Raw genomic sequence first — 57,671 nt, 5'->3', positions numbered from 1 at the left:
GGGTTATTAGAGGGTAACCATTACAAAGAAACTCTCGAGCATATCTTCGAGCTTGGTTATTTCGATCAGAACCACTTCATTAAAGAGTTCAAGGAATTCAGTCTGACGACGCCCAAAAAGTATATCATCAAAGGAACTACGGGGAATTTGGCGGATGAATCTTAAGTTCTTATTTCAGATATTCTTTCCATGCGGCTCCAAGTTCCGCAGTATACCGGGTCAGCCGTAAGCTGATCTCGGTGCGCATCACATCACGCGTAAGTCCGAACCGTTCCTGATATCCCCGGCAAAAGATTTTGTGATACACCAGGAACTCCTCCTGCTCATCGGGCAGCACTTTGATATTGCGCTGCTTCAGCTCTTTTTGCAGCTGGTAGGTATCCTGCATGATCCGGCGCTGTATCGCTTGACCGGCAATCACAAAGGCGCGCTTAAGGATGCTGCTGGACAGCTCGATCTCCTTCAGGCTCCGGCTGACCATAGTATCTATGTAAGGAAGCAAAATGAGGTCACGCACCATCGTCCGCTCCTCGACAGTGATCATTTTTCTAACCGTATCCTCCTGCTTCTCCTCAAACTGATCCACATGCTCACTCATCAACATCTTGGTTTTCCACCGCTCATTTCCGTTTAATTTGCTCATTTATAATGACCCCCAATCTGCTGTGCCCGTTCCAGTGCAACCCCGGATTCCAGCAAAGAGGATGCGCGGATAAGCGCCCGGCTGCCGTATCTGGTTTTGATCTGATCCACTGCCCGTTCTCTGCTCAATGTGCGGATGCGGTCATCGAATAAGGTGAGCTGCATGACACTGTCATCGGTCAGCTGGGAGATAGAGATCGCCAGACGGCTTAGCGGCATCCCCGTCCAATGATCCACAAACAAGCGGTAGGCCGCCGCTGCCACCTCATGCGTTAAAGACGACGGCTCCGGCAGTGTCACTTGTCTGCTGTAGGAGTTAGATTTGTTACCGTCCGTCTCTGCTACCGCGATAGACACCACCGACCCCATATACCGGTATTTCCGCGCCCGCTGGCACACCTCGATCACCAGTTCCAGCAACACAACCTCAATTTCCGGCAGCCGGGTATAGAGATTCCAGCGCAGCGCCTTCCCGTGCCCGACCGACTTGATCTGGTGGCGTATCCCGGTAACAACCGGGCTGGGATCGATCCCGCGCGCCGTCTGCCAATAATATTCCGCTTGAATATCGCTCTGCTTGCCCATGGTCGTGCGCATTCTCCGCTTGAACTCACCCAGCTCCATCCGCGCAATATCTCCAATCGTAGTAATCCCCATACGGTAAAAATTCTTGGTCATCCGTCCAGCCACCATAAACATTTCATGCACCGGCAGCGGCCAGAGCTCTGTGTCTATATTGTCGTAATCGAGCCTGAAGATCCCTCCTTCCTTCTTCTTGGCAAAGTTGTTGGCCATCTTGGCCAGAATTTTGGTCGGTCCGACTCCCACCCGGGTCCACACCCCCGTAGATAACAGGACATGATGCTGGATGGAACGAATCATATCCGGCAGATCTCCTCCAAAAACACTCAAAGAACCGGTCACATCCAAAAACTGCTCATCGATGCTAAAGGCCTCAACCTGGTCGGTATACCCCTTATAGATTTCTGAAATCATCAGCGAGACCTGGATATACGTACTCATCCGCGGGCGGATCACTACGAGATCCCGGCATTTGGTCATGGCTTCACCCACGCGTGATGCGGTGGTTACACCATGAGATTTGGCGATAGGGCAGGCAGCCAAGACAATACCGTTCATCCGCGTGGGATCGCCGACTGCGACAGGCATATCTTTATACTCGGGATGCGCAGCCTTTTCGACACTTGCATAGAAGGATTGGCAATCCGAGAGCAGAATGATCCGGTCTTTAGGCATATTTCTGCCTCTGTACCGGGTGCCAGGACAAGATGCTGTCCGTCAGGAAAACACGGGGCAGGCCGGTGCTCAGACAGGTAGCCCGTATGCGGCCGTCACGAATCCCGTGCACTTCAATTTTCCGCTGCGTAATCTTGCCCGCTTTGTCCAGGTATATCATTTCAATCGTTTGGCCGATACTCATTTTCATGACTGATCGCCTCCGGTATAATAAGAACATTTGTTTGTATTATAACCAGGATTAAGTTTTTTAAGCAATGGTAAAATAGAACAGGCGTTCTTGTTTGATAAGAGTAGCTTATGCGTTGCTGGTGAGTATTAGAACCGGATAGGAGCGGGATGGGCTGGAGGGAGGTACCAGTGAGAGACAATTCGTATTGGGAATACGGGGAAACCCTGGGGCGCATCCAAAAAGTAGGCTTATAAAGTCTCCTTTTTTTGTCTGCGGCGTTATGTGTAATGATGCTAAGGAATTTATTGGAAAATCGAGATAAAAATATCCGGACTGCGAGGCGTCTGATGTTGACGCAAGAATTCCTTGATCCAGCGATATCTGTGGCAGAGATCAGGAGGTTTTTATAGAATCCTGCACATAATACAACATTTTCCTCATCCTATCGGCCCAAATCCAACATTGTTGTATAAAATGCAGGATTTCACCTCACCCAAGCGGCTTAGCAGGATTATTCTTGTATTTCATACAACAATCCTCCCGAATACCTCGCTATCTATGAATCAAAGTTGCAAAACGTACAACATTTATCTCTAAAGAGATGTATATCCAGCAACACAACAAAGCCCCTTCGAAGTCGCGGACGACTCGAAGGGGCTTTGTATCCTAATTACCTTAGATATAGAACATATAATTATCCGCGTGGCTCTCTTCCTTGAAGTTGATCAGATCGGATAATGTGGTGGAGTCCAGCACATCGGCGATGCTGTCGCGGATGCGCAGCCACAGGTCGCGCTTGGCCGGGTCATCTTCTTCTGTGAAGTCCACAGGAGAAATCGGGCCTTCCAGTACGCGGATGATGTCTCCGGCAGTAATGGTGCTGGTCTCGCGGGACAGAATATACCCGCCGTATGCGCCGCGGATACTTTTTACAAGTCCGGCATTACGCAGCGGGGCGATCAGTTGCTCCAGATAATGCTCGGAAAGTCCGTTTTTCTCGGCAATGCTCTTAAGTGATGTTGGCCCTTCACCAAATCTCAGGGCAAGCTCCATCATAATGGTTAATCCGTAACGTCCTTTGGTTGATATTTTCAAAGGGGCACCTCTTTCGGTTTAGTTGCTGGTTCTGTGGTTCCTGTTTCGCTGGTTAGACATGAGATATGTCATATCAACGTATTCCGATGTTTGCTCTCAGCTTATGTTATCATATCTTTGGACACATTTGGAACACCCAACGGGAATAATTCGCGATTTTGTTCACCAGTGGTGGACAAATTGTCAATTTTGAACCGTTTTCCGCTATATTTTATAACAGCCTTCTCCTGTTTGGGGTAGACAGGTATGTTATAATACACAATGAGCCGGGTGTTCAGTCAGAACGCCGGTATTTTGTGCATAGAAAATGGTGATCACGATGACAAAAGCTAATCAGGATATCCGTGTCGTCGTCGGTATGTCGGGTGGGGTCGATTCCTCTGTTACAGCGCTTCTGCTGAAGCAGCAGGGTTATGATGTCATCGGCATCTTCATGAAGAATTGGGATGATACCGACGAGTTCGGCGTATGTACGGCTGAGACCGATGCCGAGGATGTGCGCCGCGTGTGCGAGCAGATCGATATTCCTTACTATACCGTTAATTTCGAGAAGGAATACTTTGATAAAGTCTTTTCCTATTTCCTCGAAGAATATAAGGCCGGCCGGACACCGAATCCGGATGTGATGTGCAACCGCGAGATCAAGTTCGGAGAATTCCTGAACAAAGCGCTGCAGCTTGGCGCAGATTACGTGGCAACCGGACATTACGCCCGGGTAGTAGAAGAAGATGGCATATTCAAGCTGCTGCGCGGCGTGGACAACAACAAAGACCAGACTTATTTCCTCAATGCGCTGAACCAGTACCAGCTCTCCAAGGCCATGTTCCCGATCGGGCATCTGCCGAAGCCTGAGGTGCGGAGAATTGCCGAGGAAGCCGGACTCTACACCGCCAAGAAAAAAGACAGCACCGGCGTCTGCTTCATCGGAGAACGTAATTTCCGTGAATTCCTGAGCCAATACCTGCCGGCGCAGTCGGGCGATATGGTCGATATCGCCACCGGTGAAGTCAAGGGCCGTCACGACGGCCTCATGTATTATACGCTGGGCCAGCGCCAGGGTCTTGGCATCGGCGGCTCCGGCACAGGTGAACCGTGGTTCGTGGCCGAGAAGGATCTGGCAAGCAATACCCTGTATGTCGTACAGGGCGAGAAGCATGTCAGCCTGTACTCCACCAGCCTCATAGCCTCCGGCGTGAACTGGATTGATGCAGCTACACTGGGCGATACGCCGCTGAAGTGCACCGCCAAGTTCCGCTACCGCCAGCCGGATCAGGGTGTTACGCTGACGAAGCAGGAGGACGGAACCGTGCATGTTGCATTTGATGTTCAGCAGAAGGCGATCACGCCGGGACAGGCTGTGGTGTTCTACCTTGGTGATACGTGTCTGGGCGGCGGAACCATTGAGACTGCCGAGAAGGTCGTGCCGCTGCTGCAGGTGTAACTGCATCACCTGTCGGAGACGAGCCCCTAATGCATACAAAAGAACCTTCAACACCACCGGATCGTGGAGCTGAAGGTTCTTTTATTCGTTATTGTACGGGATAATGCTCAGACCAGCAGATTCCGGCCGGATTCCGGCAACAGAATGTCCGCTTTATTACGGCTGAACCCCCCATACCCGTAAGCCATTCAAGTACAGTGGTACCCGGTTCCAGTCTGTATAAGCCGTTTTGGTTGAATCATAGGAATAATCATCGGCCTTATTGTAATTGCTCCAATCGGTTTTGTTAATGCGCAGCTGAATTTCCCCGGTGTTCGCCCCGGGTGCCAGACTGCCGGCACCGGCGCTGAAGGAAATCTCCACATAATAATCCGCTCCTGCAACCGCAGGATCAAGCTTCACGAAGCTGCCCAGCACATTGCTGCCGCCGAGTGTTGCATAATCGACATTGAACTGCTGAGGTTTCTCTCCGTCAATCGTGTAATAGTAACGGAGCTTGACCTTACTGAGATCTACCGCTGTCGTCCCGTTGTTGACAATCCGCAGCTGCGGACGGAACTGCGAATCTGTGGCGTTCGTATCCGTTGTACGGTATTGAACCACCAGGTTCGCCGCAGCAGGCGTAGCCGTTGGCGTGACCGTCGGTGTAGCCGTTGGCATTGTCGTCGGTGTAGCCGTTGGCGTCGGCGTAGCTGTTGGTGTGGCCGTTGGTGTGGCCGTTGGTGTAGCCGTTGGAGTGACCGTCGGCGTAGCTGTTGGCGTGGCCGTTGGCGTTGTGGTCGGTGTAGCTGTCGGTATTGGACCGCTGCCGTTATTGATTAGCCGGTCGTATTCCGCATAGGCTGTAGCGATGTCCACCTGTGACCAGAAGCGGTGATAGGTGAACTCAGGTGCGCCATTGTCCCATGTCTTGGTTGTTTTGTTGTATGAGCTGTTGTACTTGCCTTCCAGGTAACTCCACTTGGGATCATTTTTGATATCGGGAAGCACATCGGTATAGCTCGCATAGACTCCGTTTCCGCCCTTGGCCGGATCAGAAGGTACTGTCGCGCTGCCCGGTATAGTGTTTCCTTGGCCGAAGGTCCCCGTCCAGCCCGCAGGGAAATATACCTCTTTGGTGAAGAACCGGAAATAATCCGCCCGCTTCTCAAGCGTCGTAATTCCCAGTCCATCATTGTAGCCCCAGGCTGTATCCAGCAGGGACTTGGCCAATTGTGAAGCGGTTCCGCCGAGCGCAGTATAACTGCCGTGTTCCGCTTTGCTTCCTGCGGCAAAGAACGTAAGCGCTTTAATATAGCTGCCCAGCACACCGGTATCCTGTCCGGGATCTTTGGTCACTGCCTTGAGGCCGCTGTTGCCGCTAAAAGAGTTGAAGCCGCCCCATGTATCCGGCTGGCCCTGCCACTCCACATTGCCCGGAATCCAGAACTCGCCGGGTGCGGACACGGTGGCAATCTGCGGATCATCTCCGCCCAGAATCCGGTTTCCCTGCAGGTCCAGATAATAGCCGGCGGCATCCGTTACCGGACGGCTGCCCGCAAAGGCATAATCTGTAGACCAGTCAATCCAGTTCTCAATCACCCGTTTGGCCATTTTGAAATTGGCCGAGGTGGTATCCCCGCTGGAAGCCAGAATGTAATACAGCTCGGCTACCCGTTCCACGCTCCAGGCCTGCATCCCGAACCAATTGTTGGATGGCGGGTCATGGTAGACTGGAGCCTCGTCGTAGGCCATGCCGTAGAAGGTGCTTGTACCGGCGGGATAAGCACTGTATGAGCCGCCATAGCTGTTCGTGGCACCGCCTGCAATAGCTCCTTCAGAGGATTGCAGCCAGTTGTAGAATTCCAGCTGGCGGGTCAGCGATTTGCCCCAATCCTCTCCGGCTGTTGCCGAAGCCGGAATCAGGCCGCCGTCTGCAGTGGACAGTGCATAGGCTGCAACCACATTCTGATAACCCTGGTGCGCATGGCTCGCGCCGATTCTCCAGGCCCAGTTGCCGGTTGTTCCAAGGCCCCCGCCCCAGGCAGTATACCAGGCCAGCAGATACTGGCTGGAATCCTTGCCGGTTCCCGCTTCAGGTGTGCCGTCAGCAGCGCTGCCGACTTTCTGGAAGTACTTATCGTACATGCCATAACGCAGGAAGTCGCCCATTTTCTTGGCTTTGTTCAGATAGACCGTATTGGTGTATCCAAGGTCCTTGGCCCAGTACATCGCTTGCACAGCGCGTGCATCCGCGTCTGTAGCATTCGTATAACGCCATTGTGCGGAAGGTACGCTATTTTCCTTGGTGAATAGGCTCATGAAGCCTTCATTCGTCTTGCCGAACGATTTGTCATCCTGTGAAGGATGCGCCACCGCTTCCCAGACGGATTCCTGCACTCCGCGCTGGAAGGTATTCACATAAGCAGCGGTATGCGCAGGATTCAGCAGATTGCCGAAGCCGTACCAGTTGTCCACATCCACCAGCCAGTGCATCAGATAGGTCTGGTTATTGCCGTAGGTCGACTTCAGCTCTCCATCCAGCGGGTCCTTGCCCGGCGTATATTTGCCGTTCAGCGCACTTGGATACAGATCCGGCTGGGCAAGCTCCGAGGCGTAGGTTGCCGGACTGTTCGGGTTGTAATTGCTCATCGTCGGCTGCTCCTGCACGCCGTCGCCTTCATTAACCGGGATGATGTATTTCTCCATATTGTCCCAGGCGGCTTCGAGCTTGCTCCAGTCTCCGGTATTATAGCCATACAGCACTTCAAGCCACATCCAGTAGCTGTAGGCCTCGGAGGTGGTCATATGCCCGTAGTTGGGCGCCTCGCTAAGCAGGGTCTCCACCGCGTGATAAGGAATGCCTTCCGCCGAGAAATAGCCGCTCGCCGGGTCTTTCAGCTGGGCATATAATTGCAGAAATCTTGTCTGTTCTACCGATGCAGCCTTGGCTGTCCCGGGTCTGAAATTAAAGATACCGCTTGTAAGAGAAATGATCAGGATGGCAGCCATTACTATGGAGAATGGTTTCTTGATTGAACTCAGCTTTATCATTTCGGCATACTTCCTCTCTGGAATGATTTATGGTTCCAAGCCCCACACAAGCGTTCCTGCACGGTAAAGTGTAGCTTTCTCCCAATCCGCGAAGGTCTGCTGGGTTCCACCATAGGAATAGTCATTGCTCTCATTGTAGGCCGTCCAGTCCGTCTTGTTGAACCGCACCTGAATCTCCCCGCTATCCGCCCCCGGAGCCAGGCTTCCTGCCCCTGCGGCAAAGGAAATCTCCACATAAGAATCCGCCAGGGATACCGGCGCGTCCAGCTTCACAAAGCTTCCGCTCAGGTTGCCGCTGCCGACAACAGCGTAGTCACAGTGAAATTCCTGCGGCTTGTCCCCGTCCACGGTGTAATAATAGCGCAGCTTCAGACCACTGAGTGCAATGGTCTCGGTCCCTGTGTTGACAATCCGGAACTGGCTGCGGATCTGAGAATCACCGGGACTTGTGTCATTGGTGCGGTACTGTACACGCAAAGCTCCAGTAACCGGCGGGGTGGTCTCGCGCGGCCGGGCCGTAGTCTGTGCAGACGCCGTACTCTCCCCCACACTGTTCGATGCGGTCACCACGTAATAGTAGTCCACTCCGTTCGTCAGCCCGCTGTCGCTGTAGACGGCTCCGTTTGCCGTGCCGATCACCGTGTACGGTCCGCCGCTCACCAGAGAGCGCTTGACCGTATACTGGGAAGCACCGCTGACCGCATTCCAGCTCAAGGCCACGCTGGCATTGCCGGGTACAGCCTGCAGGCCGGACGGACGGCCCGGAACCTGGGGTTCACCGGGGGTTCCGCCGCCGGGAGGCAGCTCCCCGTATACCTTGACACCCGCATCAAATACCGGAATATACGGATTCTTCGTCGCCGAGGAAGCACCTGGTGCCACTCCCTTGAAGGAGAAGTCATTACTGTTGTCCCAGAAGGTGGTGTTCAGCGGCCCGGCAATCCGGAACTGGACCTCCTTGCGGTAAGCGGATTGTCCGCCCGGATAAATCGGTGTGCCGGAGAAATCTACTTTGGTGTAGTAGATATGATTCGCTTCATCATAAGGCAGCAGCTGCGAGACGGTTGCCCCCTGATTGTAGCCTCCCGCCTTGACGGTGATATCTGCTGGTCCATACCCTGCAGCCACAGCCTCACTTATGTCCATATAGTAGTTGAAGGACATTTGACTGCTGGAGCGGGCAGGCCACCCGGAGCGGTTATTGAGCAGTGCACGGATTTCCACAAAATTGCTGCCGCTGGCGTTCACAGAGGTCTCGGTGAACATTTCATCCTCACGCGTTTCGGCCGGCGGGAAATTCACAAGCGGCTGCTGGCCCTGCCCGTGGAGCAGCATCATTTTGGCCAAAGCGCCGGTAAAGGCTGAATTGTAATCGGTTGCAACTTCGTTGGAGACATAATCGCTGATCGTATCGGTGTAGCTGTCTGTCTTGGAAGGTCCTCCGACCAGTGCGCCGTACAGCACATGCCGGTGGTTCGCAGGACTGGTCTGGCTGTCGCTCCAGGAGCCGTGCGAGGTGCGGTGATGAGGATGCTGGGGCGCATTCGCGCCGAAGCCGATCACATAGCTGCTGCTCCGCGGATTATCGCCCAGCATATAGGTAATCTGCCGCTCCGCAAAGGTCTGGGCGGTGCTCTTCTTCACCGGATCTGAAACCCAGTCCGCATAGACAAAGGCCATGAATGCCTGGTTGGCCGCATACCGCAGCGCCCCCCATTGGTCCAGATGGGCCAGCCCCCCGGGAGTATAAGCTACCCGGTCAGAGGTACCGTTCACTCCGGTGGTCCAAAACTGCATATTCCGTTCAGTGGATTGAATGAATTTGGGATCACCCGTAATGCGGGACAGCAGGAGCTGTGCACCGTAATGCTTGTCATCCCAGGATTGGGTCCACTGATAACCCCAATCTCCGGCTTGGTTCGTGCCCCACAGATTGCTGGCGGCAGTAGCCTTGTCCAGATAGGTCTGCTCGCCGGTCGCTAAGTACAGCCAGACACCGCCCCAGCTTAATTCATCGGCGTAGCTGCTCCACGAATTGTAATACTGCTTGGCATCAGTGATTGTATCGGAGTAAGCCCCGCGGTACGTATCGGCAAAATTGTATAATTGCTTGGCATGCAGCAGCAGCTTGTCCGCATAAGCGGCATCCGAATCCCTGAAAATAATGGAAGCTGAGGCAAGCGCAGCAGCGGTCTCCGCTGCCAGATCAGAGCCGGGATGCGCAGCATCAATCTTGTAGGATGGACGTGCCATTTGCATGACCTCCGCCGGTCCCCACCAGTTATGATCCGCCGTGCCGTTGCCGACCTGTCCCCACAGCTCATTAGGAGCCGTATGCGCTTTCACAAAATAGTCTGTTGCCCAGCGGATATTGTCCAGAATCTCATCCAGCTGCCCCGATTGCACGTAGCCATCCTTGTATTCATAGACCGACCATGCCAGCATGGTGGAGGTGTACGCCATAGGAAATCCGAATTTAACATGATCCCCTGCGTCATACCAGCCTCCCGTCAGATCGTGGCCGACATCCGCACCGTCCTGCAGCCCGGAATCGCCCCGCCATTCCACACGATTGTTCGCCGGCAGATCACCCGACCGCTGTGTCTCATAGAAATAGATAGATTTCTGCAGTGCCTCTGCATAATTAATCCCGGCGGTTGCGGCTTTGCTGACATGCGGATAAATAACAGTCCCTGAAGCAATAGTGCAGGTTAGCATTAAGCTCAGTGCTGCGATACAGCCTGTCTTCCGTCTCGTTTGCTTCACCTTAACTCATCTCCCTTCGATTCTTACGTTTCAGCCCGATCGGGTGACTCACGCGCAGATACCTCCCCAGCGTCCATTGAAGACATTTCATAAGACATTCTATTCAGTACACTCCATCCCCCACCCCCCTCTTACAAATTAAGGAAATAATCTCCCTATCTACACATATACCACATAAAGTAATTTAATTCTATATATTTACAATTACATCCACTGAAAACAGACTCGTTTTGTCAAAAAATTACCATTTTTATCATATTTGCCGTTTCATCAACCGAAAAAAACGCCTAACGTGCTTCAGGTGCACGCGGATACGCAAGCAAAAGACCACCGCAGTTGAGTGCATGCGGTGGTCTCACTTTACTTCTCTTCCTTAATTGGTCTTCCCATGCATCTGAGTGGAGCGCTATTGCCCGCGACGCAGCTGCTGGTTATGGCGGATCTTCGCCTCGTTGCCCTGCTCGGTCGCCTGATAGAACACCCTCCGGGAGATCGCCTTCGGAAGATAGTCCTGCTTCACATAATGGCCGGGGAAATTATGGGGATACTGGTATCCCTCATGTCCCAGCTGGGCTGCCCCTTTATAATGCGTATCCCGCAAATGCAGCGGCACCTCAGCCGACTTCAGATCCTCCAGGCTATCCATGACGTTCGCGATTGCCATCACCACGCCGTTTGATTTCGGGCTCTCCACCGCAAACAGGATTGCCTGCGCGATATTCAGCTTCGCCTCCGGCCAGCCGTTGTTGCGGTACGCATCCAGCGCACTGACAGCCTGAACCATCGCCTGCGGGTTAGCCAGGCCGATATCCTCGCTGCTCGCGGCGATCAGACGGCGGATGAAGGTCATCGGGTCCATGCCGAGCTTCTCCACGGCGTAGAGGAACCAGAACAGGGCGGCGTCGCTGGAGCCGCGGATGCTTTTGTGAAAAGCGGACAGCACATCATACTGCGTAGACTCGTCCGCTTTGACAATCGGCCGGCGGATGGACTCCTCCGCCACCTCCAGCGTGATATGCACGCTGCCGTCACTCTCCGGGGCAGTGGTCATCGCCGCCAGCTCCAGCGCGTTCAAGGCGCGGCGGATATCGCCGTTAGCCATCGTGGCGATATGCTGCAGCGCGTCCTCATCCGCCTTCAGATCCATGAACCCCAGGCCCCGCTGCTCATCGGCGAGCGCCCGCTTCATGGCAATCAGGCTATGCTCACTGGTCAGGGACTCCAGCTGGAACAGCGTGGAGCGGCTCATAAGCGCCCCGTTCACATAATGGAACGGATTCTCCGTCGTGGCGCCGATGAAGGTAATCGTCCCCTTCTCCACTGCCGGCAGCAGCGCATCCTGGCGGGAGCTGTTGAAGCGGTGGACCTCGTCCAGAAACAGAATGGTCTTCGAGCCGTACAGCGCCTTGTTGCTCTGGGCGCGTTCAATAACCTCGCGGACATCCTTGACCGAGGCTTCCACCGCGTTCAGCCGGACAAATTCACCTTGGGTATGATGCGATATGATATGAGCCAAGGTTGTTTTGCCGCAGCCTGGAGGCCCGTACAGCAAGATGGAAGACACCTGATCGGCCTCAATGGCCCTGCGCAGCAGCTTGCCGCGGCCTACAATATGCTCCTGTCCAATATATTCATCGAGATTCACGGGACGCATCCGGTCTGCAAGCAGCCGTCCGCTCCCGTTCCCGTTATCCTCACCCAGCGAGAATAAATCCATAACTCCACTTCCTTGCTAGTAATCTGGTATTTCGCTATTTCTTCGATAGAAAGAACTGGCTGCCTTCTATCATACCATACCCGCAGCTTTCATTAAAAAGAGCATGACCTCGCCATCACCGGCGGGAGCATGCTCTTTGTTCTATTCTTAGAACTTATATGTTTGGGGTTGTTTCAAATATTCAGGCTAGCTGTTCAGCGCCAGCCTCATTTTTGAAATGATTTTGCGGATACTTTCTTCGGATAAATGATATCTCTTCTGCAGCTCGTTCACCGAGCAGCCGCTGCTGTGACTACAGAAGATCTCTTCATTGCGGTTCGCAATTTCTTGCCGGGAGCCGCTGTTCTCGCCCCATCGTACCCGCTCTTCCGTCTTCTTCGGGATGTATAGCAATTCACCCTGGATGTAGCCCTGTAGCTCTTCGAGCAATCCCGGGGGGAGCACATCCTTTCCATTTACGTAACTCACGTTCTGGTTCCTCCTTCAACAGGTGTGTTCCGTTAAGTCCGATCACTGCGCTGTTCTTGATAATCATGCCACCTGCCTCCTTTCTTCTCCTCAAATTTGGTAAATAACCTAAATTCATTATATTAAACCCTGCGGTCAGCGTCTACATTCATTGTTTATCAGTAATCTATCAGTAGTTTGTCAGTGTACTTCTATATATTTTAGCTAAGCCTGAAATATATAGACGCTATCTATACATAAGGAGGCCTCGCGGCCTCCCCTTAAACAGGCTTCCGTCTTAGACGGAAACCACCTCGTATTCTGAAAACATTGCCATCAGCCTCCTTCCAGAAGTAATCTTGCCCGGCCGGACACTTATTATTAAGCCACAGGTATCCGCGGGTTACAAGTTCAAGAATAGTTATAATCGTTCTCCACCTTGAGCTCACGTTAATCATAACTTTCAGGAGGAATGCATAGCGGTAATTTTAGCCAAAAAAATTTTGACGAAAAACTAATTTTTTAGTCGATTAGTGTCGAAATATATATTAAATTATCTATTTACTTCGAGATATGGAAATTAATTTAACCCCATCCATTCAGAAATTCAGGAGGAACCTTCTATGACAACCCCACGGAATCCTTTAAAGCGTGTATTTCACATCACCAAGCTCAGAACGGAACTCATGCTGCTAATCATCATAGCCATTGTGCTCCCCTCCCTTGCCCTGGTTGTCATATCCACGGAAACCTCAGAGTCGGCCCTGCGCTCCAAGATGGAAGAGACCACAAACTCAAGCATTCATATTCTCGATAAAACCCTTTCGCAATTAATCCAGCTGGAGAGCGCAGGTGTGAATGAGCTTGCTTACCAGATTAGTGCCGCCGATCTCACCAGCGATACTGCAAAAGTACGCAGCCTGATCGACAAATTCAAGCTGGAGCATCCTGAAGTGGATATCGTAGCTCTGGGCAACGATGAAGGTAAATACATGTTCGCTCCGGATTCAGAGCAACAGAATTATGATCCCCGCATCCGGGACTGGTACATAGACGCTCTAAAGTCACCGGAGACCACATCGGTTATTGATCCGATTTTCTCCAAAGTGACGAACAGCTACATTCTGCCGGTTTCCAGGGCTTTTCCGGACGGCAAGGGTGCCGTTACCATCAGCATCAGCATGAACGAGCTTATGGAGCTGACCAAAAATGTCAGTCTGGGCGACAGCGGTTATGTATATATTCTAGACGGCAATAACAAGGTGATCTATCACCCCACCATGGAGGTGGCTTCTGAAGCAACAAGCCAGATGCTGGCTGAAATGGGCAAGGGTCCGGCAGGCAAAATCTCCTACAAGGACGATACAGCCAATACACAAATGGACGGCTTCTACATTACGAACGAGCTGACCGGATTCAAAATGGCCGGTGTGCTGCCGGAGAATGAATACACCAAGGCTGTATACCCGATTCTGTACAAGTCAGGTATCGTGCTTGTCGTCTCTCTGCTGCTTGCTTCGATCGTAACCTTCCTTATCATCCGCCGCATTACCGGCGCTGTGGAACGCTTGAACCGTTCGGCCAAACGGGTAAGCGAGGGTTATCTGGATGAGTCTGTGGAAACGAACCGCAAGGATGAGATCGGTCAGCTTGCCGGCAATTATAATGCGATGGTGTCTTCCCTGCGCAAAATGGTTCAGGAGGTCGCTGAAACGTCAGGCCACCTGGCGGCAGCCAGTGAACAGCTGACAGCCAGCACCGGCGAGAACAGCAAAGCGGTCGAGTATGTGACTGAGCTGGTCGAGGAATCCACCCGTGGTGTGGAAACCCAGGCTTATGCTTCCGCCGAAGTGGCTATAACGATGGATGAAATGTCAACCGGCATTCAAAAAATCGCCTCCGCCTCAGAGATGATAGTGGGCGCCGCAGTACAGACGGAACAGGATGTCTCCACCGGCAGCGCCAAGATGCAGCATGTCGGAGAACAGATGAAGACGATCCGCGAATCCGTACATCAGTCCGGCAGTCTGATCGCCGAGCTCAACGGCTTAAGCGCCAAGGTGGCGGAGACCAGCACGGCCATCTCTGCTATTGCCAAGCAGACCAATCTCTTATCGCTGAATGCCGGCATTGAAGCTGCACGGGCCGGAGAACATGGCAGAGGCTTCGCTGTAGTCGCCGGTGAAGTGCGCAAGCTGTCCGAAGCTACCAATGTCAGTGCAGGACAAATTCAGGAGACCATCTCCGAGATGGTAGACCTGATTGCCAGCGCCTATGATGTGATGCGGCATAAAGTGGTTGGAGATGTGGAGCAGGGAATGGCGCTTACACAGGAAGCCAGCGAGGCCTTCCATCAGATCGAGCAGTCCACCCGGCATGTAGGCGAGCAAATCCATGAAGTATCCGCGATTACCGAGCAAATGTCGGCCAGCAGCGCAGAAGTAGCAGCGTCTGTTCAGGAGATGGCCAAGATCGCCCAGGCCGCGCTGGAATCCTTCCAGAGTGTAACAGCGGCGACAGAAGAGCAGCTTGCTTCCATGGAGGAGATCACTTCATCCTCCGCTGCGCTGTCCGCCATGGCATCGGACATGCAGGGACAGGTGGAACGGTTTCACTTCGAGCCGAAGGGCAAGGCTTAAGTCTCCCGGGCAACTATCACCGGCTGCTTGGGCGGACGGTCCGCAAACGGACCAACATTACATTCTCCATTCGCCTACTTCTGGCGGTATCCGGCATAATGAGGAGCACTAATGCCCCTCATTTGCTCTTTTGGCCCGCTTCCAGTGAATTCAGGGGCACTAATGCCCCTCATTTGCTCTTTTGGCCCGCTTCCAGTGAATTCAGGGGCACTAATGCCCCTCATTTGCTCATTCGGCCCGCTTCCAGTGGATTCTGGGGCACTAATGCTCCTCATTTGCTCATTCAGCACGCAAAAGAAACCTCTCTTTGAAATGGTTAATACATTTCACCAAAGAGAGGTTTCTTTTTTGCGTTTTTTAAGATTGCATTTACGTTTCCCGCTTAAATAGCGGATCGGACCGGACGACCCGCGGATAAAGCGTTAGCGGTCGCCTTGTGTCCGGATTTTCACCGCTAAGGGAATTTTAAAAATCTGGATTGGGCAGCGATTGGAACAACGTTCCGTTTGCGGAGTGTTCTCACCAAGCGCAACCCTTTATCCCATTCCAAAACAGGGCTGCCCTTACCCAAGATAATGTAAACCTTAATTCCCTTCGGGTACCGGCCAGCCGGAGACCGTTTCGTCTCCAAGCAGCTGTACGTAATGCGGAAGACCGCCGTCATGCAATAGCCATAGCTCATGCAGGGCACGTGTACAGCCTACATACATCAGCTTGGCATCCCAGGCTGCCCCTCCGTAGTGCGCACTGTCCGCATCCGCCAGGATGACGGCATCGAACTCCAGTCCCTTGGACAAATATACGGGCAGTACGGACAAGCCGCCGCGGTATTCGGTGATGCTGCCGTCAATGAGATGAATATCCTCGAACTGTCCGGCAAGCTCAGCGTACAGCTCAGCGGCTTCCCGCAGGCTGCGGGTCAATACAGCCACTGTGCGGTATTCGCGCCCGGAGAGCGACGACAGGGCGCTCCTGACAGCGCTGAGCCGCTGGCTGCCGCCTGTAGCCGGTTCCGGCTGCGCATCCTCATAGGAAATCAGCCGCACGGGATTACCGCTGCGGAAGACCGGCACGGCCAGCAGCGCGCTGCCGACGCCGGCGGACAGAATACCGTTGGCGAATTCAATAATCTCCATCGTTGAACGGTAGCTGCGGGTAAGCGCATGATACGCTGTATACTCCCCGGCAAACAGCGACTGCATCTCATTCCACTCATGTACCCCTTTGTAGGCATGAATCCCCTGGGATAAGTCACCCAGAATGGTGAAGGAATGGCCCTTCACATACAGATCCAGCACGGCAATCTGGAACGGGGAGAAATCCTGCGCTTCGTCAATAACAATATGATCGAAGCGTTCGGTCCCCTCATTGCCGTTCAAAAGATAATGAATATAGAGCAGCGGCGGAAGATCCTCTTCCCGCAAAATGCCTTTCTTCAGCTCTTTCACCGTTTCCTTCAGTACTGCCTGCGGAATTTCTTCCGGCGCCTCAGCCGGCCAGTCCTCCGGAGTCTTCGCCGCACGGAATATCTGCTTGTAGATGGCCAGCGGCTCATATTTCGGCCACTTGGCGCTGTACGCCTTCTCGCGGGCCGCGCCTTTTTTCTTACGGTCCTTCAGCGCAGCGGCCGAAGGGCTCTTCTTCAGCTCCATCTCGATCCAGCGGTGAATCCGCGCCATCACGCGTTCCTTGCGTTTGGCCGGCGGATACGGAGCGTATTCTTCATTATGCCAGCGCAGAATCATCGAGCGGCGCAGCACAGCCCCGTCCCACGGGCTGAAATCCCCTTCAGGCACGGCGCTGGTCTCCAGCAGCTTAATGCTGGATTCAATGACACTCATCAGCACCGTGGAGCCTTTGAAGCGTCCCGGGGTCTCTTCTGTAATGACAGGCATCGCTCCTGCTGTTTCGAACCAGCGGTTCATCGTTTCCGAAGCGTCCTGCTCCGGCAAAGTTACGCCCAGCACACCCGCCGCCCAGTCCGGGAAGGTGCTCTGGGCAATATTGCCGACGCCGAGCTCCGGCAGCACATCTGAAATATAATCCAGGAACATCCGGTTCGGAGCGAAAATAATCATTTTCTCCGCCGAGACCTGATCCTTGTATTGATACAATAAAAAAGCCAGCCGGTGCAGCGCGACGGTGGTTTTACCGCTTCCCGCCACCCCTTGAATAATCAGCGCCGTATTCTTCGCTGCCCGGATAATCTTGTCCTGCTCCTCCTGGATCGTCGAGACGATATCACGCAGACGGTTGTCCTTGTTCTCACCGAGCCGGTACACCAGGAATTCATCCGACACCGCCGGCGCATCACTGTCGCGGTTATACGTATCCGCAACCCGCTCCAGAATCTGCTTGCGGATGACCACGTTGCGTTTGAGGTAGACGAGCCCTTCAATCAGCCCTTCCGGTGCTTCATAGGAGGCCGCTTCTGTCCCTCCTGTAAACGAATAGAACAGGCTTGCCACCGGTGCCCGCCAGTCAATGACCAGCGGACGGTCGCTTACCTGCTCACGGTCTACGCCGATTTTACCAATATAAAGTGCCTTGCGTTCTTCCTCGTCATTGCCCTGAAAATCAAGCCGTCCGAAATAAGGCTCCTGCCTAAGCTTGGCAAGATCTTTGCGCTTCTGTTCCCTGGAGTCCTCCAGCACTTGCTCCGTATACTCGTGTCCCGTGTACACCGGAGTGCTGCGCAACCGCTCAAGGGTAGAGTCAATCTCAATAAGCGCATGGTTCAGCCTGTCTTCTTCCTCTTGATAGGCACTTTGAAAGTTGTCTTCCAATTTCAGTTACCTCCTAAAAGTGATGTGAGCAGTACATCATATCACAAGAGGACAGGGAAAGCCATATATTTCAAACTGCCGTATAGAACGGCTCACCTGCCCTACATGAGGCGCATTTAGCCCATCAGCGCATGGAGCACAAAGTTCGCTACGAACAGCCCGGCAATCCCGTACAGCGCCGGCGGGACGTCCTTGCTTTTGCCTGTAGCCAGCTTCACAACCGGGTAAGTGATGAACCCAAACGCCATCCCGTCCACGATACTGTAGGTGAATGGAATCATCACCATAATCAGAAACGCAGGGAACAGCTCCGTCATGTCGCTGAGATCCATCTCGCGCACACTCTGGACCATCAGTCCGCCGATCACGATCAGAATCGGCGCAATGGCGCTGTCCGGCACATAAGCCAGCAGCGGAATGAACAGGAACGTCGCCCCGAACAAGAGACCGGTGACGAGCGAGGTTAAGCCGGAGCGTCCGCCGGCAGCGATGCCGGCTGTAGATTCGGCAGCGGCTACTACGGGACTGCTGCCGAACAGACCTGCTGCGATGTTGGCGACGGACAGCGCCCGCAGACTGCTTTTGAAGCGTTCTGGACGGCCTATCATCAGCGTCTGCGAGGAGATCAGGCCGATGTTCTCGAAGACAACGATCAGCAGCAGCAGGAATACGGCAATCCAGAAGACCAGGCTGATGAATCCGCTCCATTCCATACTGGCGAACACATCGCCATATCCGCTGAACACATGTCCGGATTCGATATTCTCAGGCGCATGAGCCGCTCCCAGCAGGTAGGCCAGGCCTGTCCCCGCCAGCATACTGATCAGCAGGCCGCCGCGCGTGCCGCGGATGAACAGGACCAGGGCGAGCAGCAGCGTCACCACCGAGGTAATGACCGCAGGATCGCTGAAATGCCCGATGGCGACAAAGGTCGTGGCGTGGGCAATCACAATCCCGCTTTTTTGCAGGCCGATAAACGTCAGAAACAGACCGATTCCGACAGTTATCGCATGCTGCAGATTATGGGGTATGGCATCACTCAGTATGCGGTAGAGCGAAGTGAACGCTACAATGGCGAACAGCACACCCGTCACCACAACAACGGCAAGCGCCTCACGCCAATCCAGCTTCATAGAATGTACCAATGTATAGGTGAAAAAGGCATTGATCCCCATGCCTGGGACGACGATAATCGGCGTTTTGCCGCCAAAAGCCATCAGCAGACAGCCTGTAATCGCTGTCAGCAGGGTGGCCACCATTCCCGCCCGCAGCGGCATGCCTGCATCATGCAGAATCGCTGCATTGACCATAACAATATATACCGAAGCGAAATACGATAGGATGCCTGCCACCCACTCCCGTTTCCAGTTGTCGCCCGGTGCAAGTCCCACGCTATCCCGCCAAAAATTCGATTTCATCTAAAAACCTCCACTAGAGAACGTGAACCTAAGAATGTTAAGTTCATCTTATATTATGATGTTAAGTTCCGCTGGCTATTACCCGGTTTGTCTGATCTGTAATCAGCCATCTCACCGGTATATGCTGCTCCAGGCAGCAATAAAAGGGCATGCAGCGGAGAATCAGCTGCACGCCCTTGAATCCTGTCAAACCCTCATTCAAACGTGATGCCGCCGGTTTCCAGCAGATCCCGTACTGTAACGCTAACCATGATCAGACCGACTACCGGAGGCACGAATGAATTACTGGCCGGAGGCTGCTTCGCTTTACGCCGGTCCGGTGCATTGGCAGGAACAATCTGCTCGGTGACATCCTCACGCGGCTTCACAGGCTTTTCGGTCGAGAATACAACCTTGACGCCTTTCTTGATCCCTTCCTTGCGCAGCTTTGTGCGGATCACCCGCGCAATCGGGTCCATACTCGTCTTGGAAATATCGGCCACCTGGAAACGGGTCGGGTCCATCTTATTCGCCGCTCCCATGCTGGAGATCATCGGGATCTTCCGGGTCAGACATTCCTTGATCAGATGAATTTTGTAGATAATCGTATCCGAAGCGTCAATTACATAATCCGGCTTGTATTTAAACAGCTCCTCATAGGTCTCTTCGGTGTAGAACATGTTTAATGCAATCGCTTCGCAATCCGGGTTGATCAGCTTGACGCGGTCTACCATCAGATCGGTTTTGTTCTGGCCGATGGTCGTCGTCAGCGCATGGATCTGGCGGTTGATATTGGTAATATCGACGGAATCCTTATCAATCAGGATGATGCGTCCGATACCGGTACGGGCGAGGGCCTCTACAGCCATCGCGCCCACTCCGCCAATCCCCAGCACAGCCACTGTGCTGTTCTTCATGATCTCGAGACCTTCCGGTCCGATCGCCAGTTCCGTACGCGAGAACTGATTCAGCATGATGTCAGCCTCCTTATGCAGGCCTGCGGGGCATAGCCGCTTAAGTCTGCGCTATGCCCCGTCAGCCATTTATGTTTTATTTCTTTTCTTTTTCCGGTTTTGGCGCCAATTTGATATGCAGCTGCTCGAGCTGTATAGCATCTACCGGGGACGGAGCGTCCATCAGCAGGTCGGTTGCACTTGCGGTTTTAGGGAAGGCAATGGTTTCACGCAGGTTCGTACGTCCGGCCAGCAGCATGATCAGACGGTCGAAGCCGAAGGCAATCCCGCCGTGCGGAGGTGTGCCGTATTCGAAGGCATCCATCAGGTAGCCGAATTTCTCATACGCGAGTTCCTGTGTGAAGCCGAGAGCTTCGAACATTTTCTCCTGAACCTCACGTTTGTAGATACGCTGGGAGCCGCCGCCCACCTCGTAGCCGTTAAGCACGATGTCATAAGCCTGCGCGCGGATCGCACCCGGATCTGTATCGAAGAGATGCAGGTCTTCATCCATCGGGCGTGTGAACGGATGATGCTCCGCCATGTAGCGCTTCTGGTCTTCGTCATAGCTGAGCAGCGGGAATTCTGTAACCCAGGCGAATTTGAACACACTGTCATCGATCAGGCCAAGCTGACGGCCGATCTTCAGGCGGAGTGCGCCGAGTACATCCGCAACGACCTTCTTAGTGTCAGCGGAGAAGAGCAGAAGGTCGCCTTCTTCAGCACCCGTGCGTTCCTTCACGGCGGCAATTTCCTCTTCGGAGAAGAACTTCACAATCGGGCCTTTGAACTCGCCGTCTTTGACTTGAATCCAGGCCAGGCCTTTGGCGCCGTAGCGTGCAGCATACGGTCCGAGATCATCAATTTCCTTACGGGTCCAGGTGCCGCAGCCCTTGGCGTTAAGGCATTTCACTTCTCCGCCTTTTTCGATCACGGAGGCGAACACCTTCACACCGCTGGAAGCAACGATATCGTTCATCTCTACCAGCTCAAGGCCAAACCGCAGGTCAGGCTTGTCCGAGCCGTATTTGCCGATAGCTTCGGCATAGGTCAGCCGCTGGAACGGAGTGGCAACCTCGACACCAATCGTTTCCTTCAGCAGGCGCTGCATCAGGGTCTCCATCATGGACAGCAGTTCATCCTGCGGCATGAAGGACGTCTCGATGTCGAACTGGGTGAATTCCGGCTGGCGGTCTGCACGCAGATCCTCATCGCGGAAACAGCGTGCCATCTGGTAATAACGCTCGATGCCGCCGACCATCAGCAGCTGCTTGTAGATCTGCGGAGACTGCGGAAGCGCGAAGAATTCCCCTTCATGCACACGGCTTGGCACGAGATAATCACGTGCGCCTTCCGGTGAGCTTTTGGTCAGAATCGGAGTTTCCACATCGATGAAGCCTTCGCTGTCCAGGAAGTCACGGAAGATCTTGGCCGCTTTCGAACGGAGCAGCAGCGTCTTGTGCATTTCCGGACGGCGCAGATCCAGGTAACGGTATTTCATCCGCAGCGATTCATCTACTTCCACACCGTCTTCGATGAAGAACGGAGGTGTCTTGGCAGCATTCAGTACTTCAATATCTGTAATCTGCACTTCAATCTCACCGGTCGGCAGGTTGCGGTTGATGGTTTCATCATCCCGTTTAACCACTTTACCCGTTACGGCAAGCACGTATTCACTGCGCACCTTATCGGCAATCTGCAGCGCTTCTCCGGAATAGTCGGGGTTGAATACGATCTGTACAATGCCTGTGCGGTCGCGCAGGTCAATAAACAGTACGCCCCCAAGGTCACGGCGGGTCTGTACCCAACCGTTCAGTGTTACTGTCTCGCCGATGCTGGCCGTTGTCAATTGTCCACAGTTATGGCTTCTGGTCATCTTTTATCCTACCCCTTCATTGTTAAAATCACATATACTGACTGCCGCTTGCTTGCGGATACATCCATGCTTAAATTCTATTTCAGTGACTGCGCCAGCTCTTCCAGCTTAACGGTCCGCTGCTCGCCGGTTTCCATCGACTTCAGGGCGATAACGCCGCTGCTGAGCTCATCTTCGCCAAGAATCGCCGTATACCGGGCCGACATACGGTCCGCCGACTTCATCTGCGCCTTCATCTTCCGCCCCAGGTAATCGCGTTCTGCGGAGAAGCCCAGGCTGCGCAGATGGAACAGCTGCTTCGTGATCTCCAGATCTGCGGCTTCACCGAGTGCGACAAAGTACACATCCAGCGGCTTCACTGCTTCCAGCTCTACCCCCTGATTCTCCAGAATCAGCAGAATACGCTCAAGGCCGATCCCGAAACCGATACCCGGCTGATCCGGTCCGCCGATTTCTTCCACCAGGCCGTTATACCGGCCGCCGCCGCCCACCGTGTCGATGGAGCCGATGCCTGCCGCTTTATACTCAAACGCTGTATGCGTGTAATAATCCAGGCCGCGTACCAGACGGGGATTGATGCTGTACTCCACGCCCATCACGTCCAAATGCCCTTTTACCTTGGCAAAATGCTCTGTGCACTCCTCGTCCAGACTGTCCAGAATAGACGGGGCCCCGCCGAATTTATCCTGATCGACCTTGCAGTCCAGCACGCGCAGCGGGTTGCGTTCCATCCGGCGCTGGCAGTCGCTGCACAGGCTCTCTCTCATCGGTCTCAGGAAATCCAGCAGCTTCTCCCGGTACGCCGCGCGGCTAGGCGCGTTACCCACGGAATTCAGCTCCACTCTGACATCCTTCAGCCCCAGATCAAGATAGAACTGGTATCCGAGCGAAATCACTTCCGCATCGATTGCCGGGTCCACTGCACCGAAGGCTTCAATGCCGAATTGGTGGAACTGGCGGTATCTGCCTGCCTGCGGACGTTCGTAGCGGAACATCGGGCCGATATAATACAGCTTGCTGACATCCGGCTCACCATAGAGCTTGTTCTGCACGTACGCACGTACGACGCCTGCAGTCCCTTCGGGACGCAGCGCCAGATCGCGGTCGCCTTTGTCCTTGAAGGTATACATTTCCCCTTCTACAATATCCGTTGTCTCGCCTACACCACGCTCAAACAGCCCGGTGTGCTCGAACAGCGGTGTGCGGATCTCCCGGTAGTTGAAGCGGCGGCAGAGATCTCTTGCTTTGCCCTCAACGTACTGCCATTTCTCCACTGCACCCGGAAGCACATCCTGCGTACCGGTTGGTTTCTCGAATCTTTCTTTAGCCACAGCCTATCCCTCCTGAAAATAACCCCTCTTACTCCTCATGGAACCCATTGTCTCTGCTTCTAAAAACAACAAAAAATCCCCCGCCCTGTTTAATTACAAACAGGGACGAGGGATTATCATAACCAATAATTCACCCGTGGTACCACCCACATTCCGGACTTAAGCAGCTGCGCTGCTCCAAATCCGCTCTAAGCGGTTAACGCCCGCCTACGCGCAATCGGCTACTGACTCTAAGGCAACCTGCTGCTGCCTGCTTTCGCCGTGCGTTCTCGGGGAGGTCATTCATCCGTTCATCAACAGAATCCTTACAGCCGTGCGGATCAGGTGTTGCCGTCCTTCTCTTGGACAGCCGCCGGATCAGCGGGATTCCTCTCTGGGGTTGTGGGTTACGGATTACTTGGTCCCGTCATCAAAACAATATAACATACCGTATATTGTTAGATTCTACTGAACCACTGCGCTAAAGTCAAGGAATGAATTGAATTGAGTTAAGTATCGCAGGAGGACTGAGATTCCGTTATTTGAACAAATCCGGCAAAATCGCGGGGCAAGCGGACTCAGATTCCATTATGTGTCCAGAGATGCCTCATTTCGAGCTCGAATGAACAAGATAACGGAATCTCAGTCCGTTTCATCCTCTAAAGTAAGCTTTTATGGAAAATAAGGGCCTCTCAGTCCGCTTTACGGCCCGCTAGACGATCCACTACACGGTCTGCTTCACGCTGCCAGTTACTGACGCCCTTCTGCTCCAAGCATCCCCGCTACAGTTGCAATAAGTCAAAAATCCCCTCTAAAATCCCCCCACAAAGCGGGGCTTTGGCGTAGATAGATGACTCAGGTACTTTGCGGGGACCCCGAAACATATAGATTCTGATATTGTAAACAAGAGCGCTGAAGCATGTAAATTCTTAGATTTCCAAAAAAATGACCTGCAGCCGATTGCTGCAGGTCCATCATCATATATTATAAAAAAGGGGGTCATGCTTCTATTATAAACACGCTATATTAAGGAATCATGAATGTAATATTACAGTTGCATTACAGAAAAGAAAGCGTTTTATTGAGTGGTCCATGCCTGTGTCTAAACCCTACACAACAGGTTACACTACAACCCTATTCCCTGTCTAGAGAATTCATGCAGTTTCCGCTGCCCTGCGGGTAAATAAACAGCTCCAGCCTCTCCCTAAGGGAGGACTGGAGCTGAATTGGTTATCCGGACTAAGCAAGGTCTCCTGCTTAATCAAAAATCTCCACATAAGCCTGTTTGCCGCGCAGAACCTCAACAACCTCATTGTAATGATTCTCAGCCACTTTGAGATCCATGACGTAATGCAGGTTCTCCAGATCGCTGTTTTTCAAATCAGAGCCGCTGTGAACCTCTCCCGCCTTACGTTCATCATCTGTCCGGCCCAGATCATCATCAACAGTAACTCCAGGCACAATGGCTGCTCCGGTAAGCGGCCCTGTCGCGCCCCCTGCTGCGTAGACCCCTCCGGCAGCTGTAGCCGAAGTATTATAGGGAGCCAGCGGAATCAGAATATTGCGGCGGTTGTTTCCGCCCGTATCCAGAGGATCTGTCAGCGCCGACACTTCAATACCTTCCACACCGTATGGAATCAGTGCAGTCTTGGCACCTTCCGCTGCATCTTCCGTGCTGAAATAGGCTTGGATTCTTTTAGTCATTGTCAATCCCTCCCAGTGGTTTGTTTAAATGTATTACAACACCTTAAGCAGCTCACGCACAAATGCGGGCTCATCCTTGGGTGTGCGTGAAGTAATATAATTGCCGTCCACGACGACCTCTTCATCCTTGAATTCCGCACCGGCATTGATAAGATCATCCTTCAGCGGCGGATAGGAGGTAAGCGTGCGGCCTTGTACCAGATTGGCACTGATCAGAATCTGCGGCCCGTGACAGATAGCAGCTATTGGCTTGCCGGCACTGTCCGCATCTTTTACAAATTGCAGGATATCCTGGTCAAGACGAAGATTCTCCGGCGAAGATCCGCCCGGGATGACTACAGCATCATAATCACCGGCTTTTACCTCGCTGACCGCTTTGTCGGCGGCATAAGACACGCTGCCTTTTTTACCGAGCAGGGTCTCATTTTTCTTCAGACCAATAATCTCTGCCTGATGTCCTGCCTGCAGTACTTCTTCATAAGGCACCTTCATTTCGGAATCTTCAAAACCATTAGCGAGCAGAAATGCTACTTTACTCATTGAGATTAATTTCTCCTCTCTACGCTATTCTGTTCTCGTCATTCTATTACCCGCATTCCCCGGCTTTCTAACGAGCCCTCACAGGTTTCGCGAATTCCCGCCGGCTAAACACCATTTGTACGCTCCAAAAAACAGAGAAATAAGCCGCCTTCCCCGCACTCATTACGTTCGCGGCAGAAGATTGCGGCTTGTTCCCTTAAGCACCTGCAGATCCCTCTGCTCCCCGGCTCCCCTTGCCGTTGCGGAAGCTTCTGTCATCGACCCCGCCGTATGGCCTTGTATACTGTTCCATATCCATGCTTTCTGTGATTGTCTCATGCTACTGACTCCCCGCAACTTGTGAATATAATTCGTTCATCACTAGTTTATCCAGCAGGGCAGACCGCTATCCTATATCAAAAAAGACCCCACAACGTGGAGTCCTCACATCAAGCTGTAAAATTAGACCGGCATATTAAGCCCGCTCTGCTGCGCCTCATTCAAGGCTTAGCCCCGGCTGTCCAGCAGCAGGGTAACCGGTCCCCAGTTCGTCAGGGAGACGTCCATCATCGCTCCAAAAATACCGGTCTCCACCTGAAGCCCGCCTCTGCGCAGCTCCTGGTTGAAGTAGTCGTAGAGCCGCTCGGCCTCCGCCGGAGCCGCCGCAGCCATGAAATTGGGCCGCCGGCCTTTGCGGCAGTCCCCGTACAGGGTGAACTGGGACACGGACAGGACGCTGCCTCCGGCATCCGTTACGCTGAAGTTCATTTTACCGGCGTCATCCTCAAAAATCCGCAGTCCGGCTACCTTATCAGCCAAATACTTGGCATCCTTCTCCGTATCCTCATGGGTTACGCCGACCAGCAGCATCAGGCCCTCCCCAATCGCTCCGGTCACTGTTCCGTCCACCGTAACACTCGCATCCCTGCAGCGCTGTACAACCACTCTCATACCATCCTTCAGCTCCTTGCCTTGTTGCCTTCAAGCCTTATTGCATAATGCGGTTAACCGTATAGACATCCTTCACGCGCTTCACCTTATCCACTACAGACTGCAGATGATCGGTGTTGCGGATCAGAATCGTCATATGAATCATCGCCATCTTGTTCTTGTCAGAGCGTCCCGTAACCGCCGAGATATTGGTCTTGCTCTCCGATACCGCCTGCAGCACTTCATTCAGCAGTCCGTTGCGGTCATGGCCCGTAATCTCAATATCGACGCTATAGTTGGCTTCCATGCTGCCTTCCCACTCCACTTCGATGACGCGGGCTGATTCCTCCCCGTCCCCTTCACCCGGAATGTTCGGACAATCCTCACGGTGCACGGATACGCCGCGTCCGCGGGTTACATAACCGATAATATCGTCGCCCGGCACGGGATTACAACATCGTGCGAAGCGTACAAGCAGATTATCAATCCCTTTGACACGCACACCGTTGGTCGGCTGATTGCGCTTCTCCCCGCTGGATTTGATCTCCTTCATCTCAGAAGTCAGCTCCAGATGACCGGCAGCATCTTCCTGGTCCTTACGCAGCTTCTCGGTCAGCTTGGAGGCAATCTGCGCGGCTGTAATCCCGCCAAAGCCTACTGCAGAGAGCATATCCTCTACATCATTAAAGGCGAATTTCTTCGCCGCTTCTGACAATTTGTCTTCTGTAAGCCAGTCAGAGATCTCCACGTTCAGGCGCTTCAGCTCGCGTTCAATCGCTTCACGGCCCTTTTCAACGTTCTCTTCCCGCTTCTCTTTCTTGAACCATTGCTTAATCTTGCTGCGTGCATGTGAAGACTGGGCAATCTTCAGCCAGTCACGGCTCGGCCCGTACGAGTTCTTCGAGGTCAGAATCTCCACGATATCCCCGGTCTTCAGCTTATGGTCGAGCGGTACGATGCGCCCGTTGACCTTGGAGCCGATCGTCCGGTTGCCGACCTCTGTATGGATGCGGAAAGCGAAGTCAAGCGGCACAGAGCCTGCAGGCAGCTCTACAACCTCACCCTTAGGCGTGAACACGAAGACGAGGTCGGAGAAAAAGTCCATTTTGAGCGACTCCACGAATTCCTCCGCATCCTTGGCTTCATGCTGCAGCTCCAGAATCTCGCGGAAGAATGGCATCCGGTTCTCCGGATTCACATTGTTGCTGCTGCCTTCCTTATACGCCCAATGCGCGGCTATCCCGAATTCGGCAGTGCGGTGCATCTCCCATGTACGGATCTGCACTTCAGTAGGCTCCCCGCCGGGACCCACTACCGTTGTATGCAAAGACTGATACATATTCGCTTTGGGCATGGCGATATAATCCTTGAACCGGCCAGGCATCGGCTTCCAAAGAGTATGGATAATTCCTAACGTAGCATAACAATCCTTAATATTGTCGACGATAATGCGGATGGCCAACAGGTCATAGATTTCGTTGAACTGCTTGTTCTTGGTGCTCATCTTGTTATAGACACTGTAAATATGCTTCGGGCGTCCCGAAAGATCGCCTTCGATGCCCATTTCATCCAGCTTGGCGCGGATCCGCCCGATAACGCTGTCGATAAACTGCTCACGTTCTGCCCGTTTCTTGTGTACAAGATTGGCAATCCGGTAATACTGCTGCGGATTCAGATAACGGAGGGCAATATCCTCCATCTCCCATTTAATCGCAGAGATCCCCAAGCGGTCTGCAATGGGACAAAAAATCTCCAGAGTCTCATAGGAAATACGGCGCTGGCTCTCTTCCGACTGGTACTTGAGCGTGCGCATATTATGCAGACGGTCCGCCAGCTTGATCACAATGACCCGGATATCCTGAGCCATAGCGATGAACATTTTGCGGTAATTCTCGTTCTGCTGCTCTTCCTTGGAGCGGAACCGGATGCGTTCCAGCTTGGTCAGACCATCGACCAGCATTGCGCAGGTATCGCCAAATTTCGCGCGAATCTGGTCCAGTGACACCGTCGTATCTTCTACAACATCATGTAACAGCGCTGCAATAATAGATATAACATCCATTTGCATATTGACGACAATATCTGCGACCGCCAGCGGATGCAGAATGTATGGCTCCCCCGATTTCCGAACCTGCCCGTGATGAGCCTGATCGGCAAACTCATAAGCTTCCCGGATGCGGAGAAGATCTTTTTCTTTTATATAGGCGCCGGCCTTTTCGGTTAATTGCTCTATGCCCATTCTCGTCGTATCCGTTTCCCTTCTATAATAAAATGAACCCGCAAGCCGTGCAGAATTTGCAGGTTCCATATGTTCCAAACTGCACTACGCACAGATTAAAGTTGTCTATAATTATGACGCTTACGGAGGATTACGTCAACACTTGCCATAGCGTGGTATTCCTGTAAGGGAAAGGGACAAGAAAAGACAATTTTGTGGCGCGCGCAAAAATGTTGTTGTAAAAAGGCGCCGATCTATTTAATCTAGTAAAGGCGGTTTTTTAGCGCCAGGCTTACATCAAATTAGATCAGAAAGAGAAGTGAACTCCATTGCAACGCGAAATTCAAGTTAACGAAAGACTCCCTTGGGGCCCGGGTTTCCTCCTGAGTCTTCAGCATTTGTTCGCCATGTTCGGCAGCACAGTGCTTGTTCCCAACCTGTTCGGGGTAGATCCCGGCATGATCCTGCTGATGAATGGTATCGGCACCTTGCTTTACATTTGGATCTGCCGCGGCAAAATCCCCGCATATCTTGGCTCAAGCTTTGCTTTTATTTCGCCGGTACTTATGGTCCTGGCTAAACACACAGACGATCATGAGCATGGATATTCGCTTGCACTTGGCGCATTTATTGTTACCGGTGTTATTTTTATTCTAGTCGCTTTGATCGTGCGTTATGCGGGCACCGGCTGGATTAATGTCGTATTCCCTCCGGCGGTTATGGGCGCTATCGTAGCCACCATCGGACTGGAGCTCGTTCCTGTGGCAGCACGCATGGCCGGACTGATTGCTCCTGAAGGTGTGGCCGTCACAGACTGGATTCCGGATGGTAAAGCTATTACCTTGTCCATGGTCACGCTTGGCGTTACCGTACTCGGCTCCGTGTTATTCCGCGGCTTCCCCAAAATCATTCACATCCTCATCGGTATCGTTACCGGTTATGTACTCGCTTATATCCTGGGCCAGGTAAATACTGGTGCTATCTCTGAAGCCCATTTCCTGTCCCATCCAACGATTATCACCCCGTCTTTCGAATGGTCAGTAATTTTCACAATCATCCCTGTATCGCTTGTTGTAATTGTTGAGCATATCGGACACTTGCTGGTTACCAGCAACATTGTCGGCAAAGACCTGACCAAAGATCCCGGACTGGACCGCTCACTGATGGGTAACGGGATTTCCACGGTACTCTCAGGATTCCTGGGCTCCACCCCGAATACCACTTATGGTGAAAATATCGGCGTTATGGCGCTGACCAAGGTGTACTCGGTATACGTAATCGGCGGCGCTGCAGTGATTGCCATCCTGCTCTCGTTCTCCGGAACATTCTCGTCGGTCATTGCCAATATCCCCCAGCCGGTCATGGGCGGTGTCTCACTCTTACTGTTTGGTGTAATTGCCGCATCGGGCCTGCGTATTTTCGTAGAGCAGAAGGTCGATTTCTCCAAAGCCACCAACATGATTCTGGCTACTCTGGTACTGGTGGTAGGTATCAGCGGCATCACATTAACGGTTGGCGGTGTACAGCTGAAAGGGATGGCATTGGCGACTATCGTCGGTATGCTTCTCTCCTTGCTCTTCAAGCTGTTTGAAGTTCTTGGCCTGTCCAATGAACAGGAAACAGAGAAATCCGCTCATTAAGCCCCTTTCCATTTACCCGGTTCAACTATAATACAAAAAGCGGACTGCTGTCCTTAAATCGACAGCAGTCCGCTTTATATTTCCCGGGAAAAGTTGTCCGGGCGAATTAATCCTCGTAAGTCAACAGGGTAACCACTTCAATATCCGACAGCTTATTGCGTCCGGTCAGAGCCGTTAGCTCAATCAGGAAGGCAGCGCCGACAACTTGTCCGCCAAGCTGTTCCACCAGGCTTACCGAAGTAGCGATCGTGCCGCCGGTAGCGAGCAGATCATCGGCAATCAGAACCTTCTGTCCCGGCTGGATAGCATCCGTGTGTACAGCAAGGGTATCTTTGCCGTATTCCAGATCGTATCCCACTTCAATCGTCTCGTAAGGAAGCTTGCCGCTTTTGCGGATGGGCACGAAGCCAACACCCAGTGCGTACGCCAGCGGTGCGCCTACTACAAAGCCGCGCGCTTCCGGTCCGGCAATGACATCAATCTCCAGATGGGCAACGAGAGCCTTAAGCTCATCAATAGCCGCACGGTACTTGGCGCCGTCTTTAAGCAGGGTAGTAATATCCTTAAAGCTGATTCCCGGCTGCGGGAAATCCGGAATCACACGAATACTGTCTTTGAAATCCAAAAGTATCATCTCCTAAAAGTTATGAGGATAGGTTATCCTCACCTGAATTCTCTGTAAAAGCTCTTACTCGAAAGCACGCTACACCCGTTACGAGGCGCCTAACCGGCGTGACAGCATGAATTCCTGCAGTTCGCCGCGGCTGCCCTCCATGAAATACTGCTCCATTTCAGCAGTCTTGCCCAGCCTGATGAAGTGCTCTGACGCCGTCAGGCTCTTGGCGGCCGGCTGTGTGACAAAGGTAATGCTGCCGCCGCTGCGTTCAATGAAATCAAGCTCAGCGAACACATCAAGCATCCTGCCCAGCATACGCACACCCAGTGCAGACTGGCGGCTGAGCCGCAGCAGCACTTCATGCTCGGGGGTTGCGGTTGCTGCGATCGAGGCGATCAATTTATATAATGACTTGAAATGATCCCGCGTAGGAACCTGCAGCCGGTCACGGCCGTCGCGGATCGAATGCAGCAGGGCAATATTCTCTGCGCGGGGAAACGCAGTGAACAGTGCTTCCAGCTGCTCCGGCGTTTCCGGCATATCCAGCAGACAAAGGAGTGTTATCTCTGCTTCGTCATTCCCCGGCTCACCCTGATGCAGCGGTGAAATTCCGGCAGCCTCATCGTAGACCCACAGCGACATGCCCTTCAGCTCGCGCAGTGGAGACCTGCGGCTGTTCTGAAATACCGCCGCTGTCTTAACCGGGCTGCTGCCGTTATACGAACGGAGCAGCTCCTGAATATGCGCTGCCTGCTTAACTGCATCGGCAGCACCGCGCAGGTCGAACAGCTGCGCGGCAGGCACTGCAAGATCCTGCAGCATCAGCTGAGGCTTGCGTGAGCCGTTCCATTCATTGACCGACAGCTCGGCCAGCACATCAATGACTGTCCCATCAGGCAGCAGATCAGCCAGGGATCCCTTGCCGAAGGCCACCGCTTCGATCGTTACCTTATCCTGCTGCAGGACAAGCTTCAGATGTTTGCCGTCCTGACCCATCTTGCGGGTCTCCTTCACAGCAGCTCCGCGCAGTATGAATCTCGGCAGCGGGTTAGCCATCCCGAAGGGGGCAAGCCGCTCCAGTTCAAGCGCAGCCTGCAGTGACAAATCAGCAATCGAGACCTCACCGTCTGCAGCCGTCACGGCTACAAAGTCCTCCGGTGTCAGGATAGATGCAGCATATGCATTAAGCGCTGCATCAAAGTCTTCAAGCTTGTCCTGCGGCAGGCTCATTCCGGCCGCAGCCGGATGCCCGCCGAAATGGTCCATTAGTCCGGCGCATGAGGATAACGCCGCATAGATATCCAGTCCGGGGATCGAGCGGGCAGAGCCTTTGCACATCCCTGTATCCGGGTAAATATCCAGAATAATAACCGGACGATAATATTTTTCCAGCAGCTTAGAGGCCACAATCCCGACAACACCGACATTCCAGCCCTGCTCAGCCAGCACAATAATATCCGGAAGCCCGGTTTGACTGATTCTCTGCTCCAGCTTGGCCGTAGCTTCCCCTACAATTCTCTCCACGACCAGTTGACGTTCCTTATTCAGGAGGTCAAGCTCTCCGGCAAATTGTTCAGCCTCTTCAGCATCTGCGGTAGTGAGCAGTGTGACCGCCCGGCCTGCATGGTCCAGCCTTCCGCTGGCATTGATGCGCGGCGCCATGCCGAAGGCAATATTAACAGCGCTCACGGTGCTCATCGTAATCCCGCTGACAGAGAGCAGCGCCCGGATTCCCGGAAACGGCGAATTCCGCATGCTGGTTAGCCCCCGGCGCACTAGACTCCGGTTCTCTCCAAGCAGCGGCATCAGATCCGCAACGGTACCGATAGCGGCAATCTCACACCATTCTTCAGGAACTTCGCTGCCAAGAAGGGCCTCGGCCAGCTTGTAAGCTACCCCCACTCCGGCCAGCCCCTTGAAAGGATACGGGCAGTCCGGCAGCTTCGGGTTAATGAGTGCATAAGCCTCAGGCAGCAGCTCCGGCGGCTCATGATGATCTGTGACTATGACATCAATGCCCAGCTCTGAAGCGTAGGCAATCTGCTGGAAGGCACTGATACCAGTATCCACAGTAATAACGAGAGATACTCCCTGCTGCAGCGCCCAGTCGAGCGCATGATTATGCAGACCGTAGCCTTCATTGGAACGATGCGGGATATAAATGTCAAAAGAAGCGCCCAGATGACGCAGAAGAAAGATCATCAGCGAAGTACTGGACACCCCGTCTGCATCATAATCGCCATACACCAGAATATGTTCTTCATCTTGCAATGCCTTTCGAATCCGTGGCACAGCCTCGGCCATTCCTTTGAGCAGGAATGGATCATGACTATCCTCCGCTCCGCCATCCATGAATACCAGCGCCTTATCGGCAGTATCCATGCCTCTTTGCACGAGCAGTGAGGACAGAAGCGGAGAAATAGAAAGGCTCCGGGCCAGTTCCCGGTTTTTCTCGGGATCGGCTGCCGGAGATTGCCATCTTGTTTTTGAATGAAGCAATACAGCTCACCTTTCTCTCACCTTGCAGACTACTGAAGCAGCGTGGGAATATCATTATCCACGAGCTCATGGTTGCTTTTATAGGGATAACCCGGGTCATACGGCACAACATCCATTTGAACCTCGCCTACATGAACGAACCGGTGCTGCAGCAGCTTCCGGGCGCATTCCGAGATATCCTGGGCTTCCATCACACTAATCCGCGGATTTACGCTGATCTTGACATGAAGATTCACATAACTGCCTTCCTCGATTGCCTTGAGCTGCTCCACCCGGATGACTCCATGCACACGCTGGACGGTCTCAATGAAGCTGGCGGCCTCCTCGGAAGGAAGCTCCTGAATCTTTTTGCTGTAGACAGAGGAAGTAATCAGAGAATAGCCTTTGCGGATAACCAGACATCCGGTCAGCAGTGCGGCAATCGGGTCCATATACAGCATTGGATGCCAATTGAAATACCCGCCCGTCATGGCCAGAGCTATACCTATAAATACGGTTATGGAAGTATATAGACTGAAACGGTGGGTATCCGCATACGCGGCATGACTGCCATCGTTCTTTTTTTTATAATAACGGTACTGATATTGAAAGATAGCCTCTTTGAACACAATGCAAATCAAGACGGTTACAAGTGCCGACTGCCCAGGTGCCGATAAATGTCCCCGGGTTAAATCACGAATGGCCGAGAAAGCAATCTGCAGCCCGCCCATAAGAATAAGCACAGAAAAAAGAATGGCCGCCATCGGCTCTTTATTTCGTTGACCGGCCCGGCTGCCTAATGATCCTGCATACTTGTGACCCTGCTTCGAGTTCCACGGAATAACCCCTGCCAGCTTGGCGGCGGCATCTGCTCCGGAATAGATGGCATCCCCCATCAATGCTTTGCTGCCTGAAAGATAGCCGAAGGCGCCTTTGGCCAGAGCCAGCATAATATCACTGAGTATTCCGGTCCAGGCAACGGTGTCTCTTGCAGCTAATTGTTTGTCATTCATAACGAGGTCCTCCTTACCACTAGCAAGTAATCTCATGATGATGAAGCCGGCTTAAGATGCTGATCCAAAGATTCCGAAAAGCCGCGTCGCTTGTGACGCGGCTTTCCTGAAACTTAAGTTTTAGGCTTTGGCCGGGTTGCTCTTTACCGGTGTCTTCTGGCGTTTCTTGAGCAGCAGCCAGAGCGGACTTGCAATAAAGATCGAAGAATAGGCTCCGAAGAGCAAGCCGATTACCATGGCAAGCGAGAACATTTTGATCGACTCTCCGCCCATAATCAGCAGGAAGAATGCGGCAATAAATACCGTAAAGGCTGTATACAGAGAGCGCATAAGGGTCTGGGACACACTCTTATTGACCAGTAACTTAAGATCCTCATACGACTTCTGTTTCCCGAACCGCAGGTTCTCGCGGATCCGGTCGAAGATAACGATCGTATCATTAATGGAATAACCGATTATGGTCAGCACCGCGACAATGAAGGTTATGTCTACCTCCAAACGGAAGATGGAGAAGACCGCTACAACCATAAATGCATCATGGAGCAGCGCCACGATGGATGCCAGTGCGAACCGCCATTCAAAGCGGATACTCACATAAATAATAATCCCGATACTGGACAGAAGCACCGAATAGATCGCATTGCGGGCCAGTTCCTTAGCCATTTCTGTATCTACTGTGTTGACTTCGAAGGATGCCTGATCGTCAATCTTGGTGATTGCTGCTTTCAGGGTTTCACTCTGAGTATCATCCAGCTCTTCATCGTAGCGGATGTTAACCCGCTGATCTCCGATGGTAATGGTAGGATCATGGCCGATTCCTGCTTCATCCAAAGCCGGCTGCAGCTGAGCCAGCGTGATGCTCTTGGAGAGGGCAACGTCCACGTTGGACCCGGCCTTGAAATCAACGCTGTAATTCAGGCCGAAGGTCGCCAGAAAGACCAGACCAGCCACCGTAATGGCGATGGAGAAGATATAGAAAAACTTGCTTAAATGTACGAAATCAAGCTCTTTCTTAAAGCGCACTGATGTCACTCTCCTTTACCCCAAATTGCTTCGGCTTTTTGAGTGCGCCGGCTTTAACCAGCACTGTCAGCAGCCAGTGGGCAAAATAAAGGTTTGTTACAATACTAAGTACAATTTCCACGATCAGAATCAGCGCGAAGCCTTTAACCGCACCTGTACCGAAGGCGAACATGACAGCCGCTACAATGATCGTAGTGACATTCGCGTCCATTACGGTACGGAATGAAGTTTTGTTACCTGCTTTGACGGAAGACAAAATACTCTTACCGCTGCGCATTTCTTCCCTAATCCGTTCATTGGTAATGATATTGGCATCGACCGCCATCCCTATACCGAGAATGAACGCGGCAATACCGGGAAGGGTCAAGGTAAAATCAGCTATAACGAACACCAGAATCAGCAGCCAGGTATGAAGAATCAGCGCGAAGCTGGCCAGTACACCCGGAAGACGATACATAAACATCATGAAGACCAGAATGATCAGGGAACCTACAATACCTGCTTTAACCGTTTGGTCAAGAGACTGTTTACCAAGTGTTGCCCCTACGCTCTGGGAATATTTCTCCGTAAGCTTCAGCGGCAATGCACCGAGATTGATCGTATCTGCGATCTCACGGGCCTCATCTAGTGTATAGCCCCCGGATATGGAAGCTTTACCATCGGTCAGCACTGCCCTAACATAAGGAGGATCGGACAACAGGGTCTCATCCAGATAAATGGCGAGTTGCTTACCCAGCAGACGCTCGGTAATTTCCGCAAACTTATCTTTGTCCTTAATAGAGATGCTGATCTCCGGACGGTTGAGGTTATCGCGTTGCACGTCTGCCGCGCCTTCAACAAAATCACTGCCTACCAGTTCAATCTTGCTGAAGACTCCGGGTGCATCACCATCAGCGGCACTGCGGAAGGTCAGAACTGCCGGTTCTTTCATTTTCTTGCGGACCTCGGCTTCGTCAGTAACGCCCGCAATCTTCAGACGGATGCGGTCCGTACCTTCGGTTGTAACCTCAGGCTCGCTTGTTCCGAGTGCATTCGCCCGTTTTTCCAGGCTCTCCGCTGTTTTTTGCAGCGAAGCACGGGTCAGGGTTCCTCCCGTATCCATAGGCTCGGCGTGGTACAGAATCTCAAATCCGCCCTTCAGGTCAAGACCTAGACGGACCTTGTCCAGCAGCCCGGGAGTTGTAAATCCCATGACGCCCGTTAGAACGACCACGGTAATGATAAAGCTCAACATTCTCTTCATGCTCTAGCTAGTTCCCCTTTCATTACTCAATATTCCTATTATAGCTACGTGCGAAATCACCGTCAATTCAGGAGGAATGACGGTGCCGGATTCACACAAAGAAACGGCCGGTTCTGCTTCTGGGCACAAACCATCCGTTTGGATAGGAACTGTTGAATTACTCTTCTCTTACTTTACTGCTTCCTGTAGCCGTTTGCAAAAGAAAATCGTTCCTTTTGGCAAATTAGGCCGTCAGTTCAACCCCCGGTAGGCCGCAATGGTCAGGTAATTCATGTAACTGCCTGATTTCAGCGAATAAATATCATTGACCAGTTTATGCAGAGGAGGTCTTCCTTCCTTAACATAATTACGGCTGACACAATCCCAAATATCCTTACCGGTCACATATTCATAGCCGAGGAGGCGGAATTCCTCCGCTTTGCTGATGCACATGGCTTCGATTTCTTCACTAAGCTCGTCATATCTCCATTGTTCCGATTCCACGTGTTGACACCTCCAAAGATTCCCCGTTACGTATGCTCAGAGATAAATATTCGACCCCTCTGCCGCTCTTTCCTTCTTTCGGCCAAAAACTTGTCATATGGAAAGCTTGTCATGGAGTTGACCTGTAGCAGCATATCCTTATACAAGCCTGCTTGGGAGAGGAACAAATTCACCGGAAGTTTTCATCTAATTTGGGAAGAAGGAGTGCCCTTTGAGGAAACAGACCTTTATACAAGGAACATTAATCCTGTTATTTGCAGGCATCATTAACCGGATGCTTGGTTTTATTCCCCGGATTGCTTTGCCGCGGATCATCGGCGCCGAAGGAGTAGGACTATATCAGCTTGGATATCCGTTCTTTATCGTACTGGTAACCGTTATTACCGGCGGGCTGCCGCTGGCAATTGCCAAAATGGTTGCTGAAGCAGAAGGAGAGAACCGGCCGGAACAGTCCCGCAAAATCCTGCATACGGGCCTGGCAATCAGCCTGACGCTCGGTATTTTTTTCACCATTGTAGCTCTGCTCAGCGCCTCATGGGTATCAAGCGTTATCCTGACCGACCAGCGGGTATATTACACCTTTGTCAGCATGACTCCAATGATTGCAATCGTGGCCGTTTCGTCCATCTACCGCGGATATTTCCAGGGCAGGCAGAATATGCTTCCCTCGGCGTTTTCCTCTGTGCTGGAATCATTCATCCGGATCTTCTTTATGCTTTGGTTTTCCTGGCTGCTGCTCCCGAAAGGAATTGCTTTTGCGGCGGCAGGTGCGATGCTGGGCGTTACTGTGGGTGAGATTGGCGGAATGCTGGCCCTGCTGCTGCAATATTATTATATCGTCAAAAAGGACAAGAATGAGGCTCCGCCTCCTGCCGGAACGGCTGTTTCCGGTAGCTCTGCTGAGTCCGGAGATGAACCGCAGAGACAACCAGGGAGTGTGCTTAAGCGGCTGATCGGCATCTCTGTACCTGTAACCGCCGGACGTTTGATCGGATCCTTCTCGTATCTGCTGGAATCCATCATTACCGTGCGCAGCCTGGCCCTAGCCGGAATAGCCGCCGCGGCTGCAACTGCACAATATGGTTCCCTGCAGGGAATGGTTATCCCGCTGCTGCTGCTGCCGGGTGTGCTCAGCTCCTCGCTGGCCGTGTCCCTCGTCCCTTCCTTATCCGAGGCAGCTGCCAGGAATGACCTGCCCACGATTCATAAAAGAATGCATCAGGCCCTGCGGCTGGCTATGGTAACGGGCGCTCCGTTTGCTGCTGTTATGTACGTTCTTGCCGTACCGTTATGTACACTGATGTACGGCAATGCAGCGGATACGGCACCTATGCTGCGGATGATGGCACCGTTCGCTTTATTCCTCTATGTCCAGGCCCCGCTGCAAGCCGCACTTCAGGCAATGGACCGCCCGGGGAAGGCACTGGTTAATACACTGATTGGTGCGGTCGTCAAAATCCTGCTGATTCTGCTGCTCGCCTCCAGGCCGGAATACGGGATTCAAGGAGCCATCATCGCCATTATTGTCAATAGCCTCCTTGTGACTATACTGCATGGATACAGTGTTATCCGGCTGACAGCCATGTCCTTAAGATGGTCGGATCCGGTCAAAATTATAGCGGCTACGATCATCATGGCTGCCGGAATGTCTTACGTCTATACCTCAGTTCACGTCTCCTCCTCACAGTGGATACAGTTTCTGGCAGCCGCTGCCTGCGGGATGGGCGTATACTTTAGCATTTGCCTGTTATCAGGCCTGATCTCCAGGCGTGATCTGGAGCGAGTACCTTTCTTCAAACGCTGGCGCAGCTAACATCTTCTCCTTATCTGGAGCCGATCGGGTCAATATATATCTGCCCCTTATGATCAATTGAGCATAGGAAAACATCACGGAAATCGGAGACACCCTTCTGGCGGATCTGGGTTCTAAGCCAGAATCTGTTCTTGCCGATCATCTCCAGATTGTCGTCCTGCACCTTTCCGTCCATAATCAGCGGAATCGGGAGACCTTCGTAGCGGATTTTGTGCTTCGGAAGCTTAACCGTACTTGAACTGTCTGATTTATCAGAATTATCTGAACTGCGGGAGCTCTGCTGGTCTCCGCTGTTCTGTTCTTTCTGCTCCGCGCCTGAACTGCTGTTTCCTGATTGATTGCTTGAAGATACCCCTTTATTCTTTTCAATTACAGTAAGCTGCCCGCTGGTTTCAAGAATGGCGAACTCTACATCAGCCGGACTGTCGATGTTCTGCCCTCGGAGCTGCAGCAGCAGGTCATCAATATTATATCTCTGTTTACGCATCTCGCCCCGGTGCAGCTTGCCGTCCGAAATAAGAATACTCGGCTTGCCATCCACCAGCAGGCGAAGCTTCCGGCTCTTCAGACTGAGCTGTGCGACCAACACCTGAATCAGAACCAGCGTTGCCATGGGCACGAACCCGTCATAGATGGGCCGCTCGATATCTTCAATTACAAACACAGCAATCTCAGCAATCATAATTGAAATCGTGAGGTCAAACACCGACAATTTGCCGATCTCCCGTTTGCCCATGATCCGCATACTCAGGAAAATGAAGATATACATCAGCACGGTCAGAAAGATGTGGGCAGTAATATGCTGGAACAACATATTCTCTTCGCTCCCCTTCCGCTTCTCACCCGGCGGCTGAGAGCCATAACGGGCGGATTAATGTACCCCTATTCTGACCTGCCTGCCAAGGGAACATTCGGAAGCCTGCTGATTAATTACTGGTAAAAGTCCTGTCTGCCATTCTTGTACTATTGGGGCAAGCCTTCCCATACAATGATTAGTACCAGCTCAGGCAGGACACTTTTTTCAAAGCCCAACCAGAAAGTACCGCAAGCAAACTTAGCGTATGCTTTCCAAGCCAGTTTGTAAGGAGCCCGTCCAGGAAGTAACGCAAACAAACTTTTAGGAGGTTTTACCCATGTCGTTAATTAGGCGTCTATTCTCATGGAAAATATCTAGTCCTGTATTGTCGGGTTTATGCCGGTCGTTCCTGTGGATGCTGCTGGGCGCATTCGTTCTCTCCCTGCTGCTCTGGGGCAGCGGACTGCAGGAACAGGATCTTACCATGTACACCTATATTGTACACGGCATAGCTGCCGCTTTCGGAGGCTTGACCGCAGGCGGCAGAGCTTCAAGCAAAGGCTGGTATCAGGGAGCACTCACTGGCGCATTCTATGGATTGATAGTTCTGCTGATCGGATTCCTGGCGCTGGACAGCGCACCGGCAGGGATTGATTTCCTCTGGGTACTGGCTGCAGCAGGCATTGGTGCACTCGGGGGAATATTTGGGGTTAATTTGCAGAAATCCTAATTAATATAATTTTTCGAAATTTGAAACCTATCCTTGAAAATATGTTACACTGAGTGCATCTGACTTCATATGAGGGATTTATCAAGGAGGCTTTGAATGCTTTGCTTTACCAGTCCATGAATCTTGTAGTTGTATACACCGTTGCCATTGTAGTGGTATTGATTTGGATCGGCGCCCGGCGCAATCCGCTAATGGCCCTAGTTGAAATCGGGAGAGAGCTGCTGCGGTCCTATAAATTCACTCTGATTATTATAGGAATGTTCAGCGTGCTTGCTCTGAATAAATATGAGCTGCAGATCGAGCGGAAGATGCACCTGACTTCGGATTACACAGCCTTTGTCTTTGGTCTCGAGGGCCACTTTGTCAGACATGTGCAAGAGCTGTTCTATACGCCTTGGCTGACCCCAATCATCGTCTTCTTCTATATCTTCATGCTGCAATCGGTGCTCGCCGCCTCGCTCGGTATCTATCTGCTGGATAAGAACCGCGTGATGCTCTATGCGACCTGCTACACGATCATGATAACCTATGCCGTTGCTATTCCCTTCTATCTGTATTTTCCGGTAAATGAAGTGTGGTCCTATCTGCCCGCAGGGGTGCGATTTACCATGCTGGATGTTTTTCCGAAGTTTGAACAGGAGTACCGGCCGCTATCGGGCCTTAACAACTGCTTCCCCAGCCTGCATACTGCCATTTCCGTATCCATGGCGCTGCTGGCCTACCGTTCCGGCAACCGCCGCTGGATGGTGATTAGTACAATTTCGGCCGTTGCTATCGTCTTCGGAATATTCTATCTCGGTATCCACTGGCTGACCGATATGCTCGGCGGCACTTTGCTGGCTGTTCTGTCCACAACTGTCGCAGTGCAGCTCGCCAAACTTACCCTGCGCAGCGGGGAAGAACGGCTGAGAGTACGAAGCCGGGCTACGGATGTGCGTTAACATCAACCTTTGAACTGTATAATGCAAAAAAAACCGGCGTTCTCTTTCGAGAGACGCCGGTTTTTATGTAATTTGGTGCAGACAAATCAATCTTTGTCTTCTACTTCCACGACAGAGTGACTGATCGAACCCCGGTCAAAGGTCAATCGGGTCACGTCATTAACCCGCAATACAACGATGTCATCAGAAATCTCCATAATTGTTCCGTGAAGACCGCCGATAGTAACTACCTTATCGCCTTTTTTCAAAGACTTGAGCATTCCGTTGCGTGCTTTGGTTTTCTTCTGCTGCGGACGAATCAGCAGGAAGTAGAAAACAACAAACATAAGTACAAATGGACCTACCAGGCCAAGAATATTGCCTCCGCCGCCTGAAGCTGCTGCCAGTTGAAAATGTGACATATCATTCCCCCCTTTCCAAAAAATTTAACATATCACCCAGTACTTTTAGAAGCCTTTTAGATTATCATATAATCCGTATTGTGCAAAAAACTCATCGCGAAAATCAAGCAGCCGATCTTCCATGATGGCTTCACGCACTTTACGCATCAATTCCAGCAGGAAGTGTAAATTATGGTATGTCGTTAACCGCAAGCCGAAGGTTTCGTCGGCTTTGATCAGATGGCGCAAATAAGCGCGGGAATAATTCCGGCAGGTATAGCAATCACACTCCGGATCAAGCGGCCCGAAATCACGGGCATACTGCGCGTTGCGTACAACGAGTCTTCCCTGACTGGTCATCGTCGTTCCATTGCGGGCAATACGGGTAGGCAGAACACAATCGAACATGTCTATTCCGCGGATTGACCCTTCCAGCAGCGCATCCGGTGAACCTACGCCCATTAAATAGCGCGGTTTCCCTTGCGGCAGCAGTGGAACTGTATAATCCAGCACTTCATACATTAGCTGCTTGGACTCTCCGACGCTGAGCCCCCCAATAGCATACCCCGGGAAATCCATGGAAGTCAAATCTGCGGCGCTCTGACGGCGCAGATCCTCGTGCATGCCCCCCTGTACGATTGCGAACAGCCCCTGATCATTAGGACGTGCATGGCTTTTGAGGCATCTTTCTGCCCAGCGGGTGGTGCGTTCAAGTGACTTTTTGACGTATTCATATTCTGCCGGATAGGGCGGGCATTCATCGAAGGCCATCATAATATCGGAACCGAGTGCATTCTGGATTTCCATCGCTACTTCCGGCGAGAGAAACTTCTTGTCCCCATTTAAATGGGAGCGGAAATGAACGCCTTCTTCGGTAATCTTGCGCATGTCGCTCAGCGAGAATACCTGGAAACCGCCGCTGTCAGTCAGGATAGGCCGGTCCCAGTTCATGAATTTGTGCAGACCGCCGGCTTCGCCGATGATCTCATGGCCCGGACGAAGGAACAAATGGTAGGTATTACTCAGAATAATCTGCGCATTCATTTGCTTAAGCTCTTCAGGGCTCATTGTTTTGACGGTGGCTTGTGTGCCTACCGGCATGAAGGTTGGTGTTTCAATGATTCCATGTGGAGTATGGACTCTTCCGAGCCTTGCTCCGGACTGCTTACAGGTCTTAATGTGTTCATAAGTGATTGCTGCCATAGGTTTAACCCTTCCTCTTGCTTAATAAATGAACATTGCATCGCCAAAGCTGAAGAACCGGTACTGCTGCTTAATCGCTTCTTCATAGGCGGCGAGAATATGCTCCCGGCCGGCCAAAGCGCTCACCAGCATGACCAAAGTAGACTTCGGCAGATGGAAATTGGTAATCAGTGCATTGACGACAGTGAATTCGTAGCCGGGATAGATGAAAATATCCGTCCAGCCGCTTGATGCCTTGAGCGGTCCGCCCGCCGCTTGTCTCCCGGCCGTCTCAAGGGTCCGGCAGGAGGTGGTGCCGACAGCGATAATTCTTCCGCCTCTGGCTCTCGCGGAGTTCAGCATCTCTGCTGTCTCTTGGGATAATTCGTAATATTCGGCATGCATCACATGCTCTTCCACGGTTTCTACCGACATCGGACGGAAGGTGCCGAGACCTACATGCAGGGTAATATAAGCGATATTCACACCGGCCGCTGCAATCTGCTCCAGCAGCTCTTGAGTGAAATGCAGTCCCGCCGTAGGGGCGGCCGCCGATCCTTCATGCCGCGCGTAGACTGTCTGATAACGTTCGCGGTCATCCAGAGTTTCCTTAATGTACGGAGGAAGCGGCATCGATCCGAGCCTGTCCAGTATCTCCTGGAAGATTCCCTGATAGATAAAGCGCAGCGTCCGGCCGCCCATATCCGCTTCGTCCTCTATTACGGCGCGAAGCTCTTCGCTGAAGATAATCACCGCTCCGGTCTTCAGCTTCTTGCCGGGCTTAACCAGCGCTTCCCAGCGGTCTTCACCGAGATTCTTCAGCAGCAGAACCTCTGCCTTCGCCCCGGTATCCTCCTTGACACCGAACAGTCTGGCCGGAATAACTCTCGTATCATTCAACACCAGCGTATCTCCGGGACGGAATTGCTGCAGTATATCTGTGAAATGCCCGTGTTCCAGTTGACCGTTCTCCTTGTTTACGAGCAGCAGTCTGGATGAGCTGCGGTCGGCAAGCGGAGTCTGGGCAATCAGTTCCTCCGGCAAATTAAAATCATAATTATCTACATTCATGATGGGATCTTCATTCCTTAACTATAGTAACGTTATTAAAATAGTGTTGCAATATTTGACGATAATCATACCCGCTATCTGCCATGCCCTTTACGCCCCATTGGGACATGCCCAGGCCGTGCCCGTTGCCCCAGCCGATGAAATAGAATCCGGGACTGCTGGTGACCACTCTGGAAGATTGATCAGCACCCATGACTACGGTTCCGCTGCCATTTGCAGTAACTTTGCCGGTTGCAGAGAGCACTCCAGCGCTTGTCGAACTGCCAATTGTGGCTGTAGTGCCGTCAGCGCCTAGTACAGTATAACTGCCTGCCGGGACAATATCAAACAAAGTACTGGGCAATCCGCCAAAGGATGAACGGAACAGATCCGGGTATTTCACCTGCAGAATCTGGCCGTTAGCCTTGACTTCCACCGCTCTCCCCGAAGGGCCGCGCTTAGTCACCTGGAGACTGGTTATGGAAGACGGAAGAGCGTTGCTTGTTTTGCCGGACAGGCTTTTGAGCAGCTCTGCCGAGGTATACGGCCCTTTGATCCAGCTGTAGCTGCCGGATTCATAGACCTGGCCCAGCACTACGGCGTTATCGCCAGGGTTCAGCTTGCCTGCGGGAGTAACACTGCTCTCAATAATAGGCAAAGGCCGGATATTCACATCCTTGGTGGTTGCCGTAGCCAGCGGAAGTCCAGCCGCCGTTGTGTTCCCGGTCAATTTGATATTGTCTTCACGGGCATAACCGGAAATGCCGCTGTTCAGCAGCACATAATACCACTTTTTAGATGAAGCAACTGCCGCAACATCCTCGGCACTGGCTACACTGACGAAGGTATCGCCGCCGTTGTTCCATACTTCAGACGGATCTGCAGTAACGCCGCCGCCGTTGGAAGAGAACACGGCTTCTACTATTTTGCCTCCGCTCATCAGCACTTCGCCTGCAGTAGCATCCACTGCCTTGGTAATGACCGGAGCTTCAGCGCCTATGCCGTTATACACCTGGCTCAGCGTGGTATCGACAACATTGGCTACATCGAAGCGGTTGCCCTGGGCCAGCGCATAGCTGCGCGCCGCAACGGCCTGGGCTTTGAGCGCCTCTTCCGGCCAGCCGGATGAAACCTCTCCGCCGACAACCGCATACAGATATTGCTCCAGCGGCACTACGTTGATTACCGACAATGAACCGTTCAGATTGCCCAGCTCCAGATTGCCGCGGTAAGTACGCTTGGATCTCTCCGTAAGCAGAATCCCCTTCTCATTGCCGGCGGCCGTGAACTTCGCGTCGCTTCCGGATAACAGATAATGAAAGGCCTGGACTTCACTGCCGAAATCAAGTCCTGCATCCATCCGAATAATCAGTCCCGCTGTACCTGCCGCCACCGGCGACAGAACAAGCTGCGGGAGCAGTGCAGCTGCCGAGGCAGAGACCGCTGCAAGATCGCTGTCGCTCGCCGCTTCGCCTACCCAAACTTCAGTCCGTGCACTGCCGCCTTCTCCGGACACGAATACCGGCCAGGCATCGAACCCGGCAGCGGTTAGGCTGCCGACAACCGCCTGCGCTTCCTCAAGAGTCGCGTAGGAACCTGCGGACAGATGTCTGGTCCCGGTAACAGCCGGGGTCTGTCCTTCCGGAAGGCTTACTCCGGCTTTCATCACGGAGGTCAGCCCCGTTTTGGCGGCAGCTTCACTGGCATAGCTTCCAGTATATAGCTGATACACCTTGGCTCCGCCCCGTGATGCCATAAACAGCTGGGGTTTATCGGAGGTAGCCTGGAGCTTCTTGGCTGCATCCGCTGCCACCTGCCAGGTTGGCGTTTCCAGCACCTTCACCCGGTAACCGTCCAGACTGACACGGACTTTATTCTGGGCAGGAACCGACAATAGAGGTGTTCCGGCCTGCGAGAGCAGGCTGAAGCCCAAATCGGACTGCAGCGTGACCAGCGGTACGGTAGATTTATATTTGCTGCCAATATCGGCATACAGTGCAACCCGGATCGCCCCGCCAGTATCGGCGTGAGTGGTACCCGCAAAGGTCAGAAGGCTGCCTGCTACCAGTGATACGGCCAATACTCCGCGGCCCAGCAGCCCTAACCCTGTTTCTTTCCACCTGGCAAGATTCATTGTAGGCCTCCTAAAAAATTTTGAGAGTATCTGCTGCCTGACTAGGCTTCGTTCCAAACCACCTTCGGAAGCATACTCTTAATTGTGTTATACAAAAGGCATTCTAGACTGTAACCATTTAAGCAACCGGTCGGCGCTTATGTGACGAACGTTTTATTCAACTTCTCGCACCTATTCCATTGCAAAGAGCATTCAAATTCTTAAGCTTCTCACTTGTATAGATCCCCTAGATATCTGGCGGTTGGGACAGATTGTTGTATGAAATACAAGATTTGTCCCGCCAAACCGCTTGGAGGAGAAGAAATGTTGCCTTTGATACAACAATTCGGGAATTATAGCCGGGATCATACGAAAAATGTTGTATTATGGGCAGCCTCAGTTCTGCTGCGGAGGAAGCGGAAGTCCCAGATGATGATAGGCCGCCGGGGTCACTATGCGCCCGCGCGGCGTGCGCTGCAGGAAACCGATCTGCAGCAGATAGGGTTCGTATACATCCTCAATAGTCTGGCTCTCTTCGCCTATCGTAGCGGCGATGGTATCGAGCCCGACAGGTCCGCCGCGGAAGGAGCTGATCATCGACTGCAGCATCTTGTGGTCGATGTTGTCCAGTCCGCGCGGATCTACCTGAAGCATCTTCAGCGATTCAGCGGCAATCTCCGGCGTAATAATACCGTCGCCGCGGACCTGCGCATAATCGCGCACCCGCTTCAGGAGACGGTTGGCAATCCGCGGAGTCCCCCGGGCCCGCAGGGCAATCTCTTCCGCAGCATCGCCCAGAATCTCGATGCTGAGCAGCTCGGCGTTGCGGGCTACGATGAAGCTCAGCTCATCGATTGTGTAGTACTCGAGCCGGCTGACTACGCCGAAGCGGTCGCGCAGCGGAGCGGACAGCAGCCCCGCGCGTGTCGTTGCTCCAATGAGCGTGAAGGGCGGCAGGTCCAGCCGCACCGAGCGGGCACTTGGGCCTTTGCCGATCATAATATCCAGCGCGAAATCCTCCATCGCCGGATACATAACCTCTTCCACCGTGCGGTGCAGGCGGTGGATCTCATCAATGAACAGCACATCGCCTTCCTGGAGGTTGGTCAGCAGCGCGGCCAGATCACCCGGCCGCTCAATTGCCGGACCGGAGGTGGTCCGCAGATTCACACCCAGCTCATTGGCGATAATATTCGCCAGCGTTGTTTTGCCGAGACCCGGAGGCCCGTACAGCAAGACATGATCCAGCGCTTCGCTGCGCATCTTGGCGGCTTCAATATATATTTTCAGGTTTTCTTTCACCTGGTTCTGGCCGATATATTCACCCAGATAACGGGGCCGCAGACTTAATTCAACCGCCTGCTCGTCCATCATCAGATTTGCTGATATAATCCGGTCATCCATTATTCCTCACTCCGTTCTTCAGGGACCTATTTGGCTATAAAAAGCAGCCCCAGCGCCTTCTTCATCAGCACGTCAACCGGTCCGGTATCCGTTCCCTCTTGCTTCATCTTCAGCCATACGCGGTCCAGCTCGGTATCGGTATAGCCCAGCGCCTTCAGGGCATCCCTGGCCTCTTCCCACGGGAGTGCCTCGGCCTTAGCCTGGGCTTCAGCCGCTACAGCGAACAGGCCTGTCTGCAGGGCAGCGCCGCCGAAGCCGTCCAGCTTGTCCTTCAGATCCAGAATCATCCGCTGCGCCGTCTTCTTGCCGATGCCCGGCAGCTTCGTCAGGAAGGTGATGTTCTCCTGATAGATCGCCGAGATCAGCTGATCCGGAGTTCCGCCGGTCAGAATGCCCAGCGCCACACGCGGGCCGATGCCTGACACCTCGATCAGCTTGCGGAACAGCTTCTGCTCCTCACGGGTCGGGAATCCGAACAGGAGCGTCGCATCCTCACGGGTCTGATAATGAATGAAGATGGTCACCGGACCCTCCACCTTGGCAAAAGCATACGGATTCGGGCAGAAGACCCGGTATCCTACGCCTTGAACATCCAGTACTACATATTCTGACTCCAAATGTACAACCGGTCCTCTTAGGAAATCTATCATTTTCGCAATACCTCATTTAATTTGGAATTAAGACTCACGGAATGGGCGTGGCATACCGCCACCGCCAGTGCATCCGCCACATCATCGGGCTTCGGTACAGCCGACAGCTTAAGGAGCAGCTTGATCATCTCCTGAACCTGTTTCTTCTCCGCCTTGCCGTACCCTACTACTGCCTGCTTCACCATCATAGGAGTGTATTCCGCCACCGGCAGCCCGCGCTGCACGGCCGCCAGAATCAGCACTCCGCGCGCCTGCGCCACCGGCAGGGCCGTTGTCACATTGCGGCTGAAGAACAGCTTCTCTACCGCAACCGCATCCGGCTTATATTTATCAATCAGCTGTACCATGCCTTCATAGACATGCAGCAGACGTTCTTCTTCCGGAGTATGCGCCTCAGTCTGGATGCAGCCGTACTGGACCGGAGTCAATTTGTTACCAACCTTATCTACAAAACCAAAGCCGACAATCGCCAGCCCCGGATCAATCCCCAAGATGCGCAAGATCCTTCTCTCTCCTCTGTGCCAGGGCAGAATAGCCCCTGCGGGTTCATCCATGAATCCGCCCTAAAGCGAACATATGTATTCCTTCTACCCATTATAGCAAAAAAATTTCCCCGGGGAGACAAAAACTTTGTCCCGGGGAAATTAAAATCAGGCTGCTATTTCAAACAAAAAAACCCGTGAGCCTCCTGCCCACGAGTCTTCAAACAGTTATATCCTTCACTTCATTCGGCATGCATCACCTGTTCCGCCGAGTCCCGCGCATAGTCGCTGAAGGTAGACAGTACACTGTTGTACTCCTCCATGTCCTGCACCCGGATGCCCTGATGAAGCTGCTCCCAGATCCCCTCCGGCAAAGAGGATTTCATCGAGCCCATATCCAGCTGAAAGAAGGTCTTCATCACCTTTTCTGATGTCGGCGGTCCTTTGAACAGCGTCAGATTCCCCTGTTCATCCACTCCGAAGTAGGCCTCTTTTTTGGTGAGCGGCGACAGATCATTAACTCTCTGCTCCAGCCACAAATCGCCTTCCTCGCTGAGCCAGCCGCTCCAATCGGAATGCTGTCCGATCATCATCTTCAGCTGGGCCGGTGTCTGTTTGCCAGGCAGTGTCTGCACCTCTTCACCGGATACATAAATTGTCTTCAGGTGCACCGTTCTGCTGACCGCTTCCCGGTTGACCGCTTCAAGCAGCTCTTTGCTGTCCATCACTGCAGCTTCATCTTCTGCTTCATTCCCTGTATGGTTATAAACGGCTGCCACAGCCGGAATACTGCTGCCGGGTTCCCGGTTCTGCTCCTCTATTCCGCTTAGTGTTCCAGGCAACGTCCAGGCTGTATGCTCCAACAGCAGGCTGATCTCTTCCGGAACCTGCATGCCACGCCAGGCCAGCACCGTAAGCGCGATGCATGCCGCCCCCACCCAGGGAGCCTTTTTCCAACGTCTCCACCGCCGCCACAGTTGTTTTTTCAAGCGAAAAGCATTCACGTTAATCCCTTCATTCTGGTTTTTCCCTATTGTGACCTGTGAAGGGAGCATTTATGCGTTTTTGCTTGAAATTCATTCCAAGCGGAATTAATCTGTGTCCAGCGGATTCTCAATGGCTCCGAGGAACAGGACCACCTGAGTCTGTACATCCTTGATCATGAACAGAAACGGCCGGTTGACCGTCATTTCAAAAGGCGTATCTGCAGGAGCAGCTGATCCTGCCCGCATCTGGATCACTGTGGACGCCGCCGCCTCTGTTCCCCGCTCATTCACATCGATGTAGGTTTTGTGGATGACCTTGCTTAAATAAATCGGGCGATTCAGGTCCGCCAGCAGCGGGAAATCCCCCTGGTCCGGGTCGAAAGCCAGCTTCACACCCAGCGCCTGCAGAACCTTTGTAAGCTCTGCCCCGTAGCCCGCTGTAAAACGCGGCAGCCGCAGCGTCCCCCGGGCACTGGCGAAGCCCTCATCAAGCGGGAGGCTGCCCGCCGCAAGCTGATCCGCAAGCTCCTGCAAGGAAGATTCCCCGCCCGGCAGGATTACGGTCATCTCCATCTGGCCCTCTCCATAAGGAAGCTTCACAGCCTGCCAGTCCTCATTCTCAGCATACTGAAAATATCCGCTCCGCTTCATCATCATTGCCCGCACTGCTACCCCGTCCGGGGGATAGAAGTCTGCTGGCGCAGTTGCCTCCTCCGGAAACACATCACTCCAGCCGGCTTTGAGATACAGCGCGTTGACAAGTACCGCCACAGCCTGCGGTCCCGGCGGCTCCGTGAGCATTTCATTAATTCTATGCTCCGTGTGGTCCGAGACCCAATCATTAATCTGCGTCACAGATTTCTCTGCAGCTAAGTCTGTCGCCCTGATCTCTGCGTTATAGAAATCCTTACCTGTCTTGAGATAGTCCTTGCGCAGCGGCAGCCCCTTCATGCCCCAGACCGAATTCGCGATCTTCAGCTCAATTCCCGGTCCGGCGTCATTCAGCAGCTGCAGCAAAGCCTGATGGCCGGTATTCAGCTGCTCCCGCTCATCAGGTGCATAGCCCAGTAGCGTTCCCAGCTCCTCTGCTGTCTCTCCGTCCGCACCGTTATAAGCAAGGGCCAGCGCAGCGGCAACACTATAAGGTGACACCGTCAGATTCCCGCCGCCCGGCTTCCACAACTGGCCAAACAGCATCACGCCCAGCCGGTTACTTCTCTCGGCCAGTCCGAAATCAAGCCCGGCTGCAGCTGCCTGTCTCTCTGAATAGCTCATTTTGGAACCTCCTTTACTGCAGCCGGCCAGGAGCAGCACGGCTAACAAGAGTACGGATATTCTTTTGATCATCATAGCTCCCTCCTTGAGTTCATCCGAAGCGGCAAGGCTATGTACCAGATGCCCTTTCACATTCATGGACGATCCCAATTGGAAAAAGTTGCAAATGACCGGCTTAGATATTCATTAGAAATTCGGCACCACTGGCAGCTTAATATGGCTCGGATACTCCTGGTTATGGCAGATCGTCTGCTGCACAATGACCGCTTCCGTATCTTCATACGGATTGTTTCCGGTGTTTGTGTTAGGAAAGGCCACGAATTTGCTGGAAGAAGTGATTGTGAAGCGGACCCGGTGTCCCGCGGCAAACGAGTGGGCGATGTTCTGCATGAAAATATCGTACCGCTCCACCTGCCCCGGCACCAGCAGCTGCGGCTGTTCCAGCCCGTGCCGGTATTTCGCCCGCACGATGTAATTGGACAGGCGGATGGAATCCCCTTGTTCATTCACATCACTCAGCGTCACGACCCAGTCCGTATCCAGACCTGAGCTTGCCGCATAGATGACCGCAGACAGCTCACCGGCAATGGTCAGCTTCTCCGCCAGCGGCTCACTGGTATAGACAACGATATCGCTGCGCAGCTCATGCTTCCGCATATTCTCCGGCTCCCGCTCGCCGCTGTCGGCCACCGGGTCAGCCGGATTATAGATGTAAGTGTCTGCTGCTGAATGTTCCTCCGGCTCCATAATCAGCCGTCCATCGCCCAGGGATGAATTCGCCCGGCCGTCTCCGCCCAGATAGAACGGAGTTATCTTTGCTTCTGCCGGTGTCCAATCCTCCGAGGTTCTCCAGCGGTTCTCGCCCACCACATAATAGGAAGCCCGCGGCTCCTGGTCGATGCCGTTCGGAATACCTTTCAGGAACCGGTCAAACCAGCGCAGCACAGATATATCATAATCGTACACCACTGCATCATTGCCGAAGGATACGTCCAGCAGATCCCGCGCCCGGTTCGGTCCGTGCTCCCAGGCACCTAGGCGGATTTTGCGGCTCTTCACATCATGCTCCGTCAGCATCCGCCAGGTCTCCGATACCCCCGGGCTGTCACCGTCATACCAGCCGGAGATCACATACATCGGAACCTTAACCTGATCTCCGCGTTCGGTGAACGTACAGTTTCTCCAGAAATCGTCATACTCGGGATGCTGGCTCCACAGCTCCCATGGCCCCGAAGTGCGGCCAATCATCTGCTGCGGGATATCCCTGATGGGTCTGGCATCGACCGCCGCTTCCGGGTCCACTGTAATGCCGCCAAAAATATCAAAGTCCGTCCGCGTCCCCACCGACTGCGCAAGCGTCCAGGACAGCAGCGGCCAGGAGCAGAGCGTTCCTCCTTTGCGCGCGGTGTCCACGAACGGCGAACCTACATTAACCTCATCCACCACCGCCAGCAGGTTCGGGTGACCGCTGGTAGCGGCTGCTACAACAACATAGCCGAGGTAGGAGGCGCCCCACATTCCAACTTTGCCGTCAGACCATTCCTGGGCAATAATCCAGTCAATGGTATCGTAGCCGTCATCGCGTTCATTGTAGAACGGGATCAGCTCACCTTCCGAATCCGCGCGGCCGCGTACATCCTGGGAGATCACGGCGTAGCCTTTGTTCGCCCAGCGCATGAAGATTTCTTTTTTACCATTCCGGTCGTAACAGGTTCTCACCAAGATAGTTGGCACCTTCGTTCCCGGCTCAAGACCTTCAGGAAGAAATACATCGGTAGCCAGCTTCACGCCATCCCGCATCGGCACAAGATACGTTCCCAGATCGTTCACACCATATTCCGGCTGCGACAGCAGCGGTTCAGCATAGAGGGCGAGCGGGGTCAGCTGCTCATATCCTGCCTTAACGATCAGCTCAATGCCATAGCGGTTAGGGGTCAGAAAGGCGATCACCTCCCCGTCCAGCGTTACAATATCCAGCGCCGTGCCCCCGCGGTAAGCCCATACCTGCGAAGTCCGCTCTACACCGGAGATCTCCGCCTGATAGGTAATATGCTTCTGATATTTGTCCCCGTTCTTGAGGATAACCTCGTCCCCGGCCCATTCCGCATCGGTGTACACATGAAGCTGCCCCGCGATCCGCGCCAGCGGAAGAACATATTTCGCGCCAGCATCCAGCACATTCTCCTGCATCTGTGTGCGTCTGCGGGTGTCAACCTTGGCGTGCATGACCTCCTTGTCCGTGAAACGGATAGTGCCGCTATATATCCCCGAGCAATAGAAGTTGAAGCTTGTCTGCTGTAAGTATGAATTCATCTGTAAAAGTCCCCTATCCGCAAATTTGTTCGAACACACGCAGCCAGTTGCCGCCCATAATCTTAGCGATCTCTTCATCACTGTACCCGCGCGCCACCAGTCCCCGCGTGAAATTACTGAAATAACTGTATTTCTCAAGCCCTGCTACGGTTTCCGTGGAGGGACCATCCCCTTTGGCGAACCCCAGCTTAGGTGCAATCTGCTCCTTGAAAAAGACCAGTGACCACTCCAGGTCACTCATAGGCCAGTCCGTTCCGATACCCACATGCTCTACGCCTACCAGCCTGATCACATATTCAATATGGTCCAGTACATGCTCAATGGTGGTATGGTCCGGATCTTCATGCACAAACCACGGCATCGCAAAAATACCAATCACCCCGCCGGTCGCAGCAATCGCGCGGATCTCCTCGTCACTTTTGCAGCGCATATGGGGGTAGATAGCTTCCACGCCGGTATGCGAGGCGATAACCGGCGCCTTTGAGGCCGCACAGGCATCCAGGGTGGTCTGTCTGCCGCAATGTCCGGTATCGGTGATGATTCCCAGCGCATTCAGCCGCTCCACAAACCGCAGGCCGTATTTGGACAGCCCGCCATTGCCCGGCTCCGCACAGCCGGAACCTATCAGATTCTGGTTGTTGTACGTTAGCTGCAGAATCCTTAGACCAAAGCCATGCAGCGCATCGAGCAGCTCCAGATTTTTCCCCAGCGCATCCGTTTCCTGTGCCGTTACAATCCCTGCCTTCTTGCCCTCCCGTTTAGCCCTGCGGATATCCTCCGCCGTCAGTGCCTTCACCAGCCAGTCTGCGGAATCGAACTGCAGCTGAACCTCGCCCATACTGGTAATCATACTTTCTATATCATTCAGGTGCAGTTCGCGGTTCCCCGCCGTAATGCCGGACTTGTACCATTCCTCTTTGTACTCCGCAATCTCACCACTGGCCGACAGCCGGGTAATGATCTGCGCCGGCATGGCGCTGTAGACCATCGGTTCATCCTTGTACGGCTCGCACAGCTCCTTCACCTTAAGCGAGACGCTCTCCGGGATAGCGCTTGGGGACAAGGGCCCCTGGAACAGCAGATCAATATTGATATTCTCCTCATGCAGGCGTTTCGCCCGCTCCTCCTGTGCAGCACTCAGTCCGAAGTCATACCAGCCTTCCCGTTCCTGTAAACTCAATTGATCCAGCCCCTCCTCCATGAAACTACCTGTATTTACTTGATGCTCGTTCGTCCCTACGGTGAATATTTGGGCTTCCGGCTGCCGCCGCTCCTGCCATTTCAGAAATCGCTTGCTGAGGCTTTGCAGTAACCAATTACGCTAAGCTTAACTGCACTTTGTACAACTAAACCGTCTGATTTTCAACCGATTATCCGTTTAGTTGTATTTCGTGCAATTAAACTGACCAATGTAGAAGGTTCTCACCCATTCGGGCAGATTTAGTTGTACAGACTACAGTTATAAGAGGCAAGCAGCTCTTTTCACTGTTTTTAATTGTACATTATACAACTATCACTGAAGATTGACTTGGAGCTGAATACATCCATTGCCGCTTGCTGCATTGTTGAATCGACACACTTCATTAGATCTGATGCTGGACTAGTTACTCTTAATAAGAAATGCCGAGTTCTATTTAAAATGAAATCTCCACGCCTTTATGCAGAGCAACCGCCTGTTTATAAATATAGAAGGCTGCGGCAAGATCCTGAACGGCAAGCCCCAGTCCCTTAAAAAGCGTAATCTCATTGCCGCTTCCCCGGCCGGGGATACGCCCCTTCAGCAGCCCGCCAATTTCGCCAATAATATGGTCCGCCGTAATCGCCCCTTCGCTGAGCGGGATCAGATAATCCCCCGCTTCATGGACCGCCGACTCCAGCCGGTCCACATAGAGCCTCGCCCCGGCTACCAGCGCCGTGTCCAGCTCCCGTTCATGCGCCCTGCATGCGCCGATCGCATTGATGTGCGCGCCTGGCTTCACCCAGGCGCCGTGCAGCACCGGCTCCCCCGCCGCCGTTGCCGTACAAATAATGTCCGCGTCCATCACCGCGTCCTGCACAGACAGCGCTGCCGTGATCTCTGCGTTCCACCGGCTGCTCATGGCATCGGCGAACGCCCGGGCCTTGCCCGGCGTTCTGCTCCAGACTTTGGCGCGCTTAATGCCGCGCACCTGCAGCATCGCTTCCAGATGGCTCCGGGCCTGCTCCCCGGTGCCGAGAACCGCCAGGGACTCCGCCTCTTCCCTGGCGAGCAGCTTCGTCGCCGCCGCACTGACCGCCGCCGTGCGGATGGCTGTAATCGACTGGCCGTCTACCATGGCCAGCGGCACGCCGGTGGCGGCGTCGAACAACGACACCATCCCCTGATGCGACGGCAGGCCGCTCCCGTGGTTGCCAGGGAATACGCTGATGATCTTGGCACCAGCAATCCCTTCACGCCGCAGATACCCGGGCATCAATCCGAGCACATTCCGCTCCTCCAGCGGCAGGACCTGGCGGAGACTCTGCACAGCCTCCCCCTCCGACAGATCAGCGAGGACGGTTTCCATCACAGCGATGCAGGACTCCATCGTTAGAATCTCCGTAACTTCCTTACCGTTTATTATCAGCACCTATAGACCCTCCCGGATTCCTGGTATCAAAAAATGATTCAAGCTTATCTTTCTATGCCATCATTTGCTATACTCTATATTAGCGAAAAAAGTTAAAAACTAAAACAAAGGGGATATCCTTGATGATTATTCAGCCAAAAACACGCGGCTTTATCTGCACGACTGCTCACCCGGAGGGATGTGCCGGACAAATACAGGAACAGATTGACTATGTACGGGCACAAAAGAAACTTACCGGTCCGGCCAACGTGCTGGTCATCGGCGCTTCTACCGGCTACGGGCTGGCTTCACGGATTGCTGCCGCATTTGGTGCAGGTGCCAACACCATCGGCGTCTTCTTCGACAAAGCCGCTGAAGGTGCCCGCACAGCATCCGCAGGCTGGTACAATTCCGCTGCTTTTGAGCAGGAAGCGGCCAAGCTCGGCCTGAAATCATTCAGCATCGTCGGCGATGCCTTCTCGGATGCCATTAAGACCAAGACCATCGACCTCATCAAAGCTGAATTCGGCACCGTTGATCTCGTTATCTACAGCGTAGCTTCCCCGCGCCGTACCCATCCCGTTACAGGAGAAGTCTTCTCCTCGGTTATTAAGCCGGTTGGGTATGCTTACACGAACAAGACGATGAACTTCCACACCGGGGAAGTATCTAATGTTACTATAGAGCCGGCAACGGATGACGAAGTCCGCCAGACGATCGCAGTTATGGGCGGAGAAGACTGGGGCATGTGGATCAATCAGCTGCAGGAAGCAGGCGTGCTTGCAGACGGCGCAACAACCGTGGCCTATTCCTATATCGGACCTAAGATCACCCATCCCATCTACCGGGACGGAACCATCGGCCAGGCGAAGAACCATCTGGAACAGACGGCGATCTCGTTGAACGAGCAGCTCTCTGCTACAGGCGGACGGGCCTTCGTCTCCGTGAACAAGGCTCTGGTTACCCAGTCCAGCTCCGCCATCCCTGTGGTGCCGCTGTATATTTCCGCACTCTATAGAGTCATGAAGGAAAAAGAACTGCACGAGAACTGCATTCAGCAGATGTACCGCCTGTTCGCAGACCACCTGTATAATGGCGGTGAAGCGGCAGCAGACGGCAGCCACCTGATCCGGATTGATGACTGGGAGATGCGCGAGGATGTGCAGATCGAGGTCATGAGACGCTGGAACGAGCTTGAAACGGATAATGTTCCTGAACTTGCAGACCTTAAGGGCTACCAGGATGACTTCTTCCATCTGTTCGGCTTCCGCACCGAAGGCGTGGATTACGAAGCCGAGACCGACCCTGCTGTTGCTATTCCCAATATGGTATAAGCGTTCCGCCTAATACATGAAGCCGTTCCCTTCACCGGGAGCGGCTTTTTGGCGTGCAGATTCCAGGTTATCGCTCCAATTCGGGCATAAAATAACGGTTGACTTTAGATAATCCTTGCAGTATTTTATATCTAAAAGATATATCTTACAGATTGGATGCGTGCATATGGCTGCTAACAGAAGCAAGACAGGTTACGTGTTACTGGGACTATTAAACGAAGAGAACTTGACTGGGT

At 53.1% G+C, this 57,671-nt stretch carries 47 protein-coding genes (2 of these 47 only partly in view); 9 read left to right on the top strand and 38 right to left on the bottom strand.

What is annotated here, in order from left to right:
• Window positions 1-165, top strand: partial view of a helix-turn-helix domain-containing protein gene (locus MHI42_RS28290; protein ID WP_342421329.1) — the 3' end only. It extends 537 nt beyond the left edge of the window; the window shows 165 of its 702 coding nt (coding positions 538-702); its start codon lies beyond the left edge, outside the window; it ends in the stop codon at window positions 163-165.
• A 4-nt stretch (window positions 166-169) separates the two neighbouring features.
• Here MHI42_RS28290 and MHI42_RS28285 read toward each other — a convergent pair whose 3' ends face one another.
• From MHI42_RS28285 to MHI42_RS28270, 4 genes are all read right to left on the bottom strand, one after another.
• A complete protein-coding gene (locus MHI42_RS28285; protein WP_342421328.1) occupies window positions 170-643 on the bottom strand; it encodes a hypothetical protein in 474 nt (157 codons plus the stop codon).
• Window positions 640-1,899, bottom strand: a complete 1,260-nt coding sequence (locus tag MHI42_RS28280; RefSeq protein ID WP_342421327.1) for a DNA polymerase IV — start codon at window positions 1,897-1,899, stop codon at window positions 640-642. Before MHI42_RS28280 ends, MHI42_RS28285 begins: the two co-directional genes overlap by 4 nt.
• Window positions 1,892-2,089, bottom strand: coding sequence for a hypothetical protein (locus MHI42_RS28275; RefSeq protein WP_081970197.1), 198 nt, complete (start codon window positions 2,087-2,089; stop codon window positions 1,892-1,894). Before MHI42_RS28275 ends, MHI42_RS28280 begins: the two co-directional genes overlap by 8 nt.
• A gap of 657 nt (window positions 2,090-2,746) precedes the next feature.
• Entirely contained in the window at window positions 2,747-3,166 is a 420-nt protein-coding gene (locus MHI42_RS28270) for an Rrf2 family transcriptional regulator (RefSeq protein ID WP_039294546.1), read from the bottom strand.
• A 319-nt stretch (window positions 3,167-3,485) separates the two neighbouring features.
• Between MHI42_RS28270 and mnmA the strand changes: the two genes are divergently transcribed.
• On the top strand, window positions 3,486-4,607 hold the full coding sequence (mnmA, locus tag MHI42_RS28265; RefSeq protein ID WP_342421326.1) for a tRNA 2-thiouridine(34) synthase MnmA: 1,122 nt from the start codon (window positions 3,486-3,488) through the stop codon (window positions 4,605-4,607).
• A gap of 156 nt (window positions 4,608-4,763) precedes the next feature.
• On the opposite strand, the gene MHI42_RS28260 is transcribed toward mnmA, so the two are convergent.
• From MHI42_RS28260 to MHI42_RS28245, 4 genes are all read right to left on the bottom strand, one after another.
• Window positions 4,764-7,640 carry a glycoside hydrolase family 48 protein gene (locus tag MHI42_RS28260; protein WP_342421325.1) on the bottom strand — a complete coding sequence of 959 codons (2,877 nt, stop codon included), beginning with the start codon at window positions 7,638-7,640 and terminating at the stop codon, window positions 4,764-4,766.
• Between the two features lie 27 nt (window positions 7,641-7,667).
• Complete coding sequence (locus MHI42_RS28255; protein ID WP_342424817.1) at window positions 7,668-10,358, bottom strand: glycoside hydrolase family 9 protein; 2,691 nt, start codon at window positions 10,356-10,358, stop codon at window positions 7,668-7,670.
• A 454-nt stretch (window positions 10,359-10,812) separates the two neighbouring features.
• The gene (locus MHI42_RS28250) at window positions 10,813-12,123 is read right to left on the bottom strand and encodes a replication-associated recombination protein A (RefSeq protein ID WP_171720885.1); all 1,311 of its coding nucleotides are present in this window, start codon (window positions 12,121-12,123) and stop codon (window positions 10,813-10,815) included.
• A 186-nt stretch (window positions 12,124-12,309) separates the two neighbouring features.
• Complete coding sequence (locus MHI42_RS28245; RefSeq protein ID WP_039294537.1) at window positions 12,310-12,591, bottom strand: CD3324 family protein; 282 nt, start codon at window positions 12,589-12,591, stop codon at window positions 12,310-12,312.
• 602 nt (window positions 12,592-13,193) lie between these two features.
• Here MHI42_RS28245 and MHI42_RS28240 point away from each other — a divergent pair.
• Window positions 13,194-15,209, top strand: a complete 2,016-nt coding sequence (locus tag MHI42_RS28240; protein WP_171720884.1) for a methyl-accepting chemotaxis protein — start codon at window positions 13,194-13,196, stop codon at window positions 15,207-15,209.
• Window positions 15,210-15,793: 584 nt separating this feature from the next.
• On the opposite strand, the gene MHI42_RS28235 is transcribed toward MHI42_RS28240, so the two are convergent.
• From MHI42_RS28235 to MHI42_RS28185, 11 genes are all read right to left on the bottom strand, one after another.
• Window positions 15,794-17,995 (bottom strand): UvrD-helicase domain-containing protein, encoded by a 2,202-nt coding sequence (locus MHI42_RS28235; protein ID WP_171720883.1) that lies wholly within the window; start codon window positions 17,993-17,995, stop codon window positions 15,794-15,796.
• Window positions 17,996-18,111: 116 nt separating this feature from the next.
• Complete coding sequence (locus tag MHI42_RS28230; protein ID WP_342421324.1) at window positions 18,112-19,413, bottom strand: NCS2 family permease; 1,302 nt, start codon at window positions 19,411-19,413, stop codon at window positions 18,112-18,114.
• Window positions 19,414-19,474: 61 nt separating this feature from the next.
• Window positions 19,475-19,603: a hypothetical protein gene (locus MHI42_RS28225; protein WP_342421322.1), complete on the bottom strand. Its 129-nt coding sequence runs from the start codon at window positions 19,601-19,603 to the stop codon at window positions 19,475-19,477.
• A 4-nt stretch (window positions 19,604-19,607) separates the two neighbouring features.
• Entirely contained in the window at window positions 19,608-20,366 is a 759-nt protein-coding gene (locus MHI42_RS28220) for a tRNA threonylcarbamoyladenosine dehydratase (protein WP_342421321.1), read from the bottom strand.
• A 76-nt stretch (window positions 20,367-20,442) separates the two neighbouring features.
• A complete protein-coding gene (gene aspS / locus MHI42_RS28215; RefSeq protein WP_042139534.1) occupies window positions 20,443-22,221 on the bottom strand; it encodes an aspartate--tRNA ligase in 1,779 nt (592 codons plus the stop codon).
• 77 nt (window positions 22,222-22,298) lie between these two features.
• Window positions 22,299-23,552, bottom strand: a complete 1,254-nt coding sequence (gene hisS / locus MHI42_RS28210) for a histidine--tRNA ligase (RefSeq protein WP_342421320.1) — start codon at window positions 23,550-23,552, stop codon at window positions 22,299-22,301.
• Between the two features lie 1,236 nt (window positions 23,553-24,788).
• On the bottom strand, window positions 24,789-25,235 hold the full coding sequence (locus MHI42_RS28205) for a hypothetical protein (protein ID WP_342421319.1): 447 nt from the start codon (window positions 25,233-25,235) through the stop codon (window positions 24,789-24,791).
• A gap of 33 nt (window positions 25,236-25,268) precedes the next feature.
• Complete coding sequence (locus tag MHI42_RS28200) at window positions 25,269-25,775, bottom strand: type 1 glutamine amidotransferase domain-containing protein (protein ID WP_340985676.1); 507 nt, start codon at window positions 25,773-25,775, stop codon at window positions 25,269-25,271.
• 162 nt (window positions 25,776-25,937) lie between these two features.
• Complete coding sequence (locus tag MHI42_RS28195) at window positions 25,938-26,093, bottom strand: hypothetical protein (RefSeq protein WP_156118723.1); 156 nt, start codon at window positions 26,091-26,093, stop codon at window positions 25,938-25,940.
• A 168-nt stretch (window positions 26,094-26,261) separates the two neighbouring features.
• Complete coding sequence (dtd, locus tag MHI42_RS28190; protein ID WP_340985675.1) at window positions 26,262-26,705, bottom strand: D-aminoacyl-tRNA deacylase; 444 nt, start codon at window positions 26,703-26,705, stop codon at window positions 26,262-26,264.
• 37 nt (window positions 26,706-26,742) lie between these two features.
• A complete protein-coding gene (locus MHI42_RS28185) occupies window positions 26,743-28,923 on the bottom strand; it encodes a bifunctional (p)ppGpp synthetase/guanosine-3',5'-bis(diphosphate) 3'-pyrophosphohydrolase (RefSeq protein WP_171720877.1) in 2,181 nt (726 codons plus the stop codon).
• Window positions 28,924-29,231: 308 nt separating this feature from the next.
• On the opposite strand from MHI42_RS28185, the gene uraA reads away from it, so the two are divergent.
• A complete protein-coding gene (gene uraA / locus MHI42_RS28180) occupies window positions 29,232-30,542 on the top strand; it encodes a uracil permease (RefSeq protein ID WP_171720876.1) in 1,311 nt (436 codons plus the stop codon).
• A 106-nt stretch (window positions 30,543-30,648) separates the two neighbouring features.
• Here the strand turns inward: uraA and MHI42_RS28175 are convergent, their stop codons facing one another.
• The 6 genes from MHI42_RS28175 to MHI42_RS28150 all read right to left on the bottom strand — a co-directional run bounded on the left by MHI42_RS28175 (window position 30,649) and on the right by MHI42_RS28150 (window position 37,398).
• A complete protein-coding gene (locus MHI42_RS28175; protein ID WP_342421318.1) occupies window positions 30,649-31,167 on the bottom strand; it encodes an adenine phosphoribosyltransferase in 519 nt (172 codons plus the stop codon).
• Between the two features lie 87 nt (window positions 31,168-31,254).
• Complete coding sequence (recJ, locus tag MHI42_RS28170) at window positions 31,255-33,657, bottom strand: single-stranded-DNA-specific exonuclease RecJ (RefSeq protein ID WP_342421317.1); 2,403 nt, start codon at window positions 33,655-33,657, stop codon at window positions 31,255-31,257.
• A 29-nt stretch (window positions 33,658-33,686) separates the two neighbouring features.
• Complete coding sequence (locus MHI42_RS28165; RefSeq protein WP_342421316.1) at window positions 33,687-34,649, bottom strand: cation diffusion facilitator family transporter; 963 nt, start codon at window positions 34,647-34,649, stop codon at window positions 33,687-33,689.
• A gap of 120 nt (window positions 34,650-34,769) precedes the next feature.
• A complete protein-coding gene (secF, locus tag MHI42_RS28160) occupies window positions 34,770-35,672 on the bottom strand; it encodes a protein translocase subunit SecF (protein WP_342421315.1) in 903 nt (300 codons plus the stop codon).
• Window positions 35,662-36,915: a protein translocase subunit SecD gene (gene secD, locus MHI42_RS28155; RefSeq protein ID WP_340783317.1), complete on the bottom strand. Its 1,254-nt coding sequence runs from the start codon at window positions 36,913-36,915 to the stop codon at window positions 35,662-35,664. The genes secF and secD overlap by 11 nt, the downstream gene beginning before the upstream one ends.
• Before the next feature lie 231 nt (window positions 36,916-37,146).
• Window positions 37,147-37,398 carry a post-transcriptional regulator gene (locus MHI42_RS28150; RefSeq protein ID WP_042238721.1) on the bottom strand — a complete coding sequence of 84 codons (252 nt, stop codon included), beginning with the start codon at window positions 37,396-37,398 and terminating at the stop codon, window positions 37,147-37,149.
• 211 nt (window positions 37,399-37,609) lie between these two features.
• Between MHI42_RS28150 and spoVB the strand changes: the two genes are divergently transcribed.
• The gene (gene spoVB / locus MHI42_RS28145; RefSeq protein ID WP_342421314.1) at window positions 37,610-39,211 is read left to right on the top strand and encodes a stage V sporulation protein B; all 1,602 of its coding nucleotides are present in this window, start codon (window positions 37,610-37,612) and stop codon (window positions 39,209-39,211) included.
• 10 nt (window positions 39,212-39,221) lie between these two features.
• Here the strand turns inward: spoVB and MHI42_RS28140 are convergent, their stop codons facing one another.
• Window positions 39,222-40,025: a DUF421 domain-containing protein gene (locus tag MHI42_RS28140; protein WP_171720870.1), complete on the bottom strand. Its 804-nt coding sequence runs from the start codon at window positions 40,023-40,025 to the stop codon at window positions 39,222-39,224.
• A gap of 319 nt (window positions 40,026-40,344) precedes the next feature.
• Between MHI42_RS28140 and MHI42_RS28135 the strand changes: the two genes are divergently transcribed.
• Together MHI42_RS28135 and MHI42_RS28130 are read left to right on the top strand one after the other, a co-directional pair.
• Window positions 40,345-40,737 (top strand): TIGR04086 family membrane protein, encoded by a 393-nt coding sequence (locus MHI42_RS28135; protein ID WP_039294476.1) that lies wholly within the window; start codon window positions 40,345-40,347, stop codon window positions 40,735-40,737.
• A 116-nt stretch (window positions 40,738-40,853) separates the two neighbouring features.
• The gene (locus MHI42_RS28130) at window positions 40,854-41,678 is read left to right on the top strand and encodes a phosphatase PAP2 family protein (RefSeq protein ID WP_171721039.1); all 825 of its coding nucleotides are present in this window, start codon (window positions 40,854-40,856) and stop codon (window positions 41,676-41,678) included.
• Window positions 41,679-41,764: 86 nt separating this feature from the next.
• On the opposite strand, the gene yajC is transcribed toward MHI42_RS28130, so the two are convergent.
• The 12 genes from yajC to MHI42_RS28070 form a co-directional block, all read right to left on the bottom strand.
• Window positions 41,765-42,079, bottom strand: coding sequence for a preprotein translocase subunit YajC (yajC, locus tag MHI42_RS28125; RefSeq protein ID WP_042238731.1), 315 nt, complete (start codon window positions 42,077-42,079; stop codon window positions 41,765-41,767).
• Window positions 42,080-42,124: 45 nt separating this feature from the next.
• A complete protein-coding gene (gene tgt, locus MHI42_RS28120; RefSeq protein ID WP_039294470.1) occupies window positions 42,125-43,261 on the bottom strand; it encodes a tRNA guanosine(34) transglycosylase Tgt in 1,137 nt (378 codons plus the stop codon).
• 21 nt (window positions 43,262-43,282) lie between these two features.
• Window positions 43,283-44,311 carry a tRNA preQ1(34) S-adenosylmethionine ribosyltransferase-isomerase QueA gene (queA, locus tag MHI42_RS28115; RefSeq protein WP_039294467.1) on the bottom strand — a complete coding sequence of 343 codons (1,029 nt, stop codon included), beginning with the start codon at window positions 44,309-44,311 and terminating at the stop codon, window positions 43,283-43,285.
• A gap of 10 nt (window positions 44,312-44,321) precedes the next feature.
• Window positions 44,322-46,424, bottom strand: coding sequence for a SpoIID/LytB domain-containing protein (locus MHI42_RS28110; protein WP_342421313.1), 2,103 nt, complete (start codon window positions 46,422-46,424; stop codon window positions 44,322-44,324).
• Between the two features lie 375 nt (window positions 46,425-46,799).
• Complete coding sequence (ruvB, locus tag MHI42_RS28105) at window positions 46,800-47,807, bottom strand: Holliday junction branch migration DNA helicase RuvB (RefSeq protein WP_171720867.1); 1,008 nt, start codon at window positions 47,805-47,807, stop codon at window positions 46,800-46,802.
• A gap of 26 nt (window positions 47,808-47,833) precedes the next feature.
• Window positions 47,834-48,457, bottom strand: a complete 624-nt coding sequence (ruvA, locus tag MHI42_RS28100; protein WP_039294459.1) for a Holliday junction branch migration protein RuvA — start codon at window positions 48,455-48,457, stop codon at window positions 47,834-47,836.
• Window positions 48,454-48,957, bottom strand: a complete 504-nt coding sequence (gene ruvC, locus MHI42_RS28095; RefSeq protein ID WP_076245182.1) for a crossover junction endodeoxyribonuclease RuvC — start codon at window positions 48,955-48,957, stop codon at window positions 48,454-48,456. The genes ruvA and ruvC overlap by 4 nt, the downstream gene beginning before the upstream one ends.
• Before the next feature lie 224 nt (window positions 48,958-49,181).
• Window positions 49,182-49,877, bottom strand: a complete 696-nt coding sequence (locus MHI42_RS28090) for a BofC C-terminal domain-containing protein (RefSeq protein ID WP_342421312.1) — start codon at window positions 49,875-49,877, stop codon at window positions 49,182-49,184.
• Between the two features lie 153 nt (window positions 49,878-50,030).
• Entirely contained in the window at window positions 50,031-51,275 is a 1,245-nt protein-coding gene (locus MHI42_RS28085) for a serpin family protein (protein WP_342421311.1), read from the bottom strand.
• 111 nt (window positions 51,276-51,386) lie between these two features.
• The gene (locus MHI42_RS28080; RefSeq protein WP_342421310.1) at window positions 51,387-53,513 is read right to left on the bottom strand and encodes a CocE/NonD family hydrolase; all 2,127 of its coding nucleotides are present in this window, start codon (window positions 53,511-53,513) and stop codon (window positions 51,387-51,389) included.
• A gap of 13 nt (window positions 53,514-53,526) precedes the next feature.
• Entirely contained in the window at window positions 53,527-54,693 is a 1,167-nt protein-coding gene (locus tag MHI42_RS28075) for a membrane dipeptidase (protein ID WP_342421309.1), read from the bottom strand.
• 454 nt (window positions 54,694-55,147) lie between these two features.
• Window positions 55,148-56,122 (bottom strand): ornithine cyclodeaminase family protein, encoded by a 975-nt coding sequence (locus MHI42_RS28070; RefSeq protein WP_342421308.1) that lies wholly within the window; start codon window positions 56,120-56,122, stop codon window positions 55,148-55,150.
• 122 nt (window positions 56,123-56,244) lie between these two features.
• Between MHI42_RS28070 and fabV the strand changes: the two genes are divergently transcribed.
• Window positions 56,245-57,435, top strand: a complete 1,191-nt coding sequence (gene fabV, locus MHI42_RS28065) for an enoyl-ACP reductase FabV (RefSeq protein ID WP_342421307.1) — start codon at window positions 56,245-56,247, stop codon at window positions 57,433-57,435.
• 166 nt (window positions 57,436-57,601) lie between these two features.
• Window positions 57,602-57,671 carry the beginning of a PadR family transcriptional regulator gene (locus MHI42_RS28060; RefSeq protein ID WP_342421306.1) on the top strand. It continues 521 nt past the right edge of the window, so 70 of the gene's 591 nt are visible here — the first part of the coding sequence; the start codon lies at window positions 57,602-57,604; the stop codon falls past the right edge of the window.

Source organism: Paenibacillus sp. FSL E2-0178, from assembly GCF_038593005.1.
In the GTDB taxonomy this organism is placed as follows: Bacteria; Bacillota; Bacilli; order Paenibacillales; family Paenibacillaceae; genus Paenibacillus_AQ; species Paenibacillus_AQ phytohabitans.
Note: the sequence above shows the minus strand (reverse complement) of the source record. Positions and strands in the feature narration are given on the sequence as shown.

Excerpts from the sequence above, each read along its gene's own strand:
- MHI42_RS28285 (WP_342421328.1), bottom strand. The coding sequence starts at position 643 with ATGAGCAAATTAAACGGAAATGAGCGGTGGAAAACCAAGATGTTGATG.
- MHI42_RS28280 (WP_342421327.1), bottom strand. The coding sequence starts at position 1,899 with ATGCCTAAAGACCGGATCATTCTGCTCTCGGATTGCCAATCCTTCTAT.
- MHI42_RS28275 (WP_081970197.1), bottom strand. The coding sequence starts at position 2,089 with ATGAAAATGAGTATCGGCCAAACGATTGAAATGATATACCTGGACAAA.
- mnmA (WP_342421326.1), top strand. The coding sequence starts at position 3,486 with ATGACAAAAGCTAATCAGGATATCCGTGTCGTCGTCGGTATGTCGGGT.
- MHI42_RS28260 (WP_342421325.1), bottom strand. The coding sequence starts at position 7,640 with ATGATAAAGCTGAGTTCAATCAAGAAACCATTCTCCATAGTAATGGCT.
- MHI42_RS28255 (WP_342424817.1), bottom strand. The coding sequence starts at position 10,358 with ATGCTAACCTGCACTATTGCTTCAGGGACTGTTATTTATCCGCATGTC.
- MHI42_RS28250 (WP_171720885.1), bottom strand. The coding sequence starts at position 12,123 with ATGGATTTATTCTCGCTGGGTGAGGATAACGGGAACGGGAGCGGACGG.
- MHI42_RS28240 (WP_171720884.1), top strand. The coding sequence starts at position 13,194 with ATGACAACCCCACGGAATCCTTTAAAGCGTGTATTTCACATCACCAAG.
- MHI42_RS28230 (WP_342421324.1), bottom strand. The coding sequence starts at position 19,413 with ATGAAATCGAATTTTTGGCGGGATAGCGTGGGACTTGCACCGGGCGAC.
- MHI42_RS28220 (WP_342421321.1), bottom strand. The coding sequence starts at position 20,366 with ATGCTGAATCAGTTCTCGCGTACGGAACTGGCGATCGGACCGGAAGGT.
- aspS (WP_042139534.1), bottom strand. The coding sequence starts at position 22,221 with ATGACCAGAAGCCATAACTGTGGACAATTGACAACGGCCAGCATCGGC.
- MHI42_RS28205 (WP_342421319.1), bottom strand. The coding sequence starts at position 25,235 with ATGACTAAAAGAATCCAAGCCTATTTCAGCACGGAAGATGCAGCGGAA.
- MHI42_RS28200 (WP_340985676.1), bottom strand. The coding sequence starts at position 25,775 with ATGAGTAAAGTAGCATTTCTGCTCGCTAATGGTTTTGAAGATTCCGAA.
- MHI42_RS28195 (WP_156118723.1), bottom strand. The coding sequence starts at position 26,093 with ATGAGACAATCACAGAAAGCATGGATATGGAACAGTATACAAGGCCAT.
- dtd (WP_340985675.1), bottom strand. The coding sequence starts at position 26,705 with ATGAGAGTGGTTGTACAGCGCTGCAGGGATGCGAGTGTTACGGTGGAC.
- MHI42_RS28185 (WP_171720877.1), bottom strand. The coding sequence starts at position 28,923 with ATGGGCATAGAGCAATTAACCGAAAAGGCCGGCGCCTATATAAAAGAA.
- MHI42_RS28165 (WP_342421316.1), bottom strand. The coding sequence starts at position 34,649 with ATGAATGACAAACAATTAGCTGCAAGAGACACCGTTGCCTGGACCGGA.
- secD (WP_340783317.1), bottom strand. The coding sequence starts at position 36,915 with ATGAAGAGAATGTTGAGCTTTATCATTACCGTGGTCGTTCTAACGGGC.
- MHI42_RS28140 (WP_171720870.1), bottom strand. The coding sequence starts at position 40,025 with ATGTTGTTCCAGCATATTACTGCCCACATCTTTCTGACCGTGCTGATG.
- MHI42_RS28135 (WP_039294476.1), top strand. The coding sequence starts at position 40,345 with ATGTCGTTAATTAGGCGTCTATTCTCATGGAAAATATCTAGTCCTGTA.
- MHI42_RS28130 (WP_171721039.1), top strand. The coding sequence starts at position 40,854 with ATGAATCTTGTAGTTGTATACACCGTTGCCATTGTAGTGGTATTGATT.
- yajC (WP_042238731.1), bottom strand. The coding sequence starts at position 42,079 with ATGTCACATTTTCAACTGGCAGCAGCTTCAGGCGGCGGAGGCAATATT.
- tgt (WP_039294470.1), bottom strand. The coding sequence starts at position 43,261 with ATGGCAGCAATCACTTATGAACACATTAAGACCTGTAAGCAGTCCGGA.
- queA (WP_039294467.1), bottom strand. The coding sequence starts at position 44,311 with ATGAATGTAGATAATTATGATTTTAATTTGCCGGAGGAACTGATTGCC.
- MHI42_RS28110 (WP_342421313.1), bottom strand. The coding sequence starts at position 46,424 with ATGAATCTTGCCAGGTGGAAAGAAACAGGGTTAGGGCTGCTGGGCCGC.
- ruvB (WP_171720867.1), bottom strand. The coding sequence starts at position 47,807 with ATGGATGACCGGATTATATCAGCAAATCTGATGATGGACGAGCAGGCG.
- ruvA (WP_039294459.1), bottom strand. The coding sequence starts at position 48,457 with ATGATAGATTTCCTAAGAGGACCGGTTGTACATTTGGAGTCAGAATAT.
- MHI42_RS28085 (WP_342421311.1), bottom strand. The coding sequence starts at position 51,275 with ATGATGATCAAAAGAATATCCGTACTCTTGTTAGCCGTGCTGCTCCTG.
- MHI42_RS28080 (WP_342421310.1), bottom strand. The coding sequence starts at position 53,513 with ATGAATTCATACTTACAGCAGACAAGCTTCAACTTCTATTGCTCGGGG.
- fabV (WP_342421307.1), top strand. The coding sequence starts at position 56,245 with ATGATTATTCAGCCAAAAACACGCGGCTTTATCTGCACGACTGCTCAC.